Genomic DNA, 56,874 nt, shown 5'->3' with positions numbered 1-56,874 from the left:
ATACGCCAGCCTTTTTCCTGCATTTTTTCCAGTACATAACGGTCGCCCACTTTCGCACGAGCAAACGGAATGCCCAGTTGTTTCAGCGCCAGCTCGAGGCCCATGTTGCTCATCAGAGTACCCACCGCGCCGCCGCGCAGTTGCCCCTGGCGCAGCGCTTCACGAGCGATGATGTACATGATCTGGTCGCCGTCGACTTTATTACCTTCGTGATCAACCATAATGACGCGGTCGCCGTCACCGTCCAGAGCAATACCCAGATCGGCTTTTTCCGCGATTACGCGCGCCTGCAGCGCACGAACATCGGTCGCGCCGACTTCTTCATTGATGTTCACGCCGTTCGGTTCACAGCCAATCGCAATGACGGTAGCACCCAGCTCGCGCAGTACATTTGGCGCAATGTGGTACGTTGCGCCGTTAGCGCAGTCCACCACAATTTTAAGCTCGTTCAGGCTCAGTTCATTCGGGAATGTGCCTTTGCAGAACTCAATATAACGACCGGCAGCATCGACAATACGACTGGCTTTACCCAGTTCGGCCGAATCCACGCAGGTGATTGCTTTTTCCATCTCCGCTTCAATTGCTTCTTCAACTGCATCCGGCAGTTTGGTCCCGTCGATGGAGAAGAATTTAATCCCGTTGTCATAAAATGGGTTGTGAGAAGCGGAGATAACAATCCCGGCTTCAGCACGGAAAGCACGCGTCAGATAAGCAACGGCAGGTGTTGGCATGGGGCCGGTGAAAGAAGCTGACAACCCCGCGGCAGCCAGGCCCGCTTCCAGCGCGGACTCCAGCATATAGCCGGAAATACGCGTATCTTTACCGATAATGATTTTGCGTGAACCATGACGTGCCAGCACTTTTCCTGCCGCCCAGCCCAGCTTGAGCACAAAGTCAGGAGTGATTGGAGCGTCGCCTACACGACCACGAATCCCATCGGTGCCAAAATATTTACGATTACTCATAGCGTTTGTTTTCCTTTGCAGACAATGTGGCTTCCACCACACGCATCGCTTCTACGGTTTCTTTGACGTCATGGACACGAATAATCTGCGCTCCCTGCATTGCGGCAATGACCGCGCATGCAAGGCTGCCGCTCAAACGCTCAGATGGACCCACATTGAGCAATTGGCCAACCATTGATTTTCGTGACATCCCTACCAGCAGCGGCAGATTAAAATGATGAAATTCCGCCAGACGAGCCAGCAATGTGTAGTTGTGAGTAAGATTTTTACCGAATCCGAATCCTGGGTCGAGTAGCAATTTATCTTTTGTGATTCCGGCCCGTTCACAACGTGCTATTTGCTCAACAAAGTAACGATTTACCTCAGCAAATACATCCTCATACTTCGGTGCTTCCTGCATAGTTTTCGGCTGCCCCTGCATATGCATCAGGCAAACCGGCAATCCAGTTTCTGCCGCAGCTTCCAGCGCGCCCGGCTCCGAGAGTGAGCGAATGTCATTAATGATATGTGCGCCCACTCTGGCGCACTCACGAATGACCTCTGGTTTTGAGGTATCTACCGAAATCCACACTTCAAAACGTTGAGCAATTGCCTCCACCACCGGGATCACTCGCTGCAGTTCTTCTTCCACGCTAACATCCGCCGCTCCCGGTCGCGTAGACTCACCACCCACATCAATGATAGTCGCCCCTGCGTTAATCATCAGATTTGCGTGTTTTACCGCCTCAACCAGAGAGTTGTGCGCCCCGCCATCAGAAAAAGAGTCTGGTGTGACGTTTAAAATCCCCATGACGTGGGGATGGCTGAGATCCAGCGAAGATCCCTGAGCAAAGAGTTTCATAGTGTTATCCCTGGTATATACCCAATGAATTTCGAGTTGCATCTGCATTAGCTTTCATCGCTCACCCCAGTCACGTACTGATGTACGCTCCAGGGGATTCCCTGCGTCGCCGCCTTGATGCAACTCGAAATTCATTGGGTATAAGTTGATAAATAAAAAAACCCCGGAGCAAGCCCCAGGGTTTTCAATTAAAACATGGTCATCAGATGACGATAACTTATTTGTCGCCTAACTGCTCTGACATGTTGCCCGGGTTCGGCGTACGCGGCTCTTCAGCCGGACGCGGTGCACTCGGGGTGCCATTGTTGCCAGAGTTGTTAGATGAACCAGACTCTTCCCAACCCGCTGGCGGGCGCACATCGCGGCGAGCCATCAGATCATCAATCTGCGGTGCATCGATGGTCTCATATTTCATGAGCGCATCTTTCATCGAGTGCAGAATGTCCAGGTTATCGTTCAGCAGACGGCGAGCACGGTCATAGTTGCGCTCAATCAGTGATTTCACTTCCTGATCGATAATACGCGCGGTTTCATCGGACATATGTTTTGCTTTCGCAACAGAACGACCGAGGAACACTTCGCCTTCTTCTTCCGCGTACAGCAACGGCCCCAGTTTGTCAGAGAAGCCCCACTGAGTGACCATGTTACGCGCCAGGTTCGTCGCGACTTTAATGTCGTTGGACGCACCGGTAGAAACATGTTCAGCACCGTAGATGATCTCTTCCGCCAGGCGACCGCCGTACAGCGTGGAGATCTGACTTTCCAGTTTCTGACGGCTGGCGCTAATTGCGTCGCCTTCAGGCAGGAAGAAGGTGACACCCAGCGCACGACCGCGCGGAATAATCGTCACTTTGTGCACCGGATCGTGCTCCGGCACCAGGCGACCGATGATTGCATGGCCAGCTTCGTGATACGCGGTAGATTCTTTCTGCGCTTCCGTCATCACCATGGAGCGACGTTCCGCACCCATCATGATTTTGTCTTTCGCTTTCTCAAACTCAACCATCGATACAACACGCTTGTTACCACGCGCTGCAAACAGTGCCGCTTCGTTCACCAGGTTCGCAAGGTCCGCACCGGAGAAACCAGGCGTACCACGAGCAATGATTGCCGCATCGATATCCGGAGACAGCGGTACGCGACGCATATGCACTTTCAGAATCTGTTCACGACCGCGAACGTCTGGCAGCCCCACCACAACCTGACGGTCAAAACGGCCTGGGCGCAGCAGCGCAGGGTCAAGAACATCCGGACGGTTAGTTGCCGCGATAACGATAATACCTTCGTTACCTTCGAAGCCGTCCATCTCAACCAGCATCTGGTTCAGCGTCTGTTCACGTTCATCGTGACCGCCACCCAGACCAGCGCCACGCTGGCGACCTACGGCGTCGATTTCATCGATGAAGATGATACACGGTGCCGCTTTCTTGGCTTGTTCGAACATGTCACGCACACGAGATGCGCCCACACCAACGAACATTTCCACGAAATCAGAACCGGAAATTGTGAAGAATGGAACCTTCGCTTCACCCGCGATGGCTTTTGCCAGCAGGGTTTTACCTGTACCCGGAGGACCAACCATCAGGACGCCTTTCGGGATCTTACCGCCCAGCTTCTGGAAACGGCTCGGTTCGCGCAGGTATTCAACCAGTTCAGCGACCTCTTCTTTCGCTTCGTCACAACCCGCGACATCAGCAAAAGTGGTTTTGATCTGATCTTCGGTCAACATGCGCGCTTTGCTCTTACCGAACGACATGGCACCTTTGCCACCACCGCCCTGCATTTGACGCATAAAGAAGATCCAGACACCAATCAGCAGCAGCATTGGGAACCAGGAAATGAAGATAGAAGCCAGCAGGCTCGGCTCTTCAGGCGGCTCACCAACAACCTTGACGTTTTTGGTCAGCAGGTTATCAAGCAGCTTCGGATCGTTAACCGGAATGTAGGTCGTGTAACGGTTACTATCTTTCTTGGTAACGTTAATCTCACGTCCGTTGATACGCGCTTCACGAACCTGGTCCTGATTGACCTCTTGCAGGAAGGTAGAGTAATCAACCTTACGGCCATTAGACTCGCTGGGCCCAAAGCTCTGGAATACTGACATCAGCACAACGGCAATGACCAGCCAGAGTATTAGGTTTTTCGCCATGTCACTCAAGGGATTAACCTCATATTACAACTGTGTTAAAAACAGCGTCAGGATACTCTATATCCAGTGTCTTTCAAACTTTCGTTTGAAATCTACCGGTTATGGTTTACGCCCGGTCGCTACAATGTACACTTCACGCGAACGGGCGCGAGAAGAGTCCGGCTTACGAACTTTGACCTTCGTAAACAGGGAGCGAATCTCTCTTAGATACTCATCGAAGCCTTCGCCCTGGAACACCTTCACTACAAAACTACCACCTGGCGCTAATACATCACGAGCCATTCCAAGTGCCAGTTCAACCAGATACATGGCCCGGGGAATATCCACCGCCGGTGTTCCACACATATTTGGCGCCATATCAGACATGACAACTTGTACTTTACTGTCACCTACACGCTCAAGTAACGCTTTCAGGACTAATTCATCACGAAAGTCGCCCTGAAGGAAGTCCACACCAACGATTGGATCCATAGGTAAAAGATCGCAAGCGATAATGCGGCCGCTGTTTCCGATCTGCGTAACCGCATATTGCGACCAGCCACCGGGTGCAGCGCCGAGGTCAACAATCGTCATCCCCGGTTTAAAAATTTTGTCACTTTGCTGTATTTCATCAAGTTTAAACCAGGCACGGGAACGTAACCCCTTTTTCTGTGCCTGTTGAACATATTTATCGCTAAAGTGTTCCTGAAGCCAGCGACTCGAGCTGGCAGAACGCTTTTTACCTGTCATTTCACTTTCCCATCGGGCAGTTCATCGTAACCAATGGTGTAAATATCTACACAGCTATTTGGCGATATATGGGAGATGGCGGTAGAATGACCCGTTTTCAATCCCAACGTAAGCAAAAATATACGATGAATCTGAGTACTAAACAAAAACAGCACCTGAAAGGTCTGGCACATCCGCTCAAGCCTGTAGTTATGCTTGGCAATAATGGTTTGACCGAAGGGGTACTGGCCGAGATTGAACAAGCGTTAGAGCACCATGAGCTTATCAAGGTGAAAATCGCCTCGGAAGATCGCGATACTAAAACCTTGATCGTGGAAGCTATCGTACGCGAAACCGGCGCCTGCAATGTACAGGTCATCGGCAAAACGCTGGTACTGTATCGCCCGACTAAAGAACGTAAAATCTCGCTGCCACGCTAAGAATATCCCAAAGTTGAACACGAAGTTTGTGTAAAACGCGGGAATTTCCGCTAGCAGGAGAGCAAAATGCCACGCTCTCTTCGTTGATAAAAGGCCGCTATGCGGCCTTTTTCCTTTCTTTACAATACATCAACATCTTGAGTATTGGGAAATTCTTACAGGTATTCGACCTTCGTCACTTCATACTCAACTTCGCCGCCCGGCGTTTTGATAACCACCACGTCATCCTGCTCTTTACCAATCAGGCCACGAGCAATAGGTGAGTTCACCGAAATCAGGTTTTGTTTAAAATCGGCCTCATCATCGCCCACAATGCGCCAGGTCTGCTCTTCATCGTTATCAAGATTCAGAACGGTAACCGTCGCACCGAACACAACGCGGCCGTTATTTGGCATTTTAGTGACGTCAATAACCTGCGCGTTAGACAGTTTGGCTTCGATATCTTTAATGCGACCCTCGCAGAATCCCTGCTGTTCACGCGCCGCGTGATACTCCGCGTTCTCTTTCAGGTCACCGTGTTCACGCGCTTCCGCGATCGCGGCAATAATTTCAGGGCGACGCACAGATTTAAGAAAATCCAGTTCTTCGCGCAGTTTTTCAGCACCACGTAAGGTCATCGGGATAGCTTGCATTTGTTATACCTCTTGAACATTCCTGTAGGGGGTGGTTGTCCTCACCCCGGCTGCTAAGCCCACTCTGGCATACGCCATGCCAGAGTCAGAAGCAAAAAAATACCGACCCGGGGCACGAGGTCCCAGGTCAGCTACAATTCTCCATTTGATGTTCATTTTACCCTGGAGTTCCCTATGGGTCATCGTTTACTTTTTGGGGCGTTGCGCCGTAGTATGACGGCCTGTTTCCAGGTTGTTAGCGCGAGATTATGCGATTTTCCAGATTTACTATTGGATTGACTGCCAGTATAGCGTTCAGCGTTCAGGCTGCGAACGTCGACGAGTATATCAATCAGCTCCCTGCCGGGGCCAACCTCGCCCTTATGGTACAGAAGGTTGGCGCTCCTGCTCCTGCTATTGATTTTCATAGCCAGCAGATGGCACTCCCCGCCAGTACCCAGAAAGTGATCACCGCGCTGGCGGCATTGATTCAGCTCGGGCCGGACTTTCGTTTTACCACCACGCTTGAGACGAAAGGCAACGTGGAAGGCGGAGTATTAAAAGGTGACTTAGTAGCGCGATTTGGTGCCGATCCGACGTTAAAACGTCAGGATATCCGCAATATGGTGGCAACCCTGAAAAAATCAGGCGTGACGCAAATTGCCGGAAATGTCCTGATCGACACCTCTATTTTCGCCAGTCATGATAAAGCCCCTGGCTGGCCCTGGAACGACATGACGCAGTGTTTTAGCGCACCGCCCGCAGCAGCCATTGTCGATCGTAACTGTTTCTCGGTTTCACTCTACAGCGCGCAAAAACCCAACGATCTCGCCTTTATTCGCGTGGCATCTTATTACCCGGTCACCATGTTCAGCCAGGTGCGTACTCTCGCCCGAGGTTCTGCGGAAGCGCAATATTGTGAACTGGATGTGGTTCCCGGCGATCTCAACCGCTATACGCTGACCGGATGCCTGCCCCAACGAGCCGATCCGCTGCCGCTGGCGTTCGCCATTCAGGACGGAGCCAGCTATGCCGGGGCGATTATCAAAGATGAGCTAAAACAAGCAGGGATCACCTACAGCGGTACGCTGCTGCGCCAGACGCTGGTCAACGAGCCGGGAACGGTGGTCGCCAGTAAGCAGTCGGCGCCACTGCATGACCTGCTTAAGATTATGCTGAAAAAATCGGACAACATGATTGCCGATACCGTTTTCCGTATGATTGGTCATGCCCGATTTAACGTACCGGGCACCTGGCGGGCAGGTTCAGATGCCGTACGTCAGATCCTGCGTCAGCAGGCGGGCGTCGATATTGGCAACACGATTATTGCCGACGGCTCTGGCCTCTCTCGCCATAACCTGATTGCCCCCGCCACCATGATGCAGGTGCTGCAATACATCGCGCAGCATGACAATGAGCTGAACTTTATCACCATGCTACCGCTGGCTGGCCACGATGGCTCCCTGCAATACCGTGCAGGCCTGCATCAGGCTGGTGTTGATGGTAAGGTTTCAGCGAAAACAGGCTCACTTCAAGGGGTGTACAACCTCGCGGGGTTCATCACCACCGCCAGCGGGCAACGCATGGCGTTCGTGCAGTATCTGTCTGGCTATGCGGTAGAGCCTGCAGACCAGCGCAACCGACGTATTCCACTGGTGCGCTTCGAGAGTCGGCTGTACAAAGATATATATCAAAATAACTGAGTATGTTTGCCGGATGGCGGCGCAAACGCGCCTTATCCGGCCTACAGCGCGTCCTGGAAACAAAAACCCCGGCAACATGGCCGGGGTTTTTATTGGGATTAACGCTTGTAAATGAACTCAACGCCTTCTTCGTCGTCTTCGTCCCAATCATCATCCCAGTCATCTTCCGCTTCGTCTTCGACTTCAGCGAGCTGCTGGCGGTGATAATCATCCCACATGAACTCAACTTTCTCCGGCTGTTTCGCTTCTTCAGCCTGAACGATTGGGTTCTCAATGATAAAGGTCATTACATCCCAGCAAAGATCCTTCACACCCAGCTGGCTGGCGGCAGAGATCAGGTAATATTTACCTTCCCAGCCCAGCGCTTCAGCGATGGCTTTCGCTTTTTCTTCCGCTTCAGCTTTGTCCATCAAATCAATTTTGTTGAACACTAACCAGCGTGGTTTAGACGCCAGATCCTGACTGTATTTTTCCAGTTCGCCAATAATGATACGGGCGTTTTCTACCGGATCGGAACCGTCAATCGGATCGATATCAATGAGGTGCAGCAACACGCGGCAACGCTCCAGGTGCTTCAGGAAGCGGATACCAAGACCAGCGCCTTCAGCTGCGCCTTCAATCAGACCCGGAATGTCGGCAACCACGAAGCTCTTTTCGTTGTCCATACGCACAACGCCGAGGCTCGGTACCAGCGTGGTGAACGGATAATCCGCCACTTTCGGTTTCGCCGCAGACACTGCACGGATAAACGTCGATTTACCGGCGTTTGGCATACCCAGCATACCCACGTCTGCCAGCAGCATCAGCTCCAGCATCAGGTCACGCTTATCGCCAGGTGTACCCATCGTTTTCTGACGCGGGGTACGGTTGACCGACGATTTAAAACGGGTGTTACCCAGACCGTGCCAGCCGCCTTTAGCGACCATCAGACGCTGACCGTGTTTGGTCATGTCGCCCATGGTTTCGCCCGTGCCCTGATCGATAACACGCGTACCGACAGGCACTTTAATCGTGACATCTTTACCACGCTTACCGGTGCAATCACGGCTTGCGCCATTCTGACCACGTTCCGCACGGAATGATTTTTCAAAACGGTAATCGATCAGCGTGTTCAGGTTTTCGTCGGCTTCCAGCCAGACGTCACCGCCATCACCACCGTCACCACCGTCCGGACCGCCTTTTGGGATGTATTTTTCGCGGCGGAAGCTGACACAACCGTTACCGCCATCGCCTGCAACGACCAGAATCGATGCTTCATCAACAAACTTCATTTTACTCTCCGTAAATCATTCGCCTGAGCGGGGTTGCGAAACCACCGTTTCATGCTTACGTAAACCGCCCCAAATTCGATGACCAATGGCGGAATACATCGCGCCCGCAACCACGATAAACGCACCGAGATAACCTAAAAGGTTTAGCATCGGTCTGGCGAAGAAATCGGGCCAGGCCAGTGATAATAAATCTGAAAATAACAACGTAAACAGCGGCGTGAGCGTAATTATGGCGCTCACCTGCGCCGCCTGCCAGCGAGCCATTGCTTCCGCAAGGGCACCGTATCCTACCAGCGTATTCAGGCCGCAGAACACGAGGCAGGCAAGCTGCCAGTCGCTGAGTTGCGCTATTACACCGGGCTTAGCCAGCGGCAACAGCGCTATCGTACATAAAGTGTACAGTAAAAACAGGATCTGCGGTGATGCCAGGCGGCGCAATAACACCTTTTGCGCGACCCCATAACACACCCAAACCGTCGCGGCACCGACACCAAAGATCACACCCCAGGTGTAATCGGTCAGCCGGGTAAAAATTTCGATCAGACTGGTATTAAAAAACAACACCAATCCGCTCAGAAGCATAATAGCGCCAATAATCTGCGTGCCGCGCATCTTCTCCTTCAGGATAAAGACGCTGGCGATCATCATGCCAACCGGTGACAGTTGACCGATAACCTGCGAAGCCGTTGGGCTCAAATATTGCAAGGATGAACTAAACAGAATGAAGTTACCGAACAGCCCACCGGTAGCGATAGCCAGCAGTACCAGCCAACGCGCTTTGCGAAAAATACGCAATGGAGGGAGCTTTTTTTTAACCGCAAGAATAGCGCCAAGGCCAATACTTGCCATTAAAAAACGGTAAAACACCACGGTAGGAGGCTCCATCACCTCCAGCACTTGCTTCATCGCTATTGGTAAAGCCCCCCAACAGACAGCTGTCGTGAGTGCTAACAGAATACCAATGCCTGCCTGCTGCTTCATGCCGTATTCCCTGCAAGGGCTCGTTTCCGGGTTGTCACGCGCGACGAGCGTATTTACCGGCCGTCGAATGTAAAAAGCCCCGCAACGTGTTGCGGGGCTTTTATCCGTTACCGGGACGCGAAAAACTTATTCAGCAACGATGCTGATGAATTTACGGTTTTTCGGGCCTTTCACTTCAAATTTCACTTTACCGTCTGCTTTAGCAAACAGAGTGTGGTCTTTGCCGCAACCAACGTTGGAGCCAGCGTGGAATTTAGTACCACGTTGACGAACGATGATGCTACCAGCCAGAACTGTTTCACCGCCGAAGCGTTTTACGCCCAGACGTTTAGCTTCTGAATCGCGACCGTTACGAGTCGAGCCGCCAGCCTTTTTATGTGCCATTTAATCTGCTCCCCTTAACTTAAGCGCTGATGCCAGTGATTTTCACATCAGTGAACCACTGACGATGGCCCTGCTGCTTACGGTAGTGTTTACGACGACGAAACTTAACAATTTTAACTTTCTCGCCACGACCGTGAGCAACGACTTCAGCTTTGATAACGCCGCCATCAACGAAAGGAACGCCGATTTTGACTTCTTCACCGTTTGCGATCATCAGAACTTCAGCGAACTCAACAGATTCGCCAGTTGCGATGTCCAGCTTTTCCAGGCGAACGGTCTGACCTTCGCTTACTCGGTGTTGTTTACCACCACTTTGGAAAACCGCGTACATAAAAAACTCCGCTTCCGCGCACACCTTTTTGATGATTCAGAGTGCGCTATAAATATTCACAATAGGGCGCGAATATTACGCAAAACGCGAGCCTTTGACAAGTGCTACCGTCAATACATGAAGAAAAAAAACACAACGTGTACCGTAACGTTTATCTGCGGCGTTTTTTCAGTACAATCAGCATATATTTCTAACCCTAAACCCGACGTTACCTTCTCAAATAGTGAGGTAATCGGGGCGAGAAGCCCGGCTTTTGCGATGAATTTAGAAAAAATCAATGAGTTAACCGCGCAAGATATGGCGGGGGTCAATGCGACAATCCTTGAACAGCTCAATTCCGACGTCCAGTTGATCAATCAATTGGGGTACTACATCGTGAGCGGCGGCGGAAAACGCATTCGTCCAATGATCGCTGTACTCGCGGCGCGCGCTGTTGGTTATCAGGAAAATGCCCACGTCACGATCGCTGCCTTAATCGAGTTTATCCACACCGCGACCCTGCTTCATGACGATGTAGTGGATGAATCCGATATGCGCCGTGGGAAAGCCACGGCGAATGCAGCCTTTGGTAATGCGGCCAGCGTTCTGGTCGGCGATTTTATCTATACCCGCGCCTTTCAGATGATGACCAGCCTCGGTTCGCTGAAAGTGCTGGAAGTGATGTCTAAAGCGGTCAACGTTATTGCTGAAGGCGAAGTCCTGCAGTTAATGAACGTCAATGACCCGGATATCACCGAAGAAAACTATATGCGTGTTATCTACAGCAAGACGGCTCGTCTGTTTGAAGCCGCGGCCCAATGTTCAGGTATCCTTGCAGGTTGTAGCGATGAGCAAGAGAAAGGCCTGCAGGATTATGGCCGTTACCTTGGCACCGCTTTCCAGCTTATCGACGATTTACTGGATTACAGCGCAGATGGCGAGCAGTTGGGTAAAAACGTCGGGGATGACCTCAACGAAGGTAAACCTACGCTACCGCTACTGCATGCGATGCGTCACGGCACTCCTGAGCAGGCGCAAATGATTCGCCAGGCGATTGAGCAAGGTAATGGTCGCCACCTTCTGGAGCCGGTTCTGGAAGCAATGAACGCTTGCGGATCACTGGAATGGACCCGTCAACGTGCAGAAGAAGAAGCCGATAAAGCCATCGCGGCGCTTCAGGTACTTCCAGATACTCCGTGGAAAGAAGCCCTGATTGGCCTGGCGCATATCGCCGTACAGCGCGACCGTTAATTTCCCTCGTCTCGCTTCCCAGCATCCCGTGCAACACACGGGATGTTCTTATAAGCTCTAAAAAAATCACAAAAACAATCAAACAACATGTATGACCTTGGCATATTCTGAATATGTAAGCACTTTACGAGAACATTTTAGAACATTCGTTCTCGAGGCGTATAGTAACTCCACAGGCTGATTGTGAAACCGTAACTGGTTAACCAAAGGAGATGTGGAACTATGGAAAGCAAATTCATTGACTGGCATCCGGCTGACATCATCGCGGGGCTACGTAAGAAAGGCACGTCAATGGCCGCTGAGTCACGTAAGAATGGCTTGAGTTCATCAACGCTGGCAAATGCGTTAACCCGGCCATGGCCGAAAGGTGAATTGATTATCGCGAGAGCACTGGGAACAGACCCGTGGGTAATTTGGCCGTCACGCTACCATGACACCAGGACGCATGAATTCATCGACAGAACGCGGATGATGAGAGTACGGAAAGAAAAAAAGCGTCTTGAGTAGTGGTGAAACAGCAACCCCCGGATCAACGATCCTGGGGGTTACAACACGCGTAGGCGATTACTCGCCTTTAATGCGCTCTATGTTTGCGCCCAGCGCACGCAATTTATCCTCGATGCGCTCATAGCCGCGATCGATGTGATAAATGCGGTCAACAACCGTTGTGCCTTCAGCGATACATCCCGCTAACACCAAACTTGCTGACGCGCGCAGATCGGTCGCCATTACCTGTGCACCGGAGAGCGTTTCAACGCCGTGACAAATCACAGTATTGCTTTCGATTTCCGCGTGAGCCCCCATACGGCTCAGTTCAGGCACGTGCATAAAGCGGTTCTCAAACACGGTTTCCGTAATGAAGCCTGTCCCTTCGGCCACCAGGTTCAACAGCGTGAACTGGGCCTGCATGTCGGTCGGGAAAGCCGGATGTGGCGCAGTGCGCACATTAACCGCTTTAGGGCGTTTGCCGTGCATGTCGAGGCTAATCCAGTCTTCACCGACTTCGATATCCGCACCGGCATCACGCAGCTTCGCCAGAACAGCATCCAGTGTGTCTGGTTGCGCATTACGGCAGATAATTTTGCCGCGAGAAATCGCCGCCGCCACCAGGAACGTCCCGGTTTCAATACGATCAGGCAGAACGCGATACACACCGCCGCCGAGGCGTTCAACGCCTTCAATGGTGATACGGTCGGTACCCTGCCCTGTGATCTTCGCACCCAGCGCAATCAGGAAATTCGCGGTATCCACAATTTCCGGCTCACGTGCGGCGTTTTCGATGATGGTCGTGCCTTCGGCAAGCGTTGCCGCGCACATGATAGTGACCGTCGCACCGACGCTTACTTTGTCCATCACGATGTGCGCGCCTTTCAGGCGGCCATCAACGGACGCCTTCACATAGCCTTCTTCCAGCTTGATGGTGGCACCTAACTGCTCCAGACCGGTAATGTGCAGGTCAACCGGGCGCGCGCCGATAGTACAGCCGCCCGGCAGAGAAACCTGACCCTGACCAAAACGCGCAACCAGCGGCCCCAATGCCCAGATAGATGCACGCATGGTTTTCACCAGATCGTACGGTGCACAGAAGACGTTAACGTCACGCGCATCAATGTGCACAGACCCATTACGCTCTACTTTCGCCCCCAACTGGCTCAGCAGTTTCATGGAGGTATCTACGTCCTTCAGTTTTGGGACGTTTTGAATTTCTACAGGTTCTTCAGCCAGCAGCGCCGCAAACAGGATCGGCAGTGCGGCATTTTTAGCGCCTGAAATTGTGACTTCGCCCTGGAGCTTGGTTGGCCCCTGAACACGGAATTTATCCATTATTCTGTTCTCTGTTAAGAATTCATCTTCGCTACCGGCATATCACCCGTAGCTCAAAAACCGTTAAGTTTGCGATCGCGCGCCCATTCCGCTGGGGTAAACGCTTTAATTGACACAGCATGAATGCGGTTATCCGCAATATACTCCATCAATGGGCCATAGACCGATTGCTGCTTCTTTACCCGGCTCATGCCGTCAAACATCTCACCCACGGCAATAACCTGAAAGTGACTGCCGTCACCAGAAACGTGGACTTCCTGGAGGGAGAGTGCGTTCATCAGCACGCTCTGAATTTCATTATTTTCCATGGGCTCTTCATTCGTCAGATAGTGAAAACAGCCCAACATCTTAGAGCAAAGTGGCGCTGTCATAAATAAGCAAAAAGCCTCGCTGATAAATCAGACAAGGCTTTGGCGGCAGATCCCCTTCAGGGGTTTTGCCGGATGGCGGCACAAGGCCTTATCCGGCCTACAAAAATTAACGCGGAAGGACGTCGTCAGGCAAATTGTAAAGCTGTGCCAGGGTGTAAACCTTATCGTTAACACCGGTAAGCGAAACGCGATTCCCCTGTTGCTTGCCCTGGTCAACCAGATGCAACAGCAATGCCAGACCACCGGTATCAACCCGGGAAACCTGACTCAGATCGATGCAGGTGACCCCTTTCATCGCCTCAATACGTGCATCCCATAACGGATTTAACACGTCCTGATCCAGCTCTCCCGCGAGCGTAAGCTTGTCACCTTCACGCGTCCAGGTGAGTGACTGCGTCATTATTTCTTCTCTTCCAGGGTGATTTTCTGCTGAGAGATAGATTTCAGCTGTGCGGTCAGGCCATCAATACCTTTCGTGCGCAGCAGGTCGCTCCACTCATTTTGCTTGGTGGTGATCATACTTACGCCTTCGGCGATCATGTCATACGCCTGCCAGTTACCGGTCTGAGAATTTTTACGCCACTGGAAATCCAGACGCACCGGCGGACGTCCGTTTGGATCGATGATGGTTACGCGGATAGGCACAATCGTCGCATCACCCAGCGGCTGTTCCGGCGCGATCTGATAGGTCTGACCGTGGTACATTGCCAGCGCCTGACCGTAAGCCTGCTTCAGGTATTCGCGAAACGCGGCGAAATAAGCGTCACGCTGCGCAGGCGTAGCTTCTTTGTAGTAGCGCCCTAATACCAGCGCCCCCGCATATTTTACTTGCACATACGGCAGCAGCTCCTGATCGACAACCTGACGCAGATAGTCCGGGTTGGAACGAATTTTAGGTTGCTCGTTTTTCAGACGATCGAAAGTTTTCTGCGCCGCCTCATTCATCAGTTTATACGGGTTAGTCTGGTCCGCTGCGGTTGCCACGCTAAGTGGGGCAATGACCAGCATAGCCACCATCATCAATCGTTTAAACATACGTCGATTCTCCTGAGATTATTTCGTTGCGCCCGCAGGCGTAGTGGCTTCATTATTGCCTTCAGTTGCGGCTGGCGCATCGCCAGAATTCTTATTGTCATCACCTTTACTGTTGCTGTTGTAGAGGAATTGACCAATCATATCTTCCAGCACCATCGCGGATTTCGTGTCCTGAATCGTACTGCCATCTTTGAGGATAGACGTTCCCAGCTCAGGATCTTCAAAACCCACGTTTAATGCCAGATACTGCTCACCCAGCAGACCAGAGGTGCGGATGCTCAGCGAGCTGGTGTCCGGGATATGGTTAAAGCGCGATTCGATGTCCAGCGTTACGCGTGGCAGGTAAGTTTTGGGATCTAACGAGATATCCGAAACTCGCCCCACAACAACCCCACCAATCCGCACGGGAGAGCGCTCTCTCAGGCCGCCGATATTATCAAAGGTCGCATAAACCGTGTAGGTTGGTTCAGTACGCATGGAGGTCACATTAGCCGCTTTCAGGCAGACAAATAGCGCCGCCAGCAGCGCAACCAGCAGGAATACCCCAACCCAAATTTCATTTTTTTTCGTTTGCATGAACTCAATTCCCAAACATCAGTGCGGTCAGCACAAAATCCAGCCCCAGAACGGCAAGAGAGGCGTGCACAACGGTGCGTGTCGTAGCCCGGCTAATTCCGGCGGAGGTCGGAATCGCATCATAACCATTGAACAATGCAATCCAGGTGACCGTAATGGCGAACACCACGCTCTTAATCAAACAGTTGACCAGATCCAGACGCCAGTCGACGGCATTTTGCATAGCCGACCAGAAAAAGCCGGCATCAATACCTTTCCAGCTTACGCCAACCAGTGAACCACCCCAGATCCCCACGGCGACAAAAATAATCGTCAGCAGCGGCAATGAAATGACACCCGCCCAAAAACGCGGAGAGACCACTCGACGCAGAGGATCAACCGCCATCATTTCCAGGCTGGAAAGCTGTTCGGTTGCCCGCATCAGGCCGATTTCCGCGGTTAACGCCGATCCGGCTCGCCCGGCGAACAGCAGCGCCGCAACAACCGGCCCCAGTTCTCGCAGCAAGGACAGCGCCACCAGCATACCGAGACTGGTTTCTGCGCTGTAGGTTGTCAGGACCAGGTATCCCTGCAATCCCAGCACCATCCCGATGAACACGCCAGAAACGATAATGATCAGCATCGACAGGACACCGACATTATAGAGCTGGCGGATCAGCAGCGGCGCATGTTTGCGAAACTCCGGCTTGCCGACTACCGCATTGAACAACATTAATCCGGCTCGCCCGAACGTCCTGAGGGTTTTTATTCCCCGATGTCCGAGTGATGCCAGCGCATTTAACAACATGGGTGGCTTAACTCCCTGTTTTGAGTAAATCGGTGTGGTAGTCGCCCGCTGGGTAGCGGAACGGAACCGGCCCATCGGCAATACCATCGAGGAACTGACGCACGCGCGGATCGGCATTTTCTTGTAGTGCCTGAGCACTACCGTAGGCCACTATCTTTTTGTCCGCCATAATATAGGCGTAATCCGCAATACTCAGTACCTCTGGCACATCATGAGAGACCACCACGCAGGTGACGCCCAGCGCGTTGTTCAGTTCTGAAATCAGCTTCACCAGCACACCCATGGTGATAGGATCCTGACCGACGAACGGTTCATCAAACATAATGAGATCTGGCTCCAGCGCAATGGCGCGTGCTAATGCCGCACGTCGCGCCATCCCCCCGGATAATTCAGAAGGCATGAGTTTTGCCGCACCACGCAGGCCGACAGCTTCCAGTTTCATCATCACCGTGCTCTTGAGCAACGCCTTGGGCAGCGTCGTATGCTCACGCAGTGGATAAGCGACGTTGTCAAACACGTTCATGTCGGTAAACAGCGCCCCGGACTGAAACAGCATACTCATGCGCTTACGCACGGTGTACAAACGTGAACGAGACATGGCTGGGACGTTTTCGCCGTCAAACAGGATTTCGCCCTTATCTGGCGGGATCTGCCCGCCAATCAGACGTAACAGCGTCGTTTTGCCGATGCCTGATGGCCCCATGATCGCCGTCACCTTACCGCGCGGCACCGTCAGGGAAATATTATCAAAGATGCAGCGGTCACCTCGGGAAAAGCTGACATCGCGCATATCGACTAGATTCGCCACAGACTGACCCATTGATTCATCCTTTACTATTGCCTCGTTGATCGAAGAGTTGGCGCTCAATTTAGCCCTGAACTCGACATATTTACAGATTATTGCCTGTCCTGGTTAGCGAAAGCTGGCATTTGTTTTACTTTTTAGCCGCATAAAGTCAAAATTAAGAATTCGTTACGGCTTCCAGAAGATCCTTCAAGTGGACCGGCGAGTATACCTGAAGAAAGGACTTTAGATGCTTTTAGCGACGGCACTGTTAATAATTGGTTTACTTCTGGTGGTCTACGGTGCCGACCGTCTGGTATTTGCTGCATCTATTTTATGCCGCACCTTCGGTATCCCCCCCATCATTATTGGAATGACGGTCGTCAGCATCGGCACATCCCTACCTGAGATTATTGTCTCTGTTGCGGCATCAATGAATGGGCAGCTCGATTTAGCCGTCGGTACCGCCATCGGCTCCAACATCACCAATATTCTTCTTATTTTAGGCCTGTCAGCACTCATTCATCCTTTTACCGTGCATTCCGATGTTCTGCGTCGTGAATTACCGTTAATGTTGCTGGTAAGCATTTTGGCCGCGTCCGTTCTGTATGACGGGCAGTTAAGCCGCAGTGATGGCCTCTTTCTTCTGCTTCTGGCCGTGCTATGGCTGCTATTCATTGTTAAAATCGCCCGTCTGGCAGAACGCCAGGGCAATGACAGCCTGACTCGGGAGCAAGTTGCGGAACTGCCTCGCGAAGGCGGATTGCCTGTCGCATTTTTATGGCTGGGGATAGCGCTGATCATTATGCCAATGGCAACGCGTATGGTGGTTGATAACGCCACTGTACTGGCAAATTACTTTGCCATGAGCGAGCTTACTATCGGTTTGACGGTCGTCGCCATTGGTACCAGCCTGCCAGAACTGGCAACCGCCATTGCAGGTTTGCGTAAAGGTGAAAGCGATATTGCCGTCGGTAACATCATCGGCGCTAACATTTTTAATATTGTTATCGTTCTTGGGTTACCTGCACTGATTACACCGGGCGAGGTCAACCCGATGGCCTTCGTCCGGGACTACAGCGTCATGCTGCTGGTGAGCGTTATTTTTGCATTACTCTGCTGGCGACGTCCGCGCCAGATTGGTCGTGGCGCAGGGGCGCTTCTGACCAGCGGTTTTATCATATGGCTGGCGATGCTGTATTGGTTATCGCCACTTCTCGTTGGATAACTGGAAACGCATTATGTCGCACTTAGAGTTGCAACCGGGTTTTGACTTTCAGCAAGCAGGCAAGGAAGTCCTGACAATTGAACGTGAAGGCCTGGCGGAGCTTGATCAGTACATCAACCAGAACTTTACCCTCGCCTGTGAAAAGATTTTCAGTTGCCCGGGCAAAGTCGTGGTGATGGGAATGGGAAAATCAGGGCATATCGGGCGCAAAATGGCCGCTACGTTTGCCAGTACCGGTACGCCCTCATTTTTTGTGCATCCTGGCGAAGCCGCACATGGCGATCTGGGTATGGTGTCACCGCAGGACGTCGTGATTGCCATTTCTAACTCCGGTGAATCTAATGAGATTGCAGCGTTAATTCCGGTGTTAAAACGCCTGCATGTCCCCCTTATTTGCATGACGGGTCGTCCGGAAAGCAGTATGGCGCGTGCAGCAGATGTCCATCTGTGTGTTAAAGTGCCCAAAGAAGCCTGCCCATTAGGTCTGGCACCGACCAGCAGCACGACCGCAACGCTGGTCATGGGCGATGCGCTTGCCGTTGCGTTACTAAAAGCACGCGGCTTCACCGCAGAAGATTTTGCGTTATCTCATCCTGGTGGCGCACTGGGGCGTAAGCTTTTGTTGCGCGTTAACGATATTATGCATACGGGAGACGAAATCCCGCATGTGACCAAAAGCGCCAGCCTGCGTGACGCCTTACTGGAGATCACGCGGAAAAATCTCGGCATGACCGTCATTTGCGATGACGCGATGAAGATTGACGGCATCTTTACGGATGGCGATTTACGTCGTGTCTTCGATATGGGCGTTGATGTACGCCAGTTAGGCATTGCGGATGTGATGACCCCTGGGGGCATTCGCGTGCGTCCAGGGATTCTTGCCGTTGATGCGCTGAACTTAATGCAGTCCCGCCATATCACCTCGGTAATGGTTGCTGATGGCGACCAGTTACTGGGTGTGTTACATATGCATGATCTGCTGCGTGCAGGTGTAGTGTAAGAAACTCAAGGATAAAGAAAATGAGTAAAGCAGGTGCGTCGCTTGCGACCTGTTATGGACCCGTCAGCACTGACGTCATCACCAGGGCAGAAAACATCCGTCTGCTGATCCTTGATGTGGATGGCGTACTGTCTGATGGTCTGATTTATATGGGCAACAACGGTGAAGAGCTGAAGGCGTTTAACGTCCGCGATGGCTACGGAATTCGCTGCGCGCTCACTTCCGGCATTGAGGTTGCCATTATTACCGGACGAAAGGCTAAACTTGTAGAAGATCGCTGTGCCACATTAGGGATCACACATCTGTATCAGGGGCAGTCGGACAAACTGGTTGCCTTTGGCGATCTGCTTAGCAAACTGGCGATCGCGCCTGAGAATGTGGCGTATGTTGGCGATGATCTGATCGACTGGCCGGTGATGGCAAAAGTGGGATTAAGCGTAGCGGTAGCGGATGCTCATCCGTTGCTGATCCCGCGGGCCGATTACGTCACCCGTATCGACGGGGGACGCGGCGCAGTGCGCGAAGTCTGCGACTTATTACTGCTGGCGCAGGGCAAACTGGATGAGGCCAAAGGGCAATCGATATGAGCAAAACCAGACGTTGGGTTATCATTCTACTGTCGCTGGCTGTCCTTGTGATGATTGGTATTAACCTGGCAGACAAAGACGACACCGCTCAGGTTGTCGTTAATAACAACGAGCCAACCTATAAGAGCGAGCATACCGACACCGTCGTGTACAGCCCTGAGGGCGCGCTGAGCTATCATTTGATCGCGCAACACGTTGAATATTATTCAGATCAAGCAGTTTCGTGGTTCACTCAACCGGTGTTAACCACGTTTGATAAGGACAAAGTACCGACCTGGTCAATCAAGGCCGATAAAGCCAAATTGACCAACGATCGGATGCTGTACCTGTATGGCCATGTTGAGGTTAACGCGCTGGTGCCTGACTCTCAACTACGCAGAATTACTACCGATAACGCGCAGATCAACCTTGTGACGCAAGATGTCACTTCCGATGATCTGGTCACGTTGTATGGAACAACATTTAACTCCAGCGGACTGAAGATGCGCGGCAACTTACGCAGCAAGAACGCCGAGCTGATTGAAAAGGTTAGAACCTCATATGAAATCCAAAACAAACAAACTCAGCCTTAATCTTGTGCTTGCCAGCTCACTTCTGGCCGCCAGCATTCCGGCATTCGCCGTCACTGGCGATACCGAGCAGCCGATCCACATTGAATCGGACCAGCAGTCTCTGGATATGCAGGGCAACGTGGTGACGTTTACCGGCAATGTCATCGTGACTCAGGGCACGATCAAAATTAATGCCGATAAGGTCGTCGTCACGCGTCCGGGCGGTGAAGACGGTAAAGAAGTGATTGACGGTTATGGCAATCCGGCGACCTTTTACCAGATGCAGGACAATGGTAAACCGGTTAAAGGCCGCGCCTCACAGATGCACTATGAGCTGGCAAAAGATTTCGTCGTCCTTACCGGTAAGGCTTATCTGGAACAACTCGATAGCAACATCACGGGCGATAAGATCACCTATCTGGTAAAAGAACAGAAAATGCAGGCCTTCAGTGAAAAAGGCAAACGCGTCACCACCGTTCTGGTTCCGTCGCAATTGCAGGACAAAAACAAGACCAAGGCTCCGGCAGAGAAAAAAGGTAACTGATTCGTTATGGCAACATTAACTGCAAAGAATCTTGCAAAAGCCTACAAAGGCCGTCGTGTGGTGGAAGATGTCAGCCTGACCGTCAACTCCGGGGAGATCGTCGGTCTGCTCGGCCCTAACGGTGCGGGCAAAACAACAACCTTTTACATGGTTGTCGGCATTGTCCCGCGCGATGCGGGCAACATTATCATTGATGACGAAGATATCAGTCTGTTACCCCTGCATGCGCGTGCCCGTCGCGGTATCGGCTACTTACCGCAGGAAGCCTCTATTTTTCGTCGCCTGAGCGTATTTGATAACCTGATGGCGGTACTGCAAATTCGTGACGATCTTTCCAGCGAGCAGCGTGAAGATCGCGCCAATGAGCTGATGGAAGAATTCCATATCGAACATCTGCGTGACAGCCTTGGACAGGCACTCTCCGGTGGGGAACGCCGCCGTGTGGAGATCGCCCGCGCACTGGCCGCTAATCCAAAATTTATCCTGTTGGATGAACCCTTTGCCGGTGTTGACCCAATTTCCGTCATTGATATCAAACGTATTATTGAACACCTGCGCGACAGCGGGCTTGGCGTGCTGATTACCGACCATAACGTGCGCGAAACGCTGGCTGTTTGTGAGCGCGCCTACATTGTGAGCCAGGGACACCTGATCGCACACGGTACGCCGACAGAAATCCTGCAGGACGAGCACGTTAAACGCGTATACCTTGGGGAAGACTTCAGACTCTGATAGGGTAGTAGACTTCACGTCACCGCAGGAGACAACAACTCTGAACATGAAGCAAGGTTTGCAACTCAGGCTTAGCCAACAACTGGCGATGACGCCTCAGCTACAACAGGCTATCCGTCTGTTGCAGTTGTCCACGCTGGAACTTCAGCAAGAACTTCAGCAAGCGCTGGAAAGTAACCCACTGCTCGAGCAAACCGATCTTCACGACGAAATTGATACCCAGGAAAAGCAGGATAGCGAATCCCTCGATACGGCTGACGCACTCGAACAAAAAGAGATGCCAGAAGAGCTGCCGCTGGATGCCAGTTGGGATGAGATTTACACCGCAGGGACGCCGTCTGGCACCAGCGGGGATTACATTGACGACGAACTGCCTGTGTATCAGGGTGAAACCACGCAATCGCTGCAAGATTACCTGATGTGGCAGGTGGAACTGACCCCATTCTCAGATACCGATCGTGCTATTGCCACGTCAATTGTGGATGCAGTCGACGAAACGGGCTATCTCACCGTCACGCTGGACGACATTCTCGACAGCATGGGCGATGACGACATCGGTATCGATGAAATCGAAGCCGTGCTTAAACGCGTTCAGCGTTTTGATCCCGTGGGCGTGGCGGCAAAAGATCTCCGCGACTGCTTACTGATCCAACTTTCACAGTTTGATAAAGTCACGCCGTGGCTGGAAGAAGCACGCCTGATCATCAGCGATCACCTTGATCTGCTCGCCAACCACGACTTCCGCACCCTGATGCGCGTAACCCGACTGAAAGAAGATGTGCTGAAAGAAGCCGTCAATCTTATCCAGTCGCTTGACCCAAGACCTGGACAATCTATCCAGACCGGTGAACCAGAGTACGTCATCCCGGATGTGCTGGTGCGTAAGCATAACGATCGCTGGGTAGTCGAACTCAACAGTGACAGCATTCCGCGTTTACAGATCAACCAACACTACGCCGCCCTGTGCAATAACGCGCGCAATGATGCTGACAGCCAGTTCATTCGTAGCAACCTGCAGGATGCAAAATGGCTGATTAAAAGTCTGGAAAGCCGCAATGACACGCTATTGCGCGTTAGCCGCTGTATCGTTGAGCAACAGCAAGCCTTCTTTGAGCAAGGCGAAGAGTATATGAAACCGATGGTTCTGGCCGATATCGCCCAGGCCGTCGAGATGCATGAATCGACCATTTCCCGAGTGACCACGCAAAAGTATCTGCACAGTCCGCGCGGCATTTTTGAATTGAAGTATTTCTTCTCCAGTCACGTTAACACTGAAGGTGGAGGCGAAGCCTCTTCTACAGCTATCCGCGCATTGGTGAAGAAATTAATTGCTGCGGAAAACCCCGCGAAACCGCTGAGTGACAGCAAGTTAACCTCTATGCTGTCAGAACAAGGTATCATGGTGGCACGCCGCACCGTTGCGAAGTACCGAGAGTCTTTATCCATTCCGCCGTCTAACCAGCGCAAACAGCTGGTTTGACCCAACCGATAAGGAAGACACTATGCAGCTCAACATCACTGGAAATAACGTCGAAATCACTGAGGCCCTGCGCGACTTTGTCACCACAAAGTTTGCCAAGCTTGAGCAATATTTCGACCGGATTAATCAGGTCTATATTGTGTTGAAAGTGGAGAAGGTCACACACATCTCGGATGCAACACTGCATGTGAACGGTGGCGAAATTCATGCCAGCGCGGAAGGTCAGGATATGTACGCCGCCATTGACGGTTTAATTGATAAACTGGCTCGGCAGTTAACAAAACATAAAGATAAACTGAAACAGCACTAACTTGTCCGGGCAGTTAGCGGGTGCAGGACGGCCTGTTGTGCAGCACAACGGGCCATTTGTACAGTTAGCGCTTAGGTGAAATTATGACAAATAACGATACGACTCTACAACTGAGCAATGTTCTTAACCAGGAATGTACGCGCGCGGCCGTTCACTGCCAAAGCAAGAAACGCGCACTGGAAATCATCAGTGAACTGGCGGCCAAACAACTCAGCTTGCCTCCTCAGGTGGTATTTGAAGCCATTCTGACGCGCGAAAAAATGGGCAGTACCGGTATTGGCAATGGTATTGCCATTCCGCATGGAAAGCTGGAAGAAGACACCCTGCGTGCGGTTGGTGTATTTGTTCAACTTGAAACGCCAATCGCGTTCGATGCCATTGATAATCAACCCGTCGATCTGCTTTTCGCCCTGCTGGTCCCGGCGGACCAAACCAAGACGCATTTGCATACATTGTCACTGGTTGCCAAACGCCTGGCAGATAAAACCATCTGTCGTCGCCTGCGCGCCGCACAGAGTGACCAGGAGTTGTATCAAATCATCACTGACACCGAAGGTGGACAGGATGAAGCATAACAACCCAATGGCATCCTTTTCTGTCGTTGTGAGGAGAAACAGTACATGGTACTGATGATCGTCAGCGGTCGTTCTGGGTCAGGTAAGTCTGTCGCCCTGCGTGCGCTGGAAGATATGGGTTTTTACTGCGTGGATAACCTTCCCGTCGTGTTGTTGCCCGAACTGGCTCGAACCCTCGCCGATCGCCAGATATCTGCGGCTGTCAGCATTGATGTGCGCAATATGCCCGAATCCCCGGAGATTTTTGAGCAGGCCATGAGTAACCTGCCTGAAGGCTTCTCACCGCAACTGCTGTTCCTTGATGCCGACCGTAACACGCTGATTCGCCGCTACAGCGATACGCGCCGTTTACACCCGCTGTCCAGCAAGAACTTGTCTCTGGAAAGCGCTATCGATAAAGAAAGCGATTTACTGGAGCCGTTGCGTTCACGCGCTGACCTGATCGTAGACACCTCTGAAATGTCCGTGCACGAACTGGCGGAAATGTTGCGTACCCGGCTGCTGGGCAAACGTGAACGTGAATTGACGATGGTATTCGAATCCTTTGGTTTCAAACACGGTATTCCGATCGACGCGGATTACGTATTTGACGTGCGCTTCCTGCCTAACCCACACTGGGATCCGAAGCTGCGCCCGATGACCGGTCTTGACCGCCCCGTCGCGGCCTTCCTCGACAGACACACAGAAGTACACAATTTTATCTACCAGACTCGCAGCTATCTTGAGCTATGGTTACCCATGCTGGAGACCAACAACCGCAGCTACCTCACTGTAGCCATCGGCTGTACCGGCGGGAAACACCGTTCGGTGTATATTGCAGAGCAACTGGCAGACTACTTCCGCTCACGCGGTAAAAACGTGCAGTCACGCCATCGTACGTTGGAAAAACGCAAATCATGACCGTGAAGCAAACTGTTGAAATCACGAATAAGCTGGGCATGCATGCCCGGCCGGCAATGAAACTGTTTGAGCTAATGCAGGGTTTTGAAGCAGAAGTTCTGCTGCGTAATGATGAAGGGACGGAAGCCGAGGCAAACAGTGTTATCGCTCTGCTGATGCTGGATTCCGCCAAAGGACGCCAGATAGAAGTTGAAGCCACGGGTCCGCAGGAGGTTGAGGCTCTGGCAGCCGTGATTGCGCTGTTTAATTCGGGGTTTGATGAAGATTAGGGCAGCATCGACTAATACAGCTTATTTTCACGCATAAACGACTCACCGCCCAGCTGGCGCATTTGGCGCATGATCCACGCCTGACGACTGCGTACATAGCCGGAAGGCGCACTCGCCTTAAAACGTAACGGATTGGGCAGCACCGCCGCCAGCAATGCCGCTTCAGACGGGCTAAGACGGCTGGCGGGTTTATGGAAATAGCGCTGTGATGCAGCCTCTACACCGAATACTCCATCGCCAAACTCCGCAATATTCAAATAAACCGTCAGGATTCGTTTCTTGCTCCAGACGGTTTCTATCCCAAGCGTTAACCCGGCCTCGAGCCCTTTGCGCACCCAGCTACGCCCATCCCACAAAAAGAGGTTTTTTGCCGTTTGTTGCGATAACGTCGAAGCGCCCCGAATACGGTTTTCATTACGTTCGTTATGCGCCAGCGCTTTCTCTATCGCTGAGACATCAAATCCCCAGTGATCGGGAAATTTCTGGTCCTCAGCGGCAATGACCGCCAGCCCCATCCACGGTGATATCTCATCCATACTGACCCAGTCAGAATGCGCCACATAGCCGAAATTACCCTGTATCCAGGCACCAAGCTGCCGCTCAATCATGACCGCTGAGAAAGGAACGGGCATCACGCTGAAGAGCGCTATACCCCCGCCCCAAAACACGGCGAGGACAATAACCGCCCGCAGAAGCAGACGTCGCAGAAAGGCGGTAGCCCCTTTTCTCATTCAGCCAGTACCAGAACACGCGAGACCAGTTTGTCGATCCCACTCGCCGCCTGAGCGATATCCTGCGCCAGCATGTAAGCAGGCGTGGTGACAACTTTATTATCTTCATCAACCACAATGTCATCGACCGGGCAAGGCACATGTTCAGCGCCCATCTCTTCCAGTACTTCCGCTGTATCGATGTCAGTGCCAATGGTCAGACGCAGCGGGAAGTCAAAAATCTTAGGTAACATAGCAGGAGCAATACACATGAATCCAAGAGGTTTACCGGTCTGATGCAGCGCCTTCGCCAGAGCAGCTAAGTCGCTATCAATCCGACACTCACTGCCCTGGCTGGCAAAATTGCTCAGATTTTTTGCTGCGCCAAACCCGCCAGGCACAATTAGCGCATCCAGCTCCGTTGCGACCGCCTGGGCCAGGGGACGAATATCACCACGCGTAATACGCGCAGCTTCAATCAGGACATTGCGCGTTTCCGGCATCGGCTCGCCCGTCAGATGATTAATCACATCCGCCTGCTGTTTATCTGGGGCAAAGCAGATAGCTTGAGCGCCATTGCGGGCAATAGCCAGCAGCGTGAGTACGGCTTCGTGAATTTCTGCACCGTCATACACGCCACATCCGCTGAGCACTACGCCAACTTTTTTCATCGTGATACTCCTTTCGCAACTGACTGAAGCATATTAATAATTCTGATTAGAATGCCACGCTTCACACATTTAACTGATTCATGTAACAAATTATTTAAGATTTGCTATCTTAACTGCGTGCGGCCTGAAAATTAGGGCTGCGCCCTTGTAAACAATGATAATAATTTACGGCGCAGCCACGATTTCCCTGGTGTTGGCGCAGTATTCGCGCACCCCGGTCAAGCCGGGGTCATTTTTTTTCCACGCTCGCAACCCAGGCTCTTAACACCGCCACGTCGTGCTGCCACTCCTGCTTCATCTCTTCAATCCATTCAGCCACGTTATCTTCCCAAGCAGGAAGGTCGGGTGATTGAATTTGCTGACCCAACTGTTGCAGGTGGCGCAGACCGACAGATCCGGCTGCACCTTTAATTTTATGGCCTTCCTCAACCACGCCTTTTTTATCACGGGCAGTCAGATTAGACTCCAGCACGCTCAAATATCCTGGCATCATTTTCTCAAACACCGCCAGACCGTCGGTGATCAGCTTCGGCCCGACCAGTTCGAGGTATTGTTCCAACATGGGAATATCTAACAGCGCTTGCGATTTACTGCTTTCTTCAGACGTCACAGTGCTCTCCTCTTCGTTTCGGGTATCCCAGTATTTTTTGATCATGGCGGTTAACGCCGGAACTGACAGCGGCTTACTCAGCACGTCGTCCATTCCTGCATCCAGATATTCTTTTTTATCTTTCAGTACGTTGGCGGTGAGAGCCACCAGCGGCGGCAGATCTTCACGGGCGTATTTTTGCGTCAGTTCTCGTGAGATATCGAGCCCTGTCATATCCGGTAGCTGAATATCCAGCAGCACCAGGTCATATTCACCCGGTTTGAACATGTCCAGCGCGGCTTTCCCGGTCATGGCGACATCCACGCTGTTGCCCAGCTTTTCCAGCACCGAACGCGCAACAATAACGTTCAGTTCAATGTCTTCCACCAGCAGCACATTCAGGGCTGGTAACGGCATTTCATCGTCTTCAAAAGCATCTTCAATTTCTTCTGCCACGGCAGGAGCATGCACGGTTAGCGTAAAGATGGAGCCTTTTCCGGCCTGGCTGGAAACCGTAATATCACCGCCCATGTTTTTCGCCAGACGCTTCGAGACGGCCAGTCCAATCCCGGTTCCCGTTGCCGGTTTACCACCATGGCTGTCCTTCACCTGATAGTACATGGCGAAAATTTTATCCTGCTCATCCTGTGGAATACCGATCCCGGAATCCTCCACCTCAAAATGCAGTATGTCTCCCTCGTCATAGCGCGCCCGTACGGTCACCTGCCCCTGCTGAGTAAACTTCACGGCGTTGCTGATCAGATTCCACAGAATCTGGCGCAAACGCGTTCCGTCGGTGATGACCTTATGTGGCAGCGGTAGCGTCGGCTCAAGCACAAAGCGCAATCCTTTTTGTTGCGCCTGCAAGCCGGAGAGGTTTTCCAGATCCGCCATAAAACTGGTGAAATCAACAGGCTGGTTATCGAGCTGGACTTTACGCCGCTCCATCTTATCCATGTCAATAATATCGTTGAAAATATTCCCCAGCGTCACGGCGGAAACATGGATAGTTTTGAGATATTTTTCCTGCTCAGCGGTTAAATCTGTATCCAACAGGATCCGGCTTAAGCCGACAATGCCGTTAAGCGGAGTGCGCAGCTCGTGGCTGATGGTGGAAATGAAAGTGGTCTTATCACGGCTGGCGCGCTCAAGCGCGTCCTGATAACGCTTCCGCTCGGTAATATCGCGCCCAAAGCCCATCAGGCCATGTCGCTTACCTACGCGGTCATAGTAAGGCACTTTACGAATTTCAAAGCAGGCTTTGCGCCCATCCGGGTAGTCCAGCCACTGTTCATAGGTGAGCGAGACGTTATGACGGAATACCTTCTCGTCGGTTTCAATCACCTTTTCAGCCGCCTCTGGCGAATACACATCAGCCGGCTTTAGATTCACCAGTTGCTTTTCGCTCTTACCGGTCAGCAGCTCCATAGCACGGTTACAGCCGGAAAATTCTTTATCTTCATTGCGATAAAAAACCAGGTCCGGTGAAGCATCAAGGAAAGAACGTAAAAATGAAGATTGTTGCTCGAGCTGGATCTGCGCTTCTTCGCGCTCTTTGATTTCAACCTTCAGTTGTTCGAACGTTTCCTGGCGCTCCGCTTCGGCTTTTTCGCGCTCGACAATTTCCTGGTTGAGCTGGGCAATATTATCTTTCAACTGCACATTGAGCTTGAGATCGCGCTCGCGCATCTCTTCCAGCTTTTGTACCAGTCGTGACAAGCGTTGCCGGGACTCTTCCAGTTGCTCCACCACCACAGAAAGGAAGTAGACGGCCCAGGGGGTAATTAACAGGCCAAAAAAGATAGAACGGATGACATCAATGCTTTCTACCTGGCCATGCAGCACCATGGTGACAGCCATCTGCACCACAATTGCCAACACAACCAAAGCTAGCGCCAACAGCAGCGAAAAGCGCACCAGACCTAACTTCATCATCAGGTCGACATAGTATTGCGCCAGCATACGAATTTGCTTCATAGAGGGTTCCTTCACGACAACTTGGCACAATAATACTCAATTCTCAGCGTGACGTTGAAGATTGTGCAAGAAATGCGGGGGTTATCGGTGAAATGACTGGGTAGGCGGTAGGCCGGATAAGGCATAGCCGCCATCCGGCAATGTGCGCCGGGCCACCTGATGGCGCGCAGCTTTCAGGCCTACATGACTACGGAGGGTTAGATCCCCGGCTGAATCCACGGCGTACCCAGCGCCGAGCCTTGCACGCCGTGCTCATTAAGGTACTTATCCAGTTCAACCATCCCGGTCCAGCGGTTTTCACACCATAGCGGTGCCAGCAGCGTTGGGCGACGCGCGCTGGCAGAAATGCGATGATAAATCACCTCTGGCGGCGTATGGCGGATCATCTCTCCGGCGGTAACCGTATAATCGTCCAGTTCAATACCGTTCAGCCGTCCGGCCTCCCAGGCTTTCGCCATCGTACTGCCTTTGACGATATGCAGAGGATGCAGCTTAATACCGTCGACGCCTGTCTCTACCACACGTTCCATCGTTTGCAGGCATTCCGCTTGCCCTTCACCAGGCAGACCGACAATCAGGTGCGAACACACTTTCAGCCCGCGTTCACGCGCCAGTTGGGTCGTTCGCTGATAACAGGCAAAATCATGCCCACGATTAATGCGATGCAGCGTCTTGTCATGGGCCGTTTGCAAGCCCAGTTCCAGCCACACTTCGTAGCCCTGATCCTTGTACTCGCATAGCAGATCGAGCACGGCACCCGGCACACAGTCAGGGCGCGTGCCAACGCATAACCCGACGATGCTGGCCTGACTAACCGCCTGTTGGTACATCGAACGCAGCACCTGTACTTCCGCAAAGGTACTGGTATAAGCCTGAAAATAGGCCAGATAGCGCTTCGCGCGATTCACTAATTGCGCCTGATGCTCAAGCTGTTCAGCGATAGAATGATGCTGCTGCGCTTCGTCAGCAAAAGAGGCGACATTACAGAAGGTACATCCGCCACGTCCAATGGTGCCATCGCGATTTGGGCAGCTAAAGCCGCCGTGCAGCGTGAGCTTATGAACCTTTTGCCCATAACGGCGAGAAAGATCCCCACCAAACATATTGACTAATTTCTGTAACTGCATAATCTGGTAGACCGCGCCTTGAAAAGAGGCCAAAGCCTGCCATTTTTTGCCCCAGTCGGCGATGACCTGGATCAATCGCCCTGGCGAGCCTTTATTTATTGCATAACAAATCAAAATAATTGAAATTTCATTCAATCTAAATCTAATTACTTTTCCTTATATTCAGCGGTTTTTTTTATCTTCTTATACTCTCAGCGCAAAAACAGTATCTTTAAGACGCCGGAACTCTAAAAACCAGCATAAAATGCCAGTTATCTCGATAAATAAAGGGAGGACGAGGGATATCAGGCCTTTCTGACAGTGAGACAGATCACACTTCCAGGGGTATACTCCTCAGGTTAAATCAATGTAAAAAATCCTTTTATTTCAACATTTTCATAAAGTTAATCGCCCTATAGCACATTTTTGCATAAATAAGATTGCCATTTGACCTGTGTGTGGATTCCCGATAACTTGGAAATCCGCTGGAAGCTTTCTGGATGAGCAGTCTGCTCATCATATTTATGCAGTAATTGAGATTCCCTCTGAAGCAAGTCCTCAAACTTGTTTGACCTATGCGAAAAGGATAAAGAGGGCGAATGCGAGGTGAGCGTATGAAACGCAAACCCCGTCGCCATGCTCTTGGTGTGCCCGTGCGCAAACGGTATCGGAGAGGTGTCCCGCAGAGCCTGGGGAGGTTCACTGATATGTTGTACGATAAATCCCTTGAGAAGGATAACTGTGGTTTCGGCCTGATCGCCCACATAGAAGGCGAACCTAGCCACAAGGTAGTGCGTACCGCCATACACGCACTGGCACGTATGCAGCACCGTGGCGCAATTCTTGCCGATGGCAAAACCGGCGATGGTTGCGGCTTGCTGTTACAAAAACCTGACCGCTTTTTCCGCATTGTTGCGCAAGAGCGCGGCTGGCGTTTAGCTAAAAACTACGCCGTCGGCATGATCTTTTTAAATAAAGACCCTGAACTGGCGGCGGCATCTCGTCGCATTGTTGAAGAAGAATTACAGCAGGAGACCCTGTCGATCGTAGGCTGGCGCGACGTGCCAACCAACGAAGGTGTTCTCGGTGAAATAGCCCTTTCCTCCCTGCCTCGTATCGAGCAAATTTTTGTTAACGCCCCTGCGGGCTGGCGTCCGCGTGATATGGAGCGTCGCCTGTTCATCGCGCGTCGTCGTATCGAAAAACGCCTCCTGCAAGACAAAGATTTCTACGTCTGTAGCTTGTCGAACCTGGTCAATATCTATAAAGGTCTGTGTATGCCGGCGGATCTGCCGCGCTTCTACCTGGACCTCGCAGACCTGCGTCTGGAATCGGCCATCTGCCTGTTCCACCAGCGCTTCTCCACCAACACCGTACCGCGCTGGCCGCTGGCGCAGCCGTTCCGCTATCTGGCGCACAACGGTGAAATCAACACCATCACGGGCAACCGCCAGTGGGCGCGCGCCCGTACCTATAAGTTCCAGACCCCGCTGATCCCGGATCTGCACGACGCCGCGCCATTTGTTAACGAAACCGGCTCAGACTCCAGTTCGATGGACAACATGCTGGAACTGCTGCTGGCAGGCGGGATGGACATCATCCGTGCAATGCGCTTACTGGTTCCACCGGCATGGCAGAACAACCCGGATATGGATCCGGAGCTGCGCGCGTTCTTTGACTTTAACTCCATGCACATGGAACCGTGGGACGGCCCAGCGGGCATCGTCATGTCCGACGGCCGCTTTGCCGCCTGTAACCTTGACCGTAACGGCTTGCGTCCGGCACGCTACGTCATCACCAAAGACAAGCTGATTACCTGCGCCTCTGAAGTCGGGATCTGGGATTATCAGCCGGATGAAGTGGTAGAGAAAGGCCGCGTCGGCCCTGGCGAGCTGATGGTTATCGATACCCGCAGCGGGCGCATTCTCCACTCCGCCGAAACCGATGATGACCTGAAAAGCCGTCACCCATACAAAGAGTGGATGGAGAAAAACGTCCGCCGCCTGGTACCGTTCGAAGACCTGGCTGACGATCAGGTCGGCAGCCGTGAACTGGACGATGACACCCTCGCCAGCTATCAGAAACAGTTTAACTACAGCGCTGAAGAGCTGGATTCCGTGATCCGCGTGCTCGGCGAAAACGGCCAGGAAGCGGTCGGTTCAATGGGTGACGATACCCCGTTTGCCGTACTCTCCAGCCAGCCGCGCATCATTTATGACTACTTCCGCCAGCAGTTCGCGCAGGTCACCAACCCGCCGATCGACCCGCTGCGTGAAGCGCACGTCATGTCGCTGGCCACCAGCATCGGTCGTGAGATGAACGTCTTCTGCGAAGCTGAAGGTCAGGCACACCGCCTGAGCTTTAAATCGCCGATCCTGCTGTACTCCGATTTCACCCAGCTTACCACCATGAAAGAGGAGCATTATCGCGCTGACCGTCTGGATATCACCTTCGACGCGACCGAAACTACGCTCGAAGAGACCGTCAAAGCATTGTGCGATAAGGCGGAACAGATGGTGCGCAACGGCACGGTGCTGCTGGTACTCTCTGACCGCAACATCGCTAAAAATCGTCTGCCGGTTCCGGCGCCGATGGCCGTGGGCGCAGTGCAAACGCGTCTGGTAGAACAAAGCCTGCGCTGCGACGCCAACATCATCGTTGAAACCGCCAGTGCCCGCGATCCGCACCATTTTGCCGTCCTGCTCGGTTTTGGCGCGACGGCAATCTATCCGTATCTCGCGTATGAAACATTGGGACGTCTGATCGACACTCAGGCGATTGCCAAAGATTACCGGACCGTGATGCTGAACTACCGTAACGGCATCAACAAAGGTCTGTACAAAATCATGTCCAAAATGGGCATCTCGACCATTGCCTCCTACCGCTGCTCGAAGCTGTTTGAAGCCGTAGGTCTGCACGATGATGTGGTTGCGTTGTGCTTCCAGGGCGTGGTCAGCCGTATTAGCGGTGCAGGGTTTACCGACTTCCAGCAGGATCTGCTGAACCTCTCCAAACATGCATGGCTGGCGCGTAAACCTATCAGCCAGGGCGGTTTGCTGAAGTACGTCCATGGCGGCGAATACCACGCCTACAACCCGGACGTGGTGCGCACGCTACAACAGGCGGTGCAAAGCGGCGAGTATAGCGACTATCAGGAATACGCCAAGCTGGTTAATGAGCGCCCGGCAGCCACGCTGCGCGATTTGCTGACGATCACTCCTGGTGATGAAGCCGTCAGCATTGACGAGGTAGAACCCGCAACCGAACTGTTTAAACGTTTTGATACTGCGGCCATGTCTATCGGCGCATTAAGCCCGGAAGCACACGAAGCGCTGGCCGAAGCGATGAACAGCATCGGCGGTAACTCGAACTCCGGCGAAGGCGGCGAAGACCCGGCGCGCTACGGCACCAACAAAGTGTCGCGGATTAAGCAGGTGGCTTCTGGTCGCTTCGGCGTGACCCCGGCGTATCTGGTGAACGCCGACGTGATTCAGATTAAAGTCGCTCAGGGTGCGAAGCCGGGTGAAGGCGGTCAGTTACCGGGCGACAAAGTCACCCCGTACATCGCCAAACTGCGCTATTCGGTACCGGGCGTGACGCTGATCTCCCCGCCGCCGCACCACGATATCTACTCTATCGAGGACTTAGCGCAGCTGATTTTCGACCTCAAACAGGTCAACCCGAAAGCGATGATCTCGGTGAAACTGGTTTCCGAACCGGGCGTCGGCACTATCGCCACCGGCGTGGCGAAAGCCTATGCGGATCTGATCACCATCGCGGGTTACGATGGCGGCACCGGCGCAAGCCCGCTGTCATCGGTGAAATACGCGGGCTGTCCGTGGGAGCTGGGGCTGGTGGAAACTCAACAGGCGCTGGTGGCTAATGGCCTGCGTCACAAGATTCGTCTGCAGGTCGATGGCGGTTTGAAAACCGGCGTCGATATCATTAAAGCGGCGATTCTGGGGGCTGAGAGCTTCGGTTTCGGTACCGGCCCAATGGTCGCGCTGGGCTGCAAATACCTGCGTATTTGCCACCTGAATAACTGTGCAACCGGCGTGGCGACTCAGGACGACAAACTACGTAAGAACCACTATCACGGCCTGCCGTTCAAAGTGACCAACTACTTTGAATTTATCGCTCGTGAAGTTCGCGAGCTGATGGCTTCGCTAGGCGTTACCCGCCTGGTGGATCTGATTGGTCGCACCGACCTGCTCAAAGAGCTGGAAGGGTTTACCGCCAAGCAGCAAAAGCTGGAGCTGTCTCGTCTGCTGGAAACCGCCGAACCACATCCTGGTAAAGCGCTGCATTGCACCGAGAACAACCCACCGTTTGATAATGGCGTGCTGAACGCCCAGCTGTTGCAGCAGGCGAAGCCGTTCGTCGACGAGCGCCAGAGCAAAACCTTCTGGTTCGATATCCGCAACACCGACCGTTCCGTCGGCGCATCGCTGTCGGGCTATATCGCTCAGACGCATGGCGATCAGGGGCTGGCGTCTGACCCGATCAAAGCGCACTTCAGCGGTACTGCAGGCCAGAGCTTTGGCGTGTGGAACGCGGGCGGCGTGGAGCTGTATCTGACCGGCGATGCCAACGACTATGTCGGTAAAGGCATGGCGGGTGGTCTGCTGGCAGTGCGTCCTCCGGTTGGCTCAGCTTTCCGTAGCCATGAGGCGAGCATCATCGGTAACACCTGCCTGTATGGCGCCACCGGTGGTCGCCTGTTTGCTGCGGGTCGTGCGGGTGAGCGCTTTGCGGTGCGTAACTCCGGCGCAATCACCGTGGTTGAAGGAATTGGCGACAACGGCTGTGAATACATGACCGGCGGCATCGTCTGTATTCTCGGCAAAACCGGCGTTAACTTCGGTGCGGGCATGACCGGCGGATTCGCCTACGTGCTCGACGAAGACGGTGAATTCCGCAAACGCGTGAACCCGGAACTGGTCGAAGTGCTGAGCGTGGACTCTTTGGCTATCCACGAAGAGCACCTGCGCGGTCTGATTACCGAGCACGTACAGCATACCGGATCTTCACATGGCGAAGAGATCCTGGCGAACTGGCCAGCATTCTCGGCGAAATTCGCCCTGGTAAAACCAAAGTCCAGTGATGTGAAAGCACTGTTGGGTCACCGTAGTCGTAGCGCAGCAGAGCTGCGTGTGCAGGCGCAGTAAGGGGTAGCAGCAATGAGTCAGAACGTATACCAATTTATCGACCTGCAGCGTGTTGATCCGCCGAAGAAGCCGCTGAAGATCCGTAAGATCGAGTTTATCGAAATTTACGAGCCGTTTTCCGAAGGTCAGGCCAAAGCACAGGCAGATCGCTGCCTGTCCTGCGGTAACCCGTACTGCGAGTGGAAGTGCCCGGTGCATAACTACATCCCGAACTGGCTGAAGTTGGCGAATGAGGGACGTATTTTTGAAGCGGCAGAGCTTTCGCACCAGACCAACACCTTGCCGGAAGTCTGTGGTCGCGTATGCCCGCAGGACAGGCTGTGTGAAGGATCCTGTACGTTGAACGATGAATTTGGCGCGGTAACTATCGGCAACATCGAGCGCTATATCAACGATAAAGCATTCGAGATGGGCTGGCGTCCGGATATGACCGGCGTTCGCCAGACGGACAAGCGCGTGGCGATTATCGGTGCGGGTCCGGCGGGCCTGGCCTGTGCTGATGTGCTGACCCGCAACGGCGTAAAGGCGGTGGTATTTGACCGTCACCCGGAAATCGGCGGCTTGCTGACCTTCGGTATCCCAGCCTTCAAGCTGGAAAAAGAGGTCATGACCCGTCGCCGTGAAATCTTCACCGGCATGGGCATTGAGTTCAAACTGAACGTGGAAGTGGGCCGTGACGTACAGCTCAACGATTTGCTGAAGGATTACGACGCTGTGTTCCTTGGCGTAGGAACCTATCAGTCGATGCGCGGCGGGCTGGAAAACGAAGACGCTGAGGGCGTGTTTGATGCCCTGCCGTTCCTGATTGCTAATACCAAGCAATTGATGGGTTTTGGCGAAAGCAGCAACGAGCCATACATCAGCATGGAAGGCAAACGCGTCGTCGTACTCGGCGGTGGCGATACCGCGATGGACTGCGTGCGCACTTCGGTTCGCCAGAATGCTGCACACGTTATTTGCGCCTACCGTCGCGATGAAGAGAACATGCCGGGTTCGAAACGCGAAGTGAAAAACGCGCGTGAAGAAGGCGTCGAATTCCAGTTCAACGTCCAGCCGTTAGGTGTGGAAGTGAATGCCAACGGCAAAGTGTGTGGTGTGAAAATGGCGCGCACGGAGATGGGCGAACCGGATGCGAAGGGGCGTCGCCGTGCGGAGATCGTCGCTGGTTCCGAGCACGTTGTTCCGGCTGATGCGGTGGTCCTGGCGTTTGGTTTCCGCCCGCACAGCATGGAATGGTTGAAAGAGCACAGCGTCGAGCTGGATTCACAGGGGCGCATTATTGCCCCGGAACGTAGCGACAACGCTTTCCAGACCAGCAACCCGAAAATCTTCGCCGGTGGCGACATCGTACGCGGTTCGGATCTGGTGGTCACCGCGATTGCCGAAGGTCGTAAAGCGGCAGACGGGATCCTGAATTACCTGGAAGTGTAATACTTCTGGCTCCCCTGACGCTGATGGATGGGGAGCCAATATTCCTCCACTAAATACATGCGGAATCATTTTTCGAAAGCCGCTCACAAATACAGCTGTATATTCAGTACATTGAAATTCCGCAGACAGTGTCTGCAGAATCTTACCATTTGGCGTAACTGACTTAATCTTTTCCACTACCCTGGTCGGCGTTTGTCCGCTTCTTATCGGTTAAAAATGTCGAGCCCAAAAATCAACGCAATCATCAACACCATAAATAATAACCATGTAAAGATTATACGTAATCGTTTGCTTTATTCTGAGAAGTGTATATGATGCGGCGGATTTTTTGGGCAAAATTCAAGGAGGCGTTGTGTCGCAGGACAACAATTATAGCCAGGGCCCCGTCCCTCTGGCGGCGCGGAAAGGCGTGGTTCCACTGACGTTTGTGATGTTGGGGTTAACATTCTTTTCAGCCAGTATGTGGACCGGAGGCACACTCGGTACCGGTCTTTCCTATAATGATTTCTTCCTGGCAGTTCTCTTCGGTAATCTCCTCCTCGGTATTTACACTGCATTTCTCGGTTATATTGGCGCAAAAACAGGTCTCTCTACCCACCTCCTCGCACGTTACTCATTTGGCATAAAAGGTTCATGGCTTCCCTCAATGCTACTAGGCGGCACACAGGTGGGCTGGTTTGGCGTCGGCGTGGCAATGTTCGCCATCCCGGTGGGTAAAGCGACGGGTATTGACGTCAACATCCTGATTGCAGTTTCCGGTCTGCTGATGACCATGACCATCTTCTTTGGTATCTCGGCACTCACCATTTTGTCCATCATCGCCGTTCCCGCTATCGTCATTCTTGGCAGTTACTCTGTCTGGCTGGCAGTGAGCGATGTGGGGGGATTGGATCATTTAAAAGCAATTGTGCCGCAGACACCGCTGAATTTTTCCACAGCACTGGCGCTGGTCGTCGGATCGTTTGTCAGCGCAGGAACATTAACCGCCGACTTCGTTCGCTTTGGTCGCAACGCCAAAGGCGCAGTGCTGATCGCCATGGTGGCGTTTTTCCTTGGCAACTCCTTGATGTTCATCTTCGGCGCTGCGGGCGCGGCTGCGGTTGGACAGGCGGATATCTCCGACGTGATGATTGCCCAGGGGCTGCTGCTGCCCGCGATCATCGTTCTCGGCCTGAATATCTGGACGACTAACGACAATGCGCTGTATGCCTCAGGTCTGGGATTTGCCAATATTACCGGCCTTTCCAGCCGTACGCTGTCGGTGGCTAACGGCATTATCGGCACACTGTGCGCACTGTGGCTTTACAATAACTTTGTTGGCTGGCTGACTTTTCTGTCGGCAGCAATTCCCCCGATTGGCGGGGTGATCATCGCCGACTATCTGCTGAACCATCGCCGCTATGCCGACTTCAGCAAAGCGCAATTTATTTCCGTAAACTGGATAGCGATCCTGTCCGTTGCATTGGGCATCGCCGCAGGTCACTATATTCCCGGTATTGTGCCGGTCAACGCCGTACTTGGCGGCGTATTCAGCTATATCCTGCTGAACCCACTTTTCAATCGCAGCCTTGCTAAATCCCCGGAGGTCAGCCATGCAGAATAACACCATCACTCTAACTCAAACCCGTCTGCAGGGGCGTGAAGGATTGTGGCAAATCACGATTGAAAACGGGCGTTTTAGCCGTATTGATCCCCAGGAAACAGCATCTGCGCCACAGGGCAAGGTGCTTGATGCTGAAGGCGGGCTGGCCATTCCACCGTTCGTTGAGCCACATATCCATCTGGACACCACGCAAACTGCTGGGGAGCCCAGTTGGAACCAATCGGGTACGTTGTTTGAAGGTATTGAGCGCTGGGCCGAACGCAAGGCGATGCTCACCCACGAAGACGTGAAGACCCGCGCCATGCAGACTCTCAAGTGGCAGATGGCCAACGGCATCCAGTATGTCCGAACTCACGTAGACGTTTCCGATCCTACGCTGACGGCGCTGAAAGCCATGCTGGAAGTGAAGCAAGAAGTGGCACCGTGGGTGGAGCTGCAGATTGTGGCGTTCCCACAGGAAGGTATTCTTTCTTATCCCAACGGCGAAGCGCTGCTAGAAGAAGCTGTGCGTTTGGGTGCCGACGTCATTGGCGCAATTCCTCACTTTGAATTCACGCGTGAATATGGCGTCGAATCGCTGCACAAAACTTTCGCCCTGGCACAGAAGTATGACCGACTTATCGATGTGCACTGTGACGAGATTGATGATGAGCAATCGCGCTTTGTTGAAACCGTCGCGGCGCTGGCACATCGCGATGGCATGGGATCGCGCGTGACAGCCAGCCACACCACAGCGATGCATTCCTACAACGGCGCATATGCTTCCCGCCTTTTCCGTCTGTTAAAAATGTCAGGTATTAACTTCGTCGCGAATCCGCTAGTGAATATTCACCTGCAAGGACGTTTTGACACCTATCCTAAGCGCCGTGGCATCACCCGCGTCAAGGAGATGCTGGAAGCGGACATCAATGTTTGCTTTGGGCATGATGACGTTTTTGACCCGTGGTACCCATTGGGAACCGCGAATATGCTGCAAGTTCTGCATATGGGATTACATGTGTGTCAGTTGATGGGGTACGGACAAATCAATGATGGGCTAAATCTCATCACCACCCACAGCGCGAAAACCCTACACTTACAGGACTACGGTTTAAGTATTGGGAATTCCGCTAACCTGGTGATTTTACCTGCAGAAAATGGATTTGATGCGGTTCGCCGCCAGACACCTGCACGTTATTCAATTCGCCATGGGCGGGTTATTGCTGAAACGGTGCCAAGCCAGACCACGCTGCATCTGGCACAACCGGAAGCGGTGACGTTTAAGCGCTAGGTTGTTCTATCCAGTGTCGGATGGCACAAGCCTTGCCATCCGACACGGTCTGTCAGACGTGTAATAAGCTGGCGCGCACCTTAATCACCACCTTTTTAATGTCCATCGGGGCTTGCACCACACAGCCCGGTTTATGCGGCTCGCCCGGCATAAAAATCGCAAATCTTCCCGGCTTCAGTACGATCGCCTGCTCATCGGCAATCTCGCTGCACAGCTGATAGTCATCCTCAACATGCATCTCATCGCACTGGCGAGCAGAATCGGTCATCCCGAACAGAATGCGTTCTTCGCCGGACAACAGCACCTGAATATCAATGTACTGCTGATGCAGTTCCGCTTTCTTTTGCTCTGGGCTCTGCGTCGCAAACTGCATGACATTCATAAAAATAGTATCGCCTTGCAACGCGTAGCGCCCTGGTGTCTTCTCCTGAGGATTCGCCGCAATGGCAAGCGTTAATGCCTGCTGCAATACCGGATGCAATCCAGCAGAAAGCTGAGACTGTAAATCCCCTGACATCATCATCATTCTCCCTGGGCCAACAGCGCGGCCCCCAGTAGTCCAGCGTCATGACGGTAATGTGCCGCCAGTAATTTCACGTGATAAGTCGCGGGTTCCTGTGCCAGCCAGGCTTTCACCTGCGCCAGATAACCTTCAGCCAACCCGACGCTTCCGCCAATAACAACGCACTGGCAGTCGGTTGTCGCCTTCACATCGGCAATCAGACGTGCCAACGTGCATGCCGATCGCTGGATCAATTGACACGCCTGTTCATCCCCTTGTCTGGCCCGGCTAAAAATAGTTTTTGCATCACATCCAGCAAGTGAGCCTTCGGCTGCCGCTGCAATCCCACGGCCGGAAGCGATAGCCTCCACGCACCCCACTCGTCCACAACCACATTGCGGACCATACGGGTCCGCCAGTGTATGACCTACATGCCCCGCCAGCCCCCCGGCTCCGGTTAACAACTTTCCGTTGCTAACCACGCCGCCACCAACACCGGTCGATACAGTAATAAACGCCATATCGTGGTATTTCCCGCCAAGTGCATGATATTCAGCCCACGCAGCGGCCTGTGCGTCATTCACCGCCAACGTCGGTAGACCGGTGAATGACTCCAGCGTTTGCACCAGCGGGAAATGCATCAATCCCCCCAAATTTAATGGATTCAGTGCCAGGAGCGCGCCCTCACGGATGATGCCGGTTGAGGCAATCGCCACGCGCTGAGCCTGTGCCAGCAACGGCTCAATCAGCGCTTCCAGAGCAGCTCGCAGCGCTTGTGGTGTTTTGCTGGCGGGTGTCGGAAGTTCGTGACGGTCACGCATTTGCAGGCGACCATCAACCAGTGCAGCGGCCAGTTTAGTACCGCCGATATCAATCGCCAGGGTGGTCATAGCGCGGCCTTTTTCATCGCCGTGGTGTACCACTGGCAAATGTGTTCCAGTCGGGTAATAGCAGAACCCACTGTCACCGCCCAGGCCCCGTGGCGCATGGCTTCAGCTGCTTGTGCTGGCGTGTTATAACGTCCTTCGGCAATCACCCGACACCCGGCATCACGTAACGCTTTCACCAGCGCCAGATCCGGCTCATCTGGTGTTTCTGGTGTCGTATAACCCGACAGCGTCGTACCAATAATTTCCGCGCCGAGTTGCTGGCAGGCCAGGCCGTCTTCCAGCGACGAACAGTCGGCCATGGCCAGACAGTGATGTTGATGAATTCGTGCCAACAATGCGGCGACGGGAACAGGACGCACGCGGTCTGTACCATCAATCGCTATAATGTCAGCTCCCGCCTGCGCCAACGCATCGACATCATCTAAAAATGCAGTGATGCGTACAGGGGAGTCAGCAAGATCGCGTTTCAGAATACCTATAATTGGCAGCGAAACGACCGCCCGGGTCGCCTGCAGGTTTTCCACGCCTTCAATACGCAGCGCCACCGCACCAGCCTGCTCGGCTGCCAGCGCCATGGCGGCGACAATTTCTGGTTTATCCAGCGGGCTGTCAGGAACGGGCTGGCAGGAGACAATCAGTCCGCCATCAGCGGCAATCTTTTTATCCAGTAGCTCAAGTAACGACATACATCTTCCCTTTCGAATCTTGCCCGGCTCAACGCCGGGCAAGCGGATTAACTTTTTGATTTCACCATGGTGCTTTTATCGCCGCCAAACGGCACGGCTCCACTAAACGGTTTACCATCAATGGCATCATGTGTACGTAGTGCTTCAGGCCGCAGCCAGCGCTGTACACGAGACGGCATATCAAGGCCAATCAACAGGATCACCACAAATGTCAGGCCGAAAGAGAGCGATCCCAGCGCTGTGCCCAGATCCAGACGTTGTGCAATCAGCGCCCCGATGATCGGTGCCAGTGCCCCACCAAGTGCCCCTACGTTGTAGGTGAACCCCAGGCCCGCGGCACGTTGGTCGGTATCGAAATAACCACCAATAAGTTTTGGTAAGATCCCGGAGATCCCCTGCCCAAGCATTTGCTGGAAAAACAGTAGCAAACCCAGAACCCAGACGTTGGCCCCGCCAATCGCAAACACAGGGATAATCAGCAACTGCGAGGCCAGCAGACTGCACACATAAGTCTTGCGGGTACCCAGCCAGTCGCCAAGGAAACCACCGACGCAGCAGCCAACCGCCGCACCAAAGCCACTAAAGAACAGGACCCTGGCAACCGTTGAAGGGTCATACATCAGTTCAGTTTTCAAATACGTTGGCAGCAGCGCCTGAATCGGCCACGAGTAGAGAAATGCGAACAGCACGACAACCATCAGCATCACACCCGTCGGCCAACGTTTACCGCTGCTTTGCACCATAAAGCTAATGAAAATAAACGCACATATCAGGCCGAGGACCGCCACGATAGCCGCATTTTGCAGGTCGCCAGCAAAGCAGAACCACAGCGCGGTTGCAGCGGCGATCGTCATCAGAATATTAATTACCCGATGCTCGCCCCGGTAGAGAATATCCACCATCGTGCGTACCGGCGCTTTACCTGCGTGTTTTTCTTTCCAGTCCTCTGCCTCCGGAATATTTTTACGTAGCCAGAGGGCAAAGATAATCGGCAGAATGCCGATGAAGAACAGCGCACGCCATCCCCAGACCGGAACCACCAGGCTGTAGACCTGCGCAGCGATCACCGCGCCAACGGAGAAGCCGGAAATCAGGAAGCCGCTGGCTTTATTTCGCAGGTGTTTAGGCCAGCTTTCAATAACATAAGTCGCGCTGGAACCGTACTCACCTGCCATTCCCATACCGATTACCAGGCGGGCGATAAACATGGTGGTGTAGCCTGGCGCGAAGCCACAGGCCAGCGTCCCCACTGAGAACAGAATGATGCTGGTGACCATCGCCAGGCGACGTCCGTAACGGTCACCCATCGCCCCCAGCATTAACCCGCCAAACCAGCGGGAGATAAAGGCGGCGGAGATCAAACTGGCCGCCTGCACCGTCGTCAGTCCGAATTCGCCTTGTACTTCCGTCAGTACAAGGGCGATTAATACAAAATCAAAACCATCAAGCAAATATCCCAGCCAGGCGGCGGAAAATGCCCGCCATTGTGCCCGATTGAGATGGCGATACCACGGGATGCTCTGGGTAGAAGTACTCATTTTACTCTCCCGACGATCTTTGTTGTTGAGCCGGATGGCGGCTTTGCCTTTTCCGGCCTACGGTCGAAAAATCCAGGCCGGGCAAGCGAAGCGCCCCCGGCGACCCGCGGTTACGATTTTTCCGCCAGCAGTTGGTTCGCCAGGGCTTTCAGTTCTGGCAAATATTGTTCATCTACGGGAGCGAACGGTTTACGGCACAGTGGTACAGAAACCACATCCATATAGTGCAGTACCGTTTTCAGACCGCGGAATACGCCAACCTTGATGAGCAGATCGATAACCTCATTGCACTCGGTTTGCAGCTTTTGTGCAGCCCGGATATCGCCTTCTTTGAGCGCTTTCACAATTCCCTGATAACGCCATCCCATGATGTTGTAAGTACTGCCAATCCCACCATCCGCACCGGCCAGCAACCCAGAAGCGAAGATCTCGTCATAGCCGTTGTAAAGCACCAGATCGGGGTGAGCGCGGCGGATCTGTTCCATTTGATAGAGATCGCCTGAGGTTTGCTTCAGCGCGCCAACGCCCGGCAACGTCACCAAAGTGTTGATCTGATCCAGCGTCAGTTTTACGCCGCTCAGTGCCGGGATGTTATAGACCACCATCGGTAAGCCATCGGCGGAATCAATAATTGCGCGGTAGTGATCGCAGTGCTCTTCAAAGCTGAACGGATAGTAAAACGGCGTAACGGCCGAAACCGCATCAAATCCGTAGCGATGCGCAGCGCTCGCAAGCTGCTGGCTCTCTTCAGTGCTCACCGTGCCAACGTGGGCAATTAAGGTCACTTTACCTTTCGCTTCTTCAGCAACAACTTCCAGCACCTGCTCTCTTTCAGCGCGGTTTTGGACAAAGGCCTCACCCGTTGAGCCACCGACATAGAGCCCATCAACGCCCTGCCCAATGTTGAAACGCACCAGACGGCGCAAGCTCTCGGTGTCCAGTTTCTGCTGGTTATCGAATGGAGTTAATAACGCTGGCATTACGCCTTTTAAATTTCTTGCCATAACGACCTCTGAAGATGATTAGTGTTGTCTGACTGCATACCTTTATACCTATTATACCAGATCAAATAAGCAGCAATACAATACAGAACGCTTATAGTGCGATCTGCTTCACTAAAAGATCGTCAGGATCGCGATTACTTACGCAATTTTTTACTTTTGCTGAAGGCGTGCCAGGTTGCGGAAACGCTATTGAGATGTTCTTGCAGTGCGCGGTCTGCTTCTTCAGGATCGCGCTGGCGAATCGCGTCGACAATAGCGATATGCTGCTGATAACTCACGTTATTGTGCTCATACAATTCTTGATCGGCGACGGCCGGACGGGCAGCTATTAACCAGTCTAACAGCGCAACATGGATCGCCATAAAGATGGGGTTGCCCGGGATCTCTGCCAGCACACGGTGGAAGTCAACATCTGAACGGATGAAGAGCGCATTGTCTTCCAGCGACTGACTGTTGATCTCCAGTGCTTTCGCCAGTCTGTCGATTTGCTCGTCAGTGGCATGCTCTGCGGCATAACGCACCAGGCTGGACTCAAAGAACAATCGCAGCTGCTCAAAATGGGAAATACCACCAGGATGTGAGAGGAAATCTTTCGCCATGCCGGACAGTTCGCTGATAATCGTATCGGCCGAAGGACGTGAAACGCGGGCGCGTTCACCGTTGTTAATTTGCACCAGACCTTTACGCTTTAACGCCGCCAGCGCTTCTCGTACAGAAGGACGGCCAACATTGAAAAAAGCCATCAGTTCTCGCTCTGACGGCAACTGTTCCCCTTCGCCAAATTCCCGACGGCGAATCATCTGTTCAAGTTCTTCCTCAACCATTTCAGACAGTTTTTTACGCGCCAGCGGGCGGCTGCGTAAGCTACGGCCAATGGTGGATGGAGAGTCTTCAGCTTGCGAATCAAATGCGTTCATAGGGTCCATTCAGCTAAGTCGTGGTGACAAATAACAGCGAGTTCATCGTAACACAGGATCGAAAGCAGGGTGAAATGGTGGTCTGTGGGGGATATGCTCATACCGATGATATATAAAATTCATATATTTAAATATGAATGATTGAGCGGACAGTTTTTTATTACCATGGGATAAAACTAACTTTATGAAATCTGCGAATATCATCTTTAAAATAAATCATAAGCCACTATTTTAAAACGAAAAATAACAAAACCTCGATTATAAAAACACGATATCCACTCCAAAACACATGCCAGAAAAAATATAACATCCGCATTTAAAACAGCGTTATTACCGGATTTATCTTCTTCTCTGGCATGGAGTGAAAAAATGTTCGGCATTATTATCTCTGTCATCGTTTTATTAACGATGGGTTACCTGATCCTCAAAAACTACAAACCACAGGTAGTACTGGCAGCAGCCGGGATCTTCCTGATGATCTGCGGCGTCTGGTTGGGGTACGGCGCACTGGTCGCCAGCGACAAAAGCAGCGGTTATCTGCTGGTCGATATTTATAATGAAATTCTTCGTATGCTCTCAAACCGGGCGGCCGGACTGGGGTTATCCATCATGGCGGTGGGCGGTTATGCCCGCTATATGGACAGAATGGGAGCCAGCCGGGCAATGGTCAGCCTGTTGAGCCGCCCACTTAAGCACATCCACTCACCCTATATTGTGCTTGCCGCGACGTATGTAATTGGTCAAATCATGGCACAGTTCATCACCAGTGCTTCCGGATTGGGCATGCTGCTGATGGTTACGCTCTTCCCAACGCTGGTCAGCCTGGGCGTGAGCCGTTTATCCGCGGTAGCGGTCATTGCCACTTCGATGTCGATTGAATGGGGCATTCTGGAAACTAACTCAATTTTCGCCGCACAGGTTGCGGGGATGAAAATAGCCACTTATTTCTTCCACTACCAACTTCCTGTCGCATCCTGCGTCATCATCGCCGTCGCCATCGCACACTTTTTCGTTCAACGCCGGTTTGATCAAAAAACACAACCAGACAGCACAGGCTTCAATGAACAAAAGACGCTGGAGGATGTGCCGCCACTCTATTACGCCATTTTACCGGTGATGCCGCTGCTCCTGATGTTGGGCTCGCTGTTGCTGGCGCATATGGGATTAATGCAGGCAGAGTTGAATCTGGTGGTGGTGATGCTAATGAGTTTGTCGCTGACCATGTTTGTGGAGTTTCTTCATAAACATAATCTGCGTGAGACTATGGATGATGTGCAGGCGTTTTTTGACGGCATGGGAACACAGTTTGCCAACGTCGTCACACTGGTGGTGGCCGGTGAGATCTTTGCCAAGGGTTTAACCACTATCGGCACCGTCGATGCGGTGATTAAAGGTGCGGAACACTCCGGGCTTGGCGGTATCGGTGTGATGATCATTATGGCCGTGGTTATCGCCGCCTGCGCAATTGTGATGGGATCCGGGAATGCACCGTTTATGTCATTCGCCAGTCTGATCCCGGATATTGCTGCGGGGCTGCATATTCCTGCGGTTGTGATGATTATGCCGATGCACTTCGCCACCACGCTGGCACGTGCGGTTTCACCGATTACCGCTGTGATTGTCGTGACATCCGGTATTGCTGGCGTGTCGCCTTTTGAGGTAGTAAAACGGACAGCCATCCCAATGGCGATAGGATTTGTGGTCAATATGATTGCCACTATCGCGCTGTTTTATTGATATCTGACGCAGAATGCAAAACAGGCCCGCAAGGGCCTGTTTGATTATTTCACTACGCGTAGCGCCGGACGCCCACCGCGAGGAGGCGGCGGTGTGTCGTCAGGATCGTCATCGTGATTATCCGGTTTATCGCCATCAATCACCGACATCACCGTTTCGTTTTCGCTCTCAGGCGCGACATCGTCATCATTGAGGCTGTCGACATCTTCGTCATAGGCCGCTTCAGGTTCAAACATCGTTCCTGCGCCGTTTTCACGGGCATAGATCGCGAGTACCGCCGCCAGTGGTACGGAAACGTTGCGCGGCACGCCGCCAAAGCGCGCGTTAAAGCGCACTTCGTCGTTTGCCAGTTCCAGATTGCCCACGGCACGCGGCGCAATATTCAAAACAATTTGCCCGTCACGTGCATATTCCATCGGAACCTGCACGTCCTGGAGCGTCACATCCACCACCAGGTGCGGCGTGAGCTGGTTGTCTAGCAACCACTCATAGAATGCGCGCAGCAGATACGGACGGCGTGGCGTTAACTGTGGCAAATCCATACAGGTTAACCCCGGCCCAGACGCATTTCACGTTCAGGCTCAGTCAGAGAAGCCAGGAAAGAGTCACGTTCAAAGACGCGGGTCATATACCCTTTCAGTTCTTTCGAACCTGCACCGTTGAATTCAATACCCAGCTGCGGTAAACGCCACAGCAGCGGCGCCAGGTAGCAATCGACCAGGCTGAACTCATCGCTCAGGAAATACGGTTTTTGACCAAAGACTGGGGCAATTGCCAGCAGCTCTTCACGCAGACGTTTACGTGCAACATCGGCTTCAGATGCGGAACCGTTCACGATGACGTTCATCAGCGTGTACCAGTCTTTTTCAATACGCTGCATGTACAGGCGGCTCTCACCACGCGCAACCGGGTAAACCGGCATCAGCGGAGGATGCGGGAAACGCTCATCCAGGTATTCCATAATGATGCGAGATTCCCACAGGGTCAGCTCACGATCCACCAGTGTCGGGACGCTCTGATTCGGGTTGAGGTCGATCAGATCCTGCGGTGGATTGTCCTTCTCCACGTGCTCAATCTCGAAACTAACACCTTTCTCAGCCAGCACAATGCGGACCTGATGGCTATAGATGTCAGTAGGACCAGAAAACAGCGTCATTACCGAACGTTTGTTGGCAGCGACAGCCATGAAAACCTCCAGGTATATTCAGAATTTTTACTGCTACCAGCCACTATGTGACCAGCCAGAAGTGATGTCACCCAGATTCGGGAAAGCCATTACTGTTCAAAATACAAACAAAAAATGAGCGATACCGGACATTTGGGCAGAAAATTGGATGATAGTTTACCAGATTTTGTGACCTTTGTGGTGAGCCGATTCTGGAAATGGGGAAAAAGAGGTGGCAATCAGCGAATTACCGTGGTTCTACGCGGAGAAAATAACCATAAAAAAACCCGCCGAAGCGGGTTTTTTCGCAAATTGTCGTCTGCCGGAGCAGAGTACAATTAACGTTTGGAGAACTGAGGACGACGACGTGCTTTACGCAGACCGACTTTCTTACGTTCAACCTGACGAGCATCACGGGTAACGAAGCCAGCTTTACGCAGTTCGCCACGCAGGGACTCGTCGTACTCCATCAGAGCGCGGGTGATACCGTGACGGATCGCACCAGCCTGACCAGAGATACCACCACCTTTAACAGTGATGTACAGATCCAGTTTCTCAACCATGTCGACCAGTTCCAGCGGCTGACGAACTACCATGCGGGCAGTTTCACGACCGAAGTACTGTTCCAGAGAACGTTGGTTGATTACGATTTTACCGCTACCCGGTTTGATGAAAACGCGAGCTGCGGAACTTTTGCGGCGACCAGTGCCGTAGTATTGATTTTCAGCCATTGCCTATAATCCCGATTAGATGTCAAGAACTTGCGGTTGCTGTGCCGCGTGGTTGTGCTCGTTGCCAGCGTAAACTTTCAGTTTACGGAACATAGCACGACCCAGCGGGCCTTTTGGCAGCATGCCTTTAACCGCGATTTCAAGCACACGCTCAGGACGGCGAGCAATCATCTCTTCAAAGGTCGCTTGTTTGATACCACCGATGTGGCCGGTGTGGTGATAGTACACTTTGTCAGTACGCTTGTTGCCGGTTACAGCAACTTTGTCAGCGTTCAGAACGATGATGTAATCACCGGTATCTACGTGCGGAGTGTATTCCGCTTTGTGCTTACCGCGCAGGCGCAGAGCCAGTTCGGAAGCCAGACGGCCCAGAGTTTTACCGGTCGCGTCAACAACATACCAGTCGCGTTTTACGGTTTCTGGTTTAGCTGTAAAAGTTTTCATTAAAAGCTTACCCAAATAAATAAGTTACACGTTGGTGAACACCCAAACGTTTTGTCAGTTGAGGTTCACACGACATTGTCCAGCAAACCTACCCCTTCGAATAGCCTATGCCGGCGCATAGAAAGTTTTGGGAAAAAAACTCTCTCGTAACGTGGGGTCGCAAGATTATAGAGAAGTCAGGGTCAAAGATCGACCCCTTTATGTGATTTGCGGCAGGTTTAACCAGCTAAATGTTCCCGCTTCAGATACTCCTCGCTTTGCATCTCCTGCAAACGCGACAAACAACGCTGGAATTCAAACTTCAGGCGCTCGCCCTGGTAGATTTCATATAAAGGCGCTGCGGCGCTGACCACCAGCTTAACGTGGCGTTCGTAGAACTCATCCACCAGCGCGATAAAGCGTCGTGCCTCACTCTCCATCAGCGTCGTCATGACCGGTACATCAGACAGCAGCACCGTGTGGAACAGGCGCGACAAGGCGATGTAATCGTGCTGACTGCGAGCATCGACGCACAACGTAGTGAACGATACCGCCAGCGTCTGGTTCTCAACGGCCAGCGTCTGCATCGGGCGGTGGTTAATCTCCAGCGTCGGCGCGTGATCACCTTTCGCGCCCGCCAAGGCCAGCCAGAGCTTATCCATCTGCCGCTGCGTTTCATCATTAAGCGGGGCCAGCCATAAGTGTGCCTGAGTTAACGTACGTAACCGGTAGTCAACGCCGGCGTCCACGTTCATGATGTCGCAATACTGTTTAATGGCTTCGATAGCGGGAAGGAAGCGCGTACGTTGCAAACCGTTACGATACAGTTCATCTGGCGGAATATTGGAGGTCGCGACCAGCGTAATGCCACGGGCAAACAGCGCCTTCATCAGACCGCCGAGCAGCATGGCATCGGTGATGTCAGAAACAAAAAACTCGTCAAAGCACAGCACGTCCGTTTCGGCCTTAAAACGGTCGGCAATGATTTCCAGCGGATCGCTCTGCCCCTGCAGGGCGGTAAGCTCTTCATGGACGCGCAGCATAAAACGGTGAAAGTGCAAACGCTGTTTACGTCCGCCCGGCAGGCTATGGTAGAACAGATCCATCAGCCAGGTTTTTCCACGCCCTACGCCCCCCCACATATACAGACCACGCACCGGCGTGTTTTCCTTCGGCTCACGCTTACCCAGCAATTTACCAAAGCGGGCCATCAGTCCACTCTCCTGCGCCGCTGGAGGTGTAATCGTCGTGAGCTCCTGGTAAATCGTTTCCAGTCGATTCACCGCTTCTTGTTGTACGTTGTCGGGTTGATGGCTGCCGTCGTTAAGGGCCTGCAGGTATCGCGATGTCGGGGAAAAGCTTTGCATGATGTTATTGTTATTCCTTGAGAATCGATGTGCCGTCGCTCACGGTTGACGAAAAAAAGGCCGTTCTACATTACGTGATATAAACACGGGATTCCACTTCTACGGGATTAGCGGTTATAGTGGCATAATCAGGCGCAGGCATGGAGCCTAAAGCCAACACCCTACGGAAACAAAAGACAACGGGAGATGTTCATGACCTGGGAATATGCGCTAATTGGGTTAGTCGTCGGTATCATTATTGGTGCTGTAGCCATGCGTTTTGGTAATCGTAAATTACGCCAACAGCAGGCATTACAGTACGAACTGGAAAAGAACAAAGCTGAACTGGAAGAGTACCGCGAAGAGCTGGTGAGCCACTTTGCCCGCAGCGCTGAATTGCTGGATAACATGGCGGACGATTATCGTCAGATCTACCAGCATATGGCGAAAAGTTCCAGCAGCCTGCTGCCGGGTATGTCAGCGGAAAACAACCCATTCCGCAATCGTCTGGCTGAGTCTGAAGCGGGTAACGATCAGGCGCCGGTTCAGATGCCGCGTGACTATTCCGAAGGGGCTTCCGGCCTGCTGCGTAGTGGCGCAAAGCGCGACTAACTGCACATCGTTAAGAAATTTATGGGGCGCAGCAATTGCGCCCTCCGCTTCTCTTCCCGTCCCAGCTATTATTTAGTCGTTAGCCTCATTGTGACCAAACCGAAAATTCAATAACATCAAACTGTTTTGAATCATCTTCCGTTTACTCAAGGTACGAGAGCAGGATCCATGAAAAAACAAACCCAGCTGTTGAGTGCATTAGCGTTAAGTGTCGGGTTAACTCTCTCGGCGCCATTCCAGGCCGTTGCGTCGATTCCCGGCCAGGTCCCCGGACAGGCAGCGCTTCCCAGCCTCGCCCCGATGCTGGAAAAAGTGTTACCAGCCGTGGTTAGCGTGAGAGTCGAAGGTACCGCCACTCAGGGGCAGAAAGTCCCGGAAGAGTTCAAAAAGTTTTTTGGTGATGAACTGCCCGATCAACCTTCCCAACCTTTTGAAGGGTTAGGTTCCGGGGTCATTATTGACGCTGCCAAAGGCTATGTTCTGACCAACAACCACGTTATTAATCAGGCACAGAAAATTAGCGTTCAGCTGAACGATGGCCGCGAGTTCGACGCTAAGCTTATCGGCAGCGACGATCAGAGCGACATCGCTCTGCTGCAAATTCAACATCCCAGCAACCTGACGCAAATTGCCATTGCCGACTCCGACAAACTCCGCGTGGGTGATTTCGCGGTAGCCGTGGGTAACCCGTTTGGTTTGGGGCAAACTGCCACCTCCGGCATCGTATCGGCTTTGGGCCGTAGCGGGTTGAACCTGGAAGGTCTGGAAAACTTTATTCAGACCGATGCGTCTATTAACCGCGGTAACTCCGGCGGTGCATTACTTAACCTCAACGGTGAGCTGATTGGTATCAATACCGCCATTCTGGCGCCTGGCGGCGGCAGCATTGGGATCGGCTTTGCTATCCCCAGTAACATGGCGCGTACGCTGGCGCAGCAGTTAATGCAGTTTGGCGAAATCAAACGCGGCCTGCTGGGTATTAAAGGTACTGAAATGACCGCTGACATCGCTAAAGCATTCAAACTGGATGTACAACGTGGCGCGTTTGTCAGCGAAGTTCTGCCTAACTCAGGTTCCGCAAAAGCGGGCGTGAAATCCGGTGATGTTATTACCAGTCTTAACGGCAAACCGCTCAGTAGTTTCGCCGAACTGCGTTCACGTATTGCGACAACCGAACCGGGGACCAAAGTCAAACTGGGCCTGCTGCGTAACGGTAAACCACTGGAAGTTGAGGTGACGCTGGATACCAGTACATCATCTTCCGCCAGTGCGGAAATGATTGCACCGGCGTTGCAAGGGGCCACGCTCAGCGACGGGCAGCTAAAAGACGGTGCCAAAGGTATTCGAATTGATAACGTTGAAAAAAGTAGCCCAGCCGCACAGGCCGGCCTGCATAAAGATGACGTCATCATCGCCGTTAACCGCGATCGGGTGAACTCGATTGCCGAAATGCGTAAAGTGCTGGAAACGAAACCGTCAATCATTGCTCTGCAGGTCGTTCGTGGAAACGAGAGTATTTACCTGCTTTTGCGTTAACCTGGACAACCGGACATCAGCCCCCCGTGTGATGTCCGGTAAACTCGTGATATGCTGCTGCCGTTCCCTTTTTTAATGACGCCGCCATCATGTTTGTGAAGCTTTTACGTTCGGTCGCGATTGGTTTAATCGTCGGCGCCATTCTGCTGGCCGCGATGCCCTCTCTGCGCAAAATTAATACGCTTACCGCACCACAGTTCGACAGCACAGATGAAACACCTGCCAGCTATAACCCGGCAGTTCGCCGTGCTGCGCCTGCCGTGGTCAACGTGTACAACCGCAGTATGAACAGCACGACGCATAACCAGCTTGAGATCCGCACGCTCGGTTCAGGCGTAATCATGGATCAGCGCGGCTATATCATTACCAACAAGCACGTCATTAATGATGCCGACCAAATCATCGTCGCATTGCAGGATGGGCGTGTCTTTGAAGCGCTGCTTGTTGGCTCCGATACCTTAACCGACCTTGCGGTGCTGAAAATCAACGCAGCAGGCGGGCTGCCGACGATCCCGATTAATAACAAACGTGTACCGCATATTGGTGATGTCGTGCTTGCCATTGGTAACCCGTACAACCTTGGGCAAACCATCACTCAGGGGATCATCAGCGCCACGGGGCGTATTGGCCTGAACCCAACGGGCCGGCAAAACTTCCTGCAAACGGATGCCTCCATTAACCATGGTAACTCTGGCGGTGCGCTGGTTAACTCTCTGGGTGAGTTGATGGGGATTAACACACTGTCGTTTGATAAAAGCAATGATGGTGAAACGCCGGAAGGGATTGGCTTTGCCATTCCGTTTCAGTTGGCGACGAAAATCATGGATAAGCTGATCCGCGACGGGCGCGTTATTCGTGGCTACATCGGCATCAGCGGGCGTGAAATTGCACCGCTGCATGCACAAGGTAGCGGCATGGATCAAATTCAGGGGATTGTCGTGAACGAAGTGGCACCGGATGGCCCGGCGGCCCAGGCCGGAATTCAGGTCAACGACCTCATCATTTCGGTAAATAATAAACCGGCAGTATCAGCGCTGGAGACCATGGATCAGGTCGCTGAGATTCGCCCCGGTTCGGTTATCTCCGTGGTCGTGATGCGCGATGACAAGCAGTTGACGCTGCAGGTCACGATTCAGGAATATCCGGCGACGAACTAACGCGGATATAAAAAAACCGGAAATCATCCGGTTTTTTTAACATTTCGATGGGCTTGTAGGCCAGATAAGGTGTTTACACCGCATCCGGCATCTGTATGCCTGATGGCGACGCAAAACGTCTTATCAGGCCTACCGAAAAGAGTTATTTAACGAACTCTTCGCCCAGCGTGATATCTTTCTTCAGCGTATCCAGCATGCCTTCCAGCGAGCTTTGTTCGAACGCGCTCAGTTTACCGATGGACTGACGTTCTTCTACGCCATTTTTGCCCAGCAGCAGCGGCTGAGAGAAGAAGCGAGCATACTGGCCATCGCCTTCAACGTAAGCACATTCCACCACACCTTTTTCGCCGCTCAGCGCGCGAACCAGTGACAGACCGAAACGTGCTGCAGCCTGACCCATAGACAGGGTTGCAGACCCGCCACCGGCTTTTGCTTCCACAACTTCAGTACCCGCGTTCTGGATACGTTTGGTCAGGTCGGCCGCTTCTTGTTCAGTGAAGCTTACACCAGGGATTTGTGACAGCAGCGGCAGAATGGTCACACCAGAGTGTCCACCGATAACCGGGACTTCAACGTCGCCAGGCTGCTTGCCTTTCAGTTCCGCCACAAAGGTGTTGGAGCGGATGATGTCCAGCGTAGTTACGCCAAACAGTTTGTTCTTATCGTATACGCCTGCTTTTTTCAGCACTTCAGCAGCGATAGCAACGGTCGTGTTCACTGGGTTAGTGATGATACCGATACACGCTTTCGGGCAAGTTGTAGCAACCTGCTGCACCAGATTCTTCACGATGCCAGCATTCACGTTAAACAGGTCAGAACGGTCCATACCTGGTTTACGTGCAACACCCGCAGAAATCAGCACCACGTCAGCACCTTCCAGTGCAGGGGTCGCATCTTCACCGCTGAAGCCTTTGATTTTCACAGCAGTAGGGATATGGCTCAAATCAACGGCCACACCAGGCGTTACTGGAGCGATGTCGTACAGGGAGAGTTCTGAACCTGAAGGCAGTTGGGTTTTTAACAGTAATGCTAGCGCCTGACCGATACCACCAGCAGCGCCGAGGACTGCAACTTTCATCCTAAACTCCTTATTATATTGATAAGCAAAATGTCTATTGCTCCGCGGCGGCGACCTTAATTCACAAATCCAACGAATTCAATAACCACGCGTCAAGAATGCGTAGTCACGCAAATTTGGCTTTTATGCATTTAACTTACGTAAAATAAAACCTAAGTTACGTAATTCAAAACCACTCGCACAGTAGAGCAACTTTCCAACAGGTGCTGACAATATACCCTACAGCCATCTCAAAACAACATCAATTTGATAACATTTAATTTACTTTTAATCTTATTTGCGAGCCGTGACACAGGCATGTTTCTTGATAACGAAATTTGATAAAATTCCGCTCTTTCATAACATTATTTCAGCCTTGAACGAGGCAGACCGTTTGCATAAAAATTCATCTGTATGCACAATAATGTTGTTTCTACCGCCATATTACGGGTGACTTATGCGAAGCTCGGCAAAACAAGAAGAATTAGTAAAGGCGTTTAAAGCGCTGCTTAAAGAAGAAAAATTCAGCTCTCAGGGCGAAATCGTCCTCGCGTTGCAGGATCAGGGCTTTGATAATATCAACCAGTCCAAGGTTTCACGCATGCTGACCAAGTTTGGTGCCGTGCGTACCCGCAATGCGAAAATGGAAATGGTGTACTGTCTGCCTGCAGAGCTGGGAGTCCCGACAACGTCAAGCCCGTTGAAAAATCTGGTGCTGGATATCGACTACAACGATGCCGTTGTCGTTATTCATACCAGCCCAGGCGCTGCGCAGCTAATTGCCCGCCTGCTGGATTCACTGGGTAAAGCAGAAGGTATTCTTGGAACGATTGCTGGTGACGATACCATCTTCACCACACCGGCCAAAGGTTTTACGGTCAAAGACCTGTACGAAGCCATTCTGGAACTGTTTGAACAAGAACTGTAATCCCCTTCCCCGTCACGCCCTGTGGCGGGGAAAAATCTCTCTTTTCTGCTCCCCTTCTCAACTTTCCACTACCGAACATTTAACAAATAGTGCGTTTCACCGCCAAAATACATTCACACAGTGAATGATCCCAATCAAAAACGCACAATTTGCAAAATATCATATCCTAATGAATTTATTGATTTTATTTTCAAAAATAAGTTCTAACCTGTATTTTTAATTCCATATAGTTATAAAAAATAATTTTTTTAACACTTGATTACCATGGAAACAATTAGCGTGGTATTAATTTATCGCGTGATTAGTGTATACTTGATTTTGTGATGAGGGTCACGAAACAAAGACCCCTAGTAAAAGAATTCGACGAGGTAAATATCATGAAAATCAAAACCACTGTTGCAACTTTAAGCCTTCTCTCAGTTCTCTCTTTCGGTGCAAGCGCCGCTGTTAATCAGGTGAACTCGCAAGAAGCACAGAATCTGCAATCCATGGGTACCATCTCTGTATCTCAGATCGGTAGCTCACCAATGGATATGCGTCAGGCAATTGCCGCTAAAGCAGAAAAAGCGGGCGCCAGCAGCTATCGTGTCACTGAACTCCGTGAAGGTGCTCACTGGCATGCAACCGCAGAATTGTACAAATAAACCCTCGTCGTCTAGTCCGACGACTTGCCCCCGCCTGCCGGGGGCTTTTTTATACCTGTTTTGAGTGACGAACGTTAAAGCGTAACTGTCCTTCGAGCTCTTCTTCTGCTTCATCGAACAGTAAAATCAGCGCGCCATATCGCCTGCGTAACTTATCCGGTAAATGAACAAATTCGATTTCCAGAGGTAAAGGCAAGATTTCCCCAACCACAACCTCCCACAAAGAATCTAAATCAACCACCTTTTCCCGGGCCAGACCGAATGTACGTGCAAACTCACGGTAGAAATCACTCTGATTTTCAATCTCGT

The 56,874-nt window shown here is 52.4% G+C and carries 58 protein-coding genes and 1 pseudogene (2 of these 59 running past the window's edge); 26 read left to right on the top strand and 33 right to left on the bottom strand.

Translation table 11 applies throughout. From position 1 onward, the window contains the following. The 4 genes from glmM to rlmE form a co-directional block, all read right to left on the bottom strand. A protein-coding gene (glmM, locus tag OGY19_RS11145; RefSeq protein ID WP_115601399.1) for a phosphoglucosamine mutase crosses the window boundary here: on the bottom strand, nt 1–965 show its 5' portion. Its footprint begins 373 nt before the window's first position; the window shows 965 of its 1,338 coding nt (coding positions 1–965); the start codon lies at nt 963–965; the stop codon falls past the left edge of the window. Next, nucleotides 958–1,806: a dihydropteroate synthase gene (gene folP, locus OGY19_RS11140; RefSeq protein WP_048213410.1), complete on the bottom strand. Its 849-nt coding sequence runs from the start codon at nt 1,804–1,806 to the stop codon at nt 958–960. The genes glmM and folP overlap by 8 nt, the downstream gene beginning before the upstream one ends. A 217-nt stretch (nt 1,807–2,023) precedes the next feature. Next, entirely contained in the window at nt 2,024–3,955 is a 1,932-nt protein-coding gene (gene ftsH / locus OGY19_RS11135) for an ATP-dependent zinc metalloprotease FtsH (protein ID WP_048213411.1), read from the bottom strand. Between the two features lie 99 nt (nt 3,956–4,054). Continuing rightward, a complete protein-coding gene (rlmE, locus tag OGY19_RS11130; RefSeq protein WP_004106110.1) occupies nt 4,055–4,684 on the bottom strand; it encodes a 23S rRNA (uridine(2552)-2'-O)-methyltransferase RlmE in 630 nt (209 codons plus the stop codon). 125 nt (nt 4,685–4,809) lie between these two features. Here rlmE and yhbY point away from each other — a divergent pair, with 125 nt between their 5' ends. Further along, complete coding sequence (yhbY, locus tag OGY19_RS11125; RefSeq protein ID WP_003025016.1) at nt 4,810–5,103, top strand: ribosome assembly RNA-binding protein YhbY; 294 nt, start codon at nt 4,810–4,812, stop codon at nt 5,101–5,103. A gap of 155 nt (nt 5,104–5,258) precedes the next feature. On the opposite strand, the gene greA is transcribed toward yhbY, so the two are convergent. Next, the gene (gene greA / locus OGY19_RS11120; RefSeq protein WP_003025019.1) at nt 5,259–5,735 is read right to left on the bottom strand and encodes a transcription elongation factor GreA; all 477 of its coding nucleotides are present in this window, start codon (nt 5,733–5,735) and stop codon (nt 5,259–5,261) included. Between the two features lie 248 nt (nt 5,736–5,983). Here greA and dacB point away from each other — a divergent pair, with 248 nt between their 5' ends. Then, nucleotides 5,984–7,417, top strand: a complete 1,434-nt coding sequence (gene dacB, locus OGY19_RS11115; RefSeq protein WP_003025021.1) for a serine-type D-Ala-D-Ala carboxypeptidase — start codon at nt 5,984–5,986, stop codon at nt 7,415–7,417. Between the two features lie 98 nt (nt 7,418–7,515). On the opposite strand, the gene cgtA is transcribed toward dacB, so the two are convergent. The 4 genes from cgtA to rplU form a co-directional block, all read right to left on the bottom strand. After that, nucleotides 7,516–8,688: an Obg family GTPase CgtA gene (cgtA, locus tag OGY19_RS11110; RefSeq protein WP_003828732.1), complete on the bottom strand. Its 1,173-nt coding sequence runs from the start codon at nt 8,686–8,688 to the stop codon at nt 7,516–7,518. Between the two features lie 15 nt (nt 8,689–8,703). Beyond that, complete coding sequence (locus tag OGY19_RS11105; protein WP_048213413.1) at nt 8,704–9,669, bottom strand: DMT family transporter; 966 nt, start codon at nt 9,667–9,669, stop codon at nt 8,704–8,706. 126 nt (nt 9,670–9,795) lie between these two features. Continuing rightward, entirely contained in the window at nt 9,796–10,053 is a 258-nt protein-coding gene (rpmA, locus tag OGY19_RS11100; protein ID WP_003025030.1) for a 50S ribosomal protein L27, read from the bottom strand. Nucleotides 10,054–10,072: 19 nt separating this feature from the next. Next, complete coding sequence (gene rplU, locus OGY19_RS11095; protein WP_003025032.1) at nt 10,073–10,384, bottom strand: 50S ribosomal protein L21; 312 nt, start codon at nt 10,382–10,384, stop codon at nt 10,073–10,075. A gap of 258 nt (nt 10,385–10,642) precedes the next feature. Between rplU and ispB the strand changes: the two genes are divergently transcribed. Both ispB and sfsB read left to right on the top strand, forming a co-directional pair. Then, nucleotides 10,643–11,614: an octaprenyl diphosphate synthase gene (ispB, locus tag OGY19_RS11090; RefSeq protein ID WP_048213414.1), complete on the top strand. Its 972-nt coding sequence runs from the start codon at nt 10,643–10,645 to the stop codon at nt 11,612–11,614. Between the two features lie 222 nt (nt 11,615–11,836). Next, nucleotides 11,837–12,121, top strand: a complete 285-nt coding sequence (sfsB, locus tag OGY19_RS11085) for a DNA-binding transcriptional regulator SfsB (protein ID WP_048213415.1) — start codon at nt 11,837–11,839, stop codon at nt 12,119–12,121. Nucleotides 12,122–12,178: 57 nt separating this feature from the next. On the opposite strand, the gene murA is transcribed toward sfsB, so the two are convergent. The 7 genes from murA to mlaF form a co-directional block, all read right to left on the bottom strand. Then, nucleotides 12,179–13,438: a UDP-N-acetylglucosamine 1-carboxyvinyltransferase gene (murA, locus tag OGY19_RS11080; RefSeq protein ID WP_048213416.1), complete on the bottom strand. Its 1,260-nt coding sequence runs from the start codon at nt 13,436–13,438 to the stop codon at nt 12,179–12,181. 53 nt (nt 13,439–13,491) lie between these two features. Beyond that, nucleotides 13,492–13,746 carry a BolA family iron metabolism protein IbaG gene (ibaG, locus tag OGY19_RS11075; protein WP_005121314.1) on the bottom strand — a complete coding sequence of 85 codons (255 nt, stop codon included), beginning with the start codon at nt 13,744–13,746 and terminating at the stop codon, nt 13,492–13,494. Between the two features lie 169 nt (nt 13,747–13,915). After that, a complete protein-coding gene (gene mlaB / locus OGY19_RS11070) occupies nt 13,916–14,209 on the bottom strand; it encodes a lipid asymmetry maintenance protein MlaB (RefSeq protein WP_101741914.1) in 294 nt (97 codons plus the stop codon). Further along, nucleotides 14,209–14,844 carry a phospholipid-binding protein MlaC gene (mlaC, locus tag OGY19_RS11065; RefSeq protein WP_048213418.1) on the bottom strand — a complete coding sequence of 212 codons (636 nt, stop codon included), beginning with the start codon at nt 14,842–14,844 and terminating at the stop codon, nt 14,209–14,211. Before mlaC ends, mlaB begins: the two co-directional genes overlap by 1 nt. An 18-nt stretch (nt 14,845–14,862) precedes the next feature. Then, nucleotides 14,863–15,420, bottom strand: a complete 558-nt coding sequence (gene mlaD, locus OGY19_RS11060; protein WP_048213507.1) for an outer membrane lipid asymmetry maintenance protein MlaD — start codon at nt 15,418–15,420, stop codon at nt 14,863–14,865. Between the two features lie 4 nt (nt 15,421–15,424). After that, nucleotides 15,425–16,207, bottom strand: coding sequence for a lipid asymmetry maintenance ABC transporter permease subunit MlaE (mlaE, locus tag OGY19_RS11055; RefSeq protein ID WP_048213419.1), 783 nt, complete (start codon nt 16,205–16,207; stop codon nt 15,425–15,427). Nucleotides 16,208–16,214: 7 nt separating this feature from the next. Continuing rightward, the gene (gene mlaF / locus OGY19_RS11050) at nt 16,215–17,027 is read right to left on the bottom strand and encodes a phospholipid ABC transporter ATP-binding protein MlaF (RefSeq protein ID WP_048213420.1); all 813 of its coding nucleotides are present in this window, start codon (nt 17,025–17,027) and stop codon (nt 16,215–16,217) included. A gap of 214 nt (nt 17,028–17,241) precedes the next feature. Between mlaF and OGY19_RS11045 the strand changes: the two genes are divergently transcribed. The 11 genes from OGY19_RS11045 (at nt 17,242) to npr (ending at nt 25,167) form a co-directional block, all read left to right on the top strand. Further along, nucleotides 17,242–18,219: a calcium/sodium antiporter gene (locus OGY19_RS11045; RefSeq protein ID WP_048213421.1), complete on the top strand. Its 978-nt coding sequence runs from the start codon at nt 17,242–17,244 to the stop codon at nt 18,217–18,219. Between the two features lie 13 nt (nt 18,220–18,232). Beyond that, nucleotides 18,233–19,219 carry an arabinose-5-phosphate isomerase KdsD gene (gene kdsD / locus OGY19_RS11040; protein ID WP_048213422.1) on the top strand — a complete coding sequence of 329 codons (987 nt, stop codon included), beginning with the start codon at nt 18,233–18,235 and terminating at the stop codon, nt 19,217–19,219. A 20-nt stretch (nt 19,220–19,239) separates the two neighbouring features. Then, on the top strand, nt 19,240–19,806 hold the full coding sequence (gene kdsC / locus OGY19_RS11035; RefSeq protein ID WP_005121322.1) for a 3-deoxy-manno-octulosonate-8-phosphatase KdsC: 567 nt from the start codon (nt 19,240–19,242) through the stop codon (nt 19,804–19,806). Beyond that, nucleotides 19,803–20,378 (top strand): LPS export ABC transporter periplasmic protein LptC, encoded by a 576-nt coding sequence (gene lptC / locus OGY19_RS11030; protein WP_048213423.1) that lies wholly within the window; start codon nt 19,803–19,805, stop codon nt 20,376–20,378. The genes kdsC and lptC overlap by 4 nt, the downstream gene beginning before the upstream one ends. Next, nucleotides 20,347–20,901: a lipopolysaccharide ABC transporter substrate-binding protein LptA gene (gene lptA / locus OGY19_RS11025; RefSeq protein ID WP_048213424.1), complete on the top strand. Its 555-nt coding sequence runs from the start codon at nt 20,347–20,349 to the stop codon at nt 20,899–20,901. Before lptC ends, lptA begins: the two co-directional genes overlap by 32 nt. A 6-nt stretch (nt 20,902–20,907) precedes the next feature. Next, nucleotides 20,908–21,633 carry an LPS export ABC transporter ATP-binding protein gene (gene lptB / locus OGY19_RS11020; protein ID WP_048213425.1) on the top strand — a complete coding sequence of 242 codons (726 nt, stop codon included), beginning with the start codon at nt 20,908–20,910 and terminating at the stop codon, nt 21,631–21,633. A 46-nt stretch (nt 21,634–21,679) separates the two neighbouring features. Beyond that, nucleotides 21,680–23,113, top strand: a complete 1,434-nt coding sequence (rpoN, locus tag OGY19_RS11015) for an RNA polymerase factor sigma-54 (RefSeq protein WP_048213426.1) — start codon at nt 21,680–21,682, stop codon at nt 23,111–23,113. A 22-nt stretch (nt 23,114–23,135) separates the two neighbouring features. After that, nucleotides 23,136–23,423, top strand: coding sequence for a ribosome hibernation promoting factor (gene hpf / locus OGY19_RS11010; RefSeq protein WP_005121327.1), 288 nt, complete (start codon nt 23,136–23,138; stop codon nt 23,421–23,423). A gap of 83 nt (nt 23,424–23,506) precedes the next feature. After that, nucleotides 23,507–23,998 (top strand): PTS IIA-like nitrogen regulatory protein PtsN, encoded by a 492-nt coding sequence (gene ptsN, locus OGY19_RS11005; RefSeq protein WP_048213427.1) that lies wholly within the window; start codon nt 23,507–23,509, stop codon nt 23,996–23,998. A gap of 45 nt (nt 23,999–24,043) precedes the next feature. Next, nucleotides 24,044–24,898: an RNase adapter RapZ gene (gene rapZ / locus OGY19_RS11000; protein WP_048213428.1), complete on the top strand. Its 855-nt coding sequence runs from the start codon at nt 24,044–24,046 to the stop codon at nt 24,896–24,898. Continuing rightward, nucleotides 24,895–25,167, top strand: coding sequence for a PTS phosphocarrier protein NPr (npr, locus tag OGY19_RS10995; RefSeq protein WP_003828770.1), 273 nt, complete (start codon nt 24,895–24,897; stop codon nt 25,165–25,167). Before rapZ ends, npr begins: the two co-directional genes overlap by 4 nt. An 11-nt stretch (nt 25,168–25,178) precedes the next feature. Here npr and mtgA read toward each other — a convergent pair whose 3' ends face one another. The 4 genes from mtgA to mnmL all read right to left on the bottom strand — a co-directional run bounded on the left by mtgA (nt 25,179) and on the right by mnmL (nt 30,241). Next, nucleotides 25,179–25,898: a monofunctional biosynthetic peptidoglycan transglycosylase gene (gene mtgA / locus OGY19_RS10990; RefSeq protein WP_048213429.1), complete on the bottom strand. Its 720-nt coding sequence runs from the start codon at nt 25,896–25,898 to the stop codon at nt 25,179–25,181. Further along, a complete protein-coding gene (elbB, locus tag OGY19_RS10985; protein WP_115601396.1) occupies nt 25,895–26,548 on the bottom strand; it encodes an isoprenoid biosynthesis glyoxalase ElbB in 654 nt (217 codons plus the stop codon). The genes mtgA and elbB overlap by 4 nt, the downstream gene beginning before the upstream one ends. A 229-nt stretch (nt 26,549–26,777) precedes the next feature. Beyond that, complete coding sequence (arcB, locus tag OGY19_RS10980; protein ID WP_048213431.1) at nt 26,778–29,114, bottom strand: aerobic respiration two-component sensor histidine kinase ArcB; 2,337 nt, start codon at nt 29,112–29,114, stop codon at nt 26,778–26,780. 197 nt (nt 29,115–29,311) lie between these two features. Then, nucleotides 29,312–30,241 carry a tRNA modification radical SAM protein MnmL/YtqA gene (gene mnmL, locus OGY19_RS10975; RefSeq protein WP_115601395.1) on the bottom strand — a complete coding sequence of 310 codons (930 nt, stop codon included), beginning with the start codon at nt 30,239–30,241 and terminating at the stop codon, nt 29,312–29,314. Between the two features lie 686 nt (nt 30,242–30,927). Here mnmL and gltB point away from each other — a divergent pair. The 5 genes and pseudogenes from gltB to OGY19_RS10955 all read left to right on the top strand — a co-directional run bounded on the left by gltB (nt 30,928) and on the right by OGY19_RS10955 (nt 39,692). After that, nucleotides 30,928–35,388 (top strand): glutamate synthase large subunit, encoded by a 4,461-nt coding sequence (gene gltB / locus OGY19_RS10970; RefSeq protein ID WP_147293143.1) that lies wholly within the window; start codon nt 30,928–30,930, stop codon nt 35,386–35,388. Nucleotides 35,389–35,400: 12 nt separating this feature from the next. Further along, a complete protein-coding gene (locus tag OGY19_RS10965) occupies nt 35,401–36,819 on the top strand; it encodes a glutamate synthase small subunit (protein WP_115601393.1) in 1,419 nt (472 codons plus the stop codon). Between the two features lie 95 nt (nt 36,820–36,914). Next, nucleotides 36,915–37,049 (top strand): annotated as a pseudogene (locus OGY19_RS24565) (DUF1016 domain-containing protein); the annotation flags it as partial. A 122-nt stretch (nt 37,050–37,171) separates the two neighbouring features. Next, nucleotides 37,172–38,422, top strand: coding sequence for a cytosine permease (codB, locus tag OGY19_RS10960; protein ID WP_115601392.1), 1,251 nt, complete (start codon nt 37,172–37,174; stop codon nt 38,420–38,422). Continuing rightward, the gene (locus OGY19_RS10955) at nt 38,412–39,692 is read left to right on the top strand and encodes a cytosine deaminase (RefSeq protein ID WP_115601391.1); all 1,281 of its coding nucleotides are present in this window, start codon (nt 38,412–38,414) and stop codon (nt 39,690–39,692) included. The genes codB and OGY19_RS10955 overlap by 11 nt, the downstream gene beginning before the upstream one ends. Nucleotides 39,693–39,744: 52 nt before the next feature. Here OGY19_RS10955 and nanQ read toward each other — a convergent pair whose 3' ends face one another. From nanQ to nanR, 6 genes are all read right to left on the bottom strand, one after another. Next, nucleotides 39,745–40,212 carry an N-acetylneuraminate anomerase gene (nanQ, locus tag OGY19_RS10950; protein ID WP_048213508.1) on the bottom strand — a complete coding sequence of 156 codons (468 nt, stop codon included), beginning with the start codon at nt 40,210–40,212 and terminating at the stop codon, nt 39,745–39,747. Between the two features lie 2 nt (nt 40,213–40,214). Next, on the bottom strand, nt 40,215–41,084 hold the full coding sequence (nanK, locus tag OGY19_RS10945; protein ID WP_115601390.1) for an N-acetylmannosamine kinase: 870 nt from the start codon (nt 41,082–41,084) through the stop codon (nt 40,215–40,217). Further along, complete coding sequence (locus OGY19_RS10940) at nt 41,081–41,770, bottom strand: N-acetylmannosamine-6-phosphate 2-epimerase (RefSeq protein ID WP_048213438.1); 690 nt, start codon at nt 41,768–41,770, stop codon at nt 41,081–41,083. Before OGY19_RS10940 ends, nanK begins: the two co-directional genes overlap by 4 nt. 47 nt (nt 41,771–41,817) lie before the next feature. Beyond that, nucleotides 41,818–43,308, bottom strand: a complete 1,491-nt coding sequence (gene nanT / locus OGY19_RS10935) for a sialic acid transporter NanT (RefSeq protein WP_286596476.1) — start codon at nt 43,306–43,308, stop codon at nt 41,818–41,820. Between the two features lie 110 nt (nt 43,309–43,418). Next, nucleotides 43,419–44,312, bottom strand: coding sequence for an N-acetylneuraminate lyase (nanA, locus tag OGY19_RS10930; protein ID WP_048213440.1), 894 nt, complete (start codon nt 44,310–44,312; stop codon nt 43,419–43,421). A gap of 134 nt (nt 44,313–44,446) precedes the next feature. Continuing rightward, complete coding sequence (gene nanR, locus OGY19_RS10925) at nt 44,447–45,238, bottom strand: transcriptional regulator NanR (protein ID WP_048213441.1); 792 nt, start codon at nt 45,236–45,238, stop codon at nt 44,447–44,449. A gap of 360 nt (nt 45,239–45,598) precedes the next feature. Here nanR and dcuC point away from each other — a divergent pair, with 360 nt between their 5' ends. Further along, nucleotides 45,599–46,966, top strand: a complete 1,368-nt coding sequence (dcuC, locus tag OGY19_RS10920) for an anaerobic C4-dicarboxylate transporter DcuC (RefSeq protein WP_115601389.1) — start codon at nt 45,599–45,601, stop codon at nt 46,964–46,966. 44 nt (nt 46,967–47,010) lie between these two features. Here the strand turns inward: dcuC and sspB are convergent, their stop codons facing one another. From sspB to zapE, 5 genes are all read right to left on the bottom strand, one after another. Next, a complete protein-coding gene (sspB, locus tag OGY19_RS10915) occupies nt 47,011–47,508 on the bottom strand; it encodes a ClpXP protease specificity-enhancing factor (protein WP_048213443.1) in 498 nt (165 codons plus the stop codon). A 5-nt stretch (nt 47,509–47,513) separates the two neighbouring features. Then, entirely contained in the window at nt 47,514–48,152 is a 639-nt protein-coding gene (gene sspA, locus OGY19_RS10910) for a stringent starvation protein SspA (protein ID WP_048213444.1), read from the bottom strand. A 317-nt stretch (nt 48,153–48,469) separates the two neighbouring features. Beyond that, entirely contained in the window at nt 48,470–48,862 is a 393-nt protein-coding gene (gene rpsI / locus OGY19_RS10905; protein ID WP_003025138.1) for a 30S ribosomal protein S9, read from the bottom strand. 15 nt (nt 48,863–48,877) lie between these two features. After that, the gene (gene rplM, locus OGY19_RS10900; protein WP_003025141.1) at nt 48,878–49,306 is read right to left on the bottom strand and encodes a 50S ribosomal protein L13; all 429 of its coding nucleotides are present in this window, start codon (nt 49,304–49,306) and stop codon (nt 48,878–48,880) included. A 218-nt stretch (nt 49,307–49,524) separates the two neighbouring features. Next, nucleotides 49,525–50,652, bottom strand: a complete 1,128-nt coding sequence (gene zapE, locus OGY19_RS10895) for a cell division protein ZapE (RefSeq protein ID WP_115601388.1) — start codon at nt 50,650–50,652, stop codon at nt 49,525–49,527. A gap of 192 nt (nt 50,653–50,844) precedes the next feature. Here zapE and zapG point away from each other — a divergent pair, with 192 nt between their 5' ends. The 3 genes from zapG (at nt 50,845) to degS (ending at nt 53,936) form a co-directional block, all read left to right on the top strand. Further along, nucleotides 50,845–51,243, top strand: coding sequence for a Z-ring associated protein ZapG (zapG, locus tag OGY19_RS10890; RefSeq protein WP_005121352.1), 399 nt, complete (start codon nt 50,845–50,847; stop codon nt 51,241–51,243). A 168-nt stretch (nt 51,244–51,411) separates the two neighbouring features. After that, the gene (gene degQ, locus OGY19_RS10885) at nt 51,412–52,779 is read left to right on the top strand and encodes a serine endoprotease DegQ (protein ID WP_048213447.1); all 1,368 of its coding nucleotides are present in this window, start codon (nt 51,412–51,414) and stop codon (nt 52,777–52,779) included. Nucleotides 52,780–52,868: 89 nt separating this feature from the next. Beyond that, on the top strand, nt 52,869–53,936 hold the full coding sequence (degS, locus tag OGY19_RS10880; protein ID WP_005121354.1) for an outer membrane-stress sensor serine endopeptidase DegS: 1,068 nt from the start codon (nt 52,869–52,871) through the stop codon (nt 53,934–53,936). A 142-nt stretch (nt 53,937–54,078) separates the two neighbouring features. On the opposite strand, the gene mdh is transcribed toward degS, so the two are convergent. Continuing rightward, nucleotides 54,079–55,014: a malate dehydrogenase gene (mdh, locus tag OGY19_RS10875; protein ID WP_040234161.1), complete on the bottom strand. Its 936-nt coding sequence runs from the start codon at nt 55,012–55,014 to the stop codon at nt 54,079–54,081. A gap of 436 nt (nt 55,015–55,450) precedes the next feature. Between mdh and argR the strand changes: the two genes are divergently transcribed. Continuing rightward, nucleotides 55,451–55,921, top strand: a complete 471-nt coding sequence (gene argR / locus OGY19_RS10870; protein ID WP_003025162.1) for a transcriptional regulator ArgR — start codon at nt 55,451–55,453, stop codon at nt 55,919–55,921. Between the two features lie 377 nt (nt 55,922–56,298). After that, nucleotides 56,299–56,565 (top strand): peroxide/acid stress response protein YhcN, encoded by a 267-nt coding sequence (gene yhcN / locus OGY19_RS10865; protein ID WP_005121357.1) that lies wholly within the window; start codon nt 56,299–56,301, stop codon nt 56,563–56,565. Nucleotides 56,566–56,614: 49 nt separating this feature from the next. Here the strand turns inward: yhcN and OGY19_RS10860 are convergent, their stop codons facing one another. Continuing rightward, nucleotides 56,615–56,874, bottom strand: partial view of a barstar family protein gene (locus OGY19_RS10860; RefSeq protein ID WP_048213449.1) — the 3' portion only. Its footprint extends 25 nt past the window's final position; only the last 260 of its 285 coding nucleotides appear in the window; the start codon falls outside the window, past its right edge — the gene reads right to left on this strand; its stop codon occupies nt 56,615–56,617.

This window comes from Citrobacter sp. Cy070, from assembly GCF_030332245.1.
Taxonomy (GTDB): domain Bacteria; phylum Pseudomonadota; class Gammaproteobacteria; order Enterobacterales; family Enterobacteriaceae; genus Citrobacter; species Citrobacter youngae.
This window is presented reverse-complemented; position numbering and strand designations above follow the sequence as displayed.

Excerpts from the sequence above, each read along its gene's own strand:
- yhcN (WP_005121357.1), top strand. The coding sequence starts at position 56,299 with ATGAAAATCAAAACCACTGTTGCAACTTTAAGCCTTCTCTCAGTTCTC.
- folP (WP_048213410.1), bottom strand. The coding sequence starts at position 1,806 with ATGAAACTCTTTGCTCAGGGATCTTCGCTGGATCTCAGCCATCCCCAC.
- rplM (WP_003025141.1), bottom strand. The coding sequence starts at position 49,306 with ATGAAAACTTTTACAGCTAAACCAGAAACCGTAAAACGCGACTGGTAT.
- nanT (WP_286596476.1), bottom strand. The coding sequence starts at position 43,308 with ATGAGTACTTCTACCCAGAGCATCCCGTGGTATCGCCATCTCAATCGG.
- degS (WP_005121354.1), top strand. The coding sequence starts at position 52,869 with ATGTTTGTGAAGCTTTTACGTTCGGTCGCGATTGGTTTAATCGTCGGC.
- greA (WP_003025019.1), bottom strand. The coding sequence starts at position 5,735 with ATGCAAGCTATCCCGATGACCTTACGTGGTGCTGAAAAACTGCGCGAA.
- mnmL (WP_115601395.1), bottom strand. The coding sequence starts at position 30,241 with ATGCAGTTACAGAAATTAGTCAATATGTTTGGTGGGGATCTTTCTCGC.
- OGY19_RS10965 (WP_115601393.1), top strand. The coding sequence starts at position 35,401 with ATGAGTCAGAACGTATACCAATTTATCGACCTGCAGCGTGTTGATCCG.
- zapE (WP_115601388.1), bottom strand. The coding sequence starts at position 50,652 with ATGCAAAGCTTTTCCCCGACATCGCGATACCTGCAGGCCCTTAACGAC.
- OGY19_RS10940 (WP_048213438.1), bottom strand. The coding sequence starts at position 41,770 with ATGTCGTTACTTGAGCTACTGGATAAAAAGATTGCCGCTGATGGCGGA.
- hpf (WP_005121327.1), top strand. The coding sequence starts at position 23,136 with ATGCAGCTCAACATCACTGGAAATAACGTCGAAATCACTGAGGCCCTG.
- rlmE (WP_004106110.1), bottom strand. The coding sequence starts at position 4,684 with ATGACAGGTAAAAAGCGTTCTGCCAGCTCGAGTCGCTGGCTTCAGGAA.
- elbB (WP_115601396.1), bottom strand. The coding sequence starts at position 26,548 with ATGAAAAAAGTTGGCGTAGTGCTCAGCGGATGTGGCGTGTATGACGGT.
- nanR (WP_048213441.1), bottom strand. The coding sequence starts at position 45,238 with ATGGACCCTATGAACGCATTTGATTCGCAAGCTGAAGACTCTCCATCC.
- mdh (WP_040234161.1), bottom strand. The coding sequence starts at position 55,014 with ATGAAAGTTGCAGTCCTCGGCGCTGCTGGTGGTATCGGTCAGGCGCTA.
- ispB (WP_048213414.1), top strand. The coding sequence starts at position 10,643 with ATGAATTTAGAAAAAATCAATGAGTTAACCGCGCAAGATATGGCGGGG.
- nanK (WP_115601390.1), bottom strand. The coding sequence starts at position 41,084 with ATGACCACCCTGGCGATTGATATCGGCGGTACTAAACTGGCCGCTGCA.
- npr (WP_003828770.1), top strand. The coding sequence starts at position 24,895 with ATGACCGTGAAGCAAACTGTTGAAATCACGAATAAGCTGGGCATGCAT.
- mlaB (WP_101741914.1), bottom strand. The coding sequence starts at position 14,209 with ATGACGCAGTCACTCACCTGGACGCGTGAAGGTGACAAGCTTACGCTC.
- mlaE (WP_048213419.1), bottom strand. The coding sequence starts at position 16,207 with ATGTTGTTAAATGCGCTGGCATCACTCGGACATCGGGGAATAAAAACC.
- argR (WP_003025162.1), top strand. The coding sequence starts at position 55,451 with ATGCGAAGCTCGGCAAAACAAGAAGAATTAGTAAAGGCGTTTAAAGCG.
- dacB (WP_003025021.1), top strand. The coding sequence starts at position 5,984 with ATGCGATTTTCCAGATTTACTATTGGATTGACTGCCAGTATAGCGTTC.
- sfsB (WP_048213415.1), top strand. The coding sequence starts at position 11,837 with ATGGAAAGCAAATTCATTGACTGGCATCCGGCTGACATCATCGCGGGG.
- ptsN (WP_048213427.1), top strand. The coding sequence starts at position 23,507 with ATGACAAATAACGATACGACTCTACAACTGAGCAATGTTCTTAACCAG.
- nanA (WP_048213440.1), bottom strand. The coding sequence starts at position 44,312 with ATGGCAAGAAATTTAAAAGGCGTAATGCCAGCGTTATTAACTCCATTC.
- lptB (WP_048213425.1), top strand. The coding sequence starts at position 20,908 with ATGGCAACATTAACTGCAAAGAATCTTGCAAAAGCCTACAAAGGCCGT.
- ibaG (WP_005121314.1), bottom strand. The coding sequence starts at position 13,746 with ATGGAAAATAATGAAATTCAGAGCGTGCTGATGAACGCACTCTCCCTC.
- kdsC (WP_005121322.1), top strand. The coding sequence starts at position 19,240 with ATGAGTAAAGCAGGTGCGTCGCTTGCGACCTGTTATGGACCCGTCAGC.
- dcuC (WP_115601389.1), top strand. The coding sequence starts at position 45,599 with ATGTTCGGCATTATTATCTCTGTCATCGTTTTATTAACGATGGGTTAC.
- murA (WP_048213416.1), bottom strand. The coding sequence starts at position 13,438 with ATGGATAAATTCCGTGTTCAGGGGCCAACCAAGCTCCAGGGCGAAGTC.
- ftsH (WP_048213411.1), bottom strand. The coding sequence starts at position 3,955 with ATGGCGAAAAACCTAATACTCTGGCTGGTCATTGCCGTTGTGCTGATG.
- rpoN (WP_048213426.1), top strand. The coding sequence starts at position 21,680 with ATGAAGCAAGGTTTGCAACTCAGGCTTAGCCAACAACTGGCGATGACG.
- nanQ (WP_048213508.1), bottom strand. The coding sequence starts at position 40,212 with ATGATGTCAGGGGATTTACAGTCTCAGCTTTCTGCTGGATTGCATCCG.
- mlaC (WP_048213418.1), bottom strand. The coding sequence starts at position 14,844 with ATGTTTAAACGATTGATGATGGTGGCTATGCTGGTCATTGCCCCACTT.
- rpsI (WP_003025138.1), bottom strand. The coding sequence starts at position 48,862 with ATGGCTGAAAATCAATACTACGGCACTGGTCGCCGCAAAAGTTCCGCA.
- arcB (WP_048213431.1), bottom strand. The coding sequence starts at position 29,114 with ATGAAGCAAATTCGTATGCTGGCGCAATACTATGTCGACCTGATGATG.
- OGY19_RS11105 (WP_048213413.1), bottom strand. The coding sequence starts at position 9,669 with ATGAAGCAGCAGGCAGGCATTGGTATTCTGTTAGCACTCACGACAGCT.
- mlaD (WP_048213507.1), bottom strand. The coding sequence starts at position 15,420 with ATGCAAACGAAAAAAAATGAAATTTGGGTTGGGGTATTCCTGCTGGTT.
- cgtA (WP_003828732.1), bottom strand. The coding sequence starts at position 8,688 with ATGAAGTTTGTTGATGAAGCATCGATTCTGGTCGTTGCAGGCGATGGC.
- OGY19_RS11045 (WP_048213421.1), top strand. The coding sequence starts at position 17,242 with ATGCTTTTAGCGACGGCACTGTTAATAATTGGTTTACTTCTGGTGGTC.
- sspA (WP_048213444.1), bottom strand. The coding sequence starts at position 48,152 with ATGGCTGTCGCTGCCAACAAACGTTCGGTAATGACGCTGTTTTCTGGT.
- OGY19_RS10955 (WP_115601391.1), top strand. The coding sequence starts at position 38,412 with ATGCAGAATAACACCATCACTCTAACTCAAACCCGTCTGCAGGGGCGT.
- yhbY (WP_003025016.1), top strand. The coding sequence starts at position 4,810 with ATGAATCTGAGTACTAAACAAAAACAGCACCTGAAAGGTCTGGCACAT.
- zapG (WP_005121352.1), top strand. The coding sequence starts at position 50,845 with ATGACCTGGGAATATGCGCTAATTGGGTTAGTCGTCGGTATCATTATT.
- mlaF (WP_048213420.1), bottom strand. The coding sequence starts at position 17,027 with ATGGGTCAGTCTGTGGCGAATCTAGTCGATATGCGCGATGTCAGCTTT.
- rpmA (WP_003025030.1), bottom strand. The coding sequence starts at position 10,053 with ATGGCACATAAAAAGGCTGGCGGCTCGACTCGTAACGGTCGCGATTCA.
- rapZ (WP_048213428.1), top strand. The coding sequence starts at position 24,044 with ATGGTACTGATGATCGTCAGCGGTCGTTCTGGGTCAGGTAAGTCTGTC.
- degQ (WP_048213447.1), top strand. The coding sequence starts at position 51,412 with ATGAAAAAACAAACCCAGCTGTTGAGTGCATTAGCGTTAAGTGTCGGG.
- sspB (WP_048213443.1), bottom strand. The coding sequence starts at position 47,508 with ATGGATTTGCCACAGTTAACGCCACGCCGTCCGTATCTGCTGCGCGCA.
- lptA (WP_048213424.1), top strand. The coding sequence starts at position 20,347 with ATGAAATCCAAAACAAACAAACTCAGCCTTAATCTTGTGCTTGCCAGC.
- mtgA (WP_048213429.1), bottom strand. The coding sequence starts at position 25,898 with ATGAGAAAAGGGGCTACCGCCTTTCTGCGACGTCTGCTTCTGCGGGCG.
- rplU (WP_003025032.1), bottom strand. The coding sequence starts at position 10,384 with ATGTACGCGGTTTTCCAAAGTGGTGGTAAACAACACCGAGTAAGCGAA.
- gltB (WP_147293143.1), top strand. The coding sequence starts at position 30,928 with ATGTTGTACGATAAATCCCTTGAGAAGGATAACTGTGGTTTCGGCCTG.
- kdsD (WP_048213422.1), top strand. The coding sequence starts at position 18,233 with ATGTCGCACTTAGAGTTGCAACCGGGTTTTGACTTTCAGCAAGCAGGC.
- lptC (WP_048213423.1), top strand. The coding sequence starts at position 19,803 with ATGAGCAAAACCAGACGTTGGGTTATCATTCTACTGTCGCTGGCTGTC.